Below are 55,252 nucleotides of genomic sequence, written 5' to 3'. Positions count from 1 at the left end.
GCCCGCGTCGATGGCGGACCCCTCGCCCGGCGCGGGCGAGGCGGTGATCGAGGTGACGGCCAGCGACGTGATGTTCCTGGACACGCTGCTGCGCTCGGGGTGGGGCGAGGGCTTCTTCCCCGTGCGGCCGCCGTACGTCCCGGGCAGCGGGGTGGTCGGTACTTCTTCCGGTGGACGTGTCGTCGCCGACACGAAGCAGGACGTGGGCGGCGCCGAGATCCCGGTCGGCGGCTACGCGTCACGAGCGGTCGTGGCGGAGTCGGAGCTGGTCCCGGTGCCCTCGGGGCTCACGGATCACCAGGCCGTGGCTTTCCTGCACGACGGACCGACGTTGCAGTCGCTGCTGCCGTTCGTGGCGGGCCCGCGGGTGCTCGTCGCCGCGGCCGCCGGTGGCGCCGGTGTCCTGCTGGTGCAGTCGCTGGCGGCGCGCGGGCTGCACGTCGTGGCGGCGGCGCGGGGCTCGGCGAAGACGGCGTTGGTGCGCTCGCCGACCTGCCGCGGCTGGACCGCGCGCAGCGCCGTGCGGCGGTGGAGCGGACCCTCGCCGAGGCGGCGGAAGGGCGCTATCGCCCGGTGATCGGCCAGACGTTCCCGCTGGCCCGAGCGGCCGACGCGCACGCGGCGATCGCGGCGCGGGAAACGATCGCGAAGACGTTGCTGGTGCTGTGAGGGGCGGCGAACCCGTGTCCTGAGGACACGGGTTGCTCGACCTACTTGCCGAAGGGTGGAGCGAGGCCAGCGACGGTCTGTTCCGCAATGCGGGTGGCCCGACCGCAGGGGTCGAGAGGCTGACCGTCCACCCCCAGTTCGGCGTCGTAGATGACGAGGAAGCCTTGCCCCTCCGCGGTCCCCACCGTGACGTTGCAGGAGATCGAGCCATCCGCTGTCTGCTCGACAGTGCCCGGCAGGCCACCAACCGTCGTCGGTCGGAACACGGCGAGCTGACGCACCCTGTATGTGTCGACGAGGATGTCCCGATCACTGGCGATTCCGAGGTTGACGTGCGGGGAACCGTCCGGTCCCCGCCACTCGCACGATCTCTCGTTGGTCGGAAGGACCACCACCTCGCCTTGCGCTGTAAACCCCAACTCGCGAAGTTGGCTTGGCTCGAGGGCCCCGCATGGGTCGCCCGACAACGGGCTGACGTCACGAGGAGCGGACGGCAGCGGTGCCCCGTATCGACTGTTCGAGGACGTGGGGCCGCCAGGACCAGCTGATGGAGCGCACGCCGCAACACCGATGAGCAGGAGGAGAACGACGACTCGAGCGACCGGCACGCTTACGCCAGTTCCGTCCGAGCGTCGTCGTCGGTCCGCTCGTACTCCGCGAAACCGAGCCGCAAGGCCTCGATCATTCGCGAGATCTCTTCGATGCCCTGAGTCAACGCGCTGATGAACGACGTCGGCCCCACCGCGGCCTTGTCGCCGAGCACGCGAGCGGCGTCGAGCGTGACGAGGTCGTTCGTCGGGGGAGCGACCTGACCCAGATAGACGGCATCACGCTTGATGCCCTCGAGCTCGAGCTTGGCCTGCTCCAACTCGCGGATCGCGTCGGGCGCGCGGGAGATGTCGACGGTGAACGATCCGCCACCGACGGGCACCGGTTGTGTCACGCCGCCACCCCTCCCCGCAGTCGCCCGACGCCGGTCACGCTAGCGATCGACCCCGCATCGCGGGTGCGGTTCGGCGAAGATCGCGACTTCGGTGACGATCGCTGTCAGATCTGACATCGAACGTCACCCGGACGATGATCTCGGCGGATGCGGTGCCAATTCCGAGGCCGCGAGGCGCGCGCCGCGGTCGAGCAGGTAGCGGGCGATCGCCCGGTGGATCGGCTTCACGACGGCGACGATCGGCGCGGCCACCGGGCGGTCCACGCGCATCAGGAAGACGACCAGGACCCGGCCGGGCTCCTTCATGACCAGGAGCCGTGGGGTGATCAGTCCGCCGGCCACCCCGTAGACGACCTCGTCGGGCCCGCTCGACACCAGGTGCCAGTCGAGGGGAACGGGCGGGGTGGTGTGGGTCAGCCGCAGACCCAGCACCCGTCGGTGCGCGAACCGCACGAACAGGCGCAGCCATCTCGGCGCGCGACCCACGGCCAGATCGGCGAGTTCCTCCGGGGTGAAGCGGGCGAGGACCTCGGGCGGGCAGTCGGTGGCGAAGGCGTCGCCGTAGTCCACGCGGTCCAGCAGCCCCATCGCGTCCACGCGCTCCGGGACCACCACGCGTCGGGCCACGATCCGCTCCCCTGGTCGGTCCGGCGGACCGTCACCTCTCCGCATCGTGCACCAGCAGCGCGACCTGGGTCCGGTTCTCCAGATCCAGTTTCGCGAGCACGTGCGACACGTGCGCCTTGACCGTCGACAGGCTCATGTACGCCTCGGCCGCGATCTCGGCGTTCGAGCGCCCGCGGGCGATGGCGACCGCGACGTCGTACTCGCGCTCGGACAGCGACCGCAGGGCCGTGCGCGCCCGCTCGCGATCGCTCGAATCGGCGCCGGCCTGGTCCATCAGCCGACGAGTGACCGTCGGCGACAGCATCGGGTCGCCCGCCGCCACGCGGTGCACGGCCTCGACGATCTGGGCGGGCGGCGTGTCCTTGAGCAGGAAGCCGCTGGCCCCGGCGCGCAGGGCGTGCAGGACGTTCTCGTCGCTGTCGAACGTCGTCAGCACCACGACCTCGGGCGGGTCGGGGCGCTCCCGCAGCCGCTTCGTCGCCGCGAGGCCGCCGACGCGGGGCATGCGCAGATCCATCAGCACGACGTGCGGGGCGTGCGCGTCGACGAGCGCCGGCACCTCGTCGCCGTCGGTCGCCTCGCCGGCCACCCGGATGCCGTCCGCGCCGTCGAGCATCATCGTCAGCGCGCTCCGCACGAGAGCGTCGTCGTCGACGACGAGAACGCGGATCTCCGGGGAGCTCACGCCGGCCACGGTAGTTCCGCGACCAGGCGGAATTCCCCGTCGGTGCTCAGCCCGTGCTCGAGCCGGCCGCCCACGGACGCGGCGCGTTCACCGAGCCCCACGAGTCCGGTGCCGCGCCCGTCGGACGTCGACGAATCGACCGGCAGACGGTTGCGCACCTCGACCCGCAGCGCGTCGCCCGCCGCCCCCGACACGACCACCCGTACCGGACAGCCCGGTGCGTGCCGGCGCGCGTTGGTCAGGCCCTCCTGGACGATCCGGTACGCGGTGCGGCCGAGGGTCTCCGGGACCTCGCCGACCGTCGAGTCGTCGAGAGCGACCGCCACCCCCGCCTCTCGTGACTCCTCGACCAGCGCCGGGAGGTCCGCCGACGTCGGCTGGGGCGGCCCGTCCCCGGAGATCAGCTCGTCCGCGCGCAGCACCCCGATCACCTCCCGCAGCTCCTCCAGCGCCTGGTGCGCACCGGCCCGGACGACGCCGGCGGCGCGTGCGATCTGCTCGGCGGGGGCGTCGGGCCGGTACTCCAGCGCGCCGGCCGACGCGGCGACCAGCGAGAGCCGGTGGCCGAGGACGTCGTGCATCTCGCGGGCGATCGTCGCCCGCTCCTGGCGCCGTGCCGCGGCGATCCTTTCGGCCTGCTCCTCCTCGGCCCGCCGCTGCTGCTCGACACGGGCCGCGGTCCGCAACCGCACCAGCGCACCCCACGCGACCAGGGCGGCGTGGGTGACGACGTCGATCACCAGCAACCAGCCGTAGGGCAGCCCGGGGATCGGGCGGACGAGGCCCTGCACCGCGTGCGCGCCCGTGCTGACCGCGCCGACCAGGATCGCGGTCGCGAGCGGGCGCACGGTCGCCACGCGGAGCACGCCGATCGTCGCGGCCGGGGTCGCCGCCGGCGAGAACGCGGCCAGCACGGCCATCGCCAGCGCCCCGGTGACCGGCCGCCTGATGAGCAACGGCACCAGCGCGCAGGCGACCAGGGTGGCGCCCGCGTCGACGGCCGTGGCGAGGGTCGACGCCCGGACGTCCGTCCGGCTGACCAGGGTGAGTCCGCCGAGGACCAGCACCACGGCCCCCGTCGTCCACGCCGCCCACCGCTCGGCGTGCCGGTCGGGCGGGCAGGTCGCGTCCACGGGGCAGGACACTAGGTCGGCCGAACCAGCGGCACATCGGACGAAAGTCCACGCCGGCTCGACCGACGGCCACACACCCCGTCCCGGCGCCCGACGCGACGGCGCCGCGGGTCGGGCGACGCTCCCGGCCATGAAGGCCACCGTCGTGCTCGACATCGCCGGCCCGCTGCTCGTGTACTACGCCCTGCACGCCCTCGGCGTCGACGACCTCGTCGCCCTGACCGCCGGCGGCATCCCGCCCCTGGCGCACCTCGTCGTGACCGCCGTGCGCGACCGGCGCCTTCCCCCGATCGCCGTCCTCGCGCTGATCGCCCTGGTCGCGAGCCTCGTCTCCGCACTCGTCGCCGGCAGCCCGCGCGAGCTCCTGGCCCGTGACGCGTGGATCAGCGCGCCGTTCGGCGTCTGGATGCTCCTCACGCTGCGGGGCCGCCCCTTCTGCTTCACGGTCACCCTGACCCTGCTCCCGCGCCGCGCGGAACTGATGGAGGGCCTGTGGACGACCGACGCCGCGTTCCGGCGGGTCTGGCGGTCGATCACCGCGGCGTGGGGCGGGGTCGGGCTCCTCGACAGCGCCGTGCGCGTGCTGATGGCGTCCGCGCTTCCGGTGCCGGTGGTCCCGGCACTCGGCACCGCGCTCGGCGTCGTCAGCATCGTCCTGCTGCAGGTCCCGACCCACGTCCTGCTGCGACGGGCCGGCTACTGGTCCGTCATGTTCCCGCCGACCGCGCTGCGTTCGCGTGGATCGCGTCGTGCACGTACTGCGCCAGACCTGTCGCCTGGTCCTCGTACGTCTTCGTGAACCGCGGGTCGGACACGTACATCTCCGAGATGCAGGCGTGGAACTCCGGCGACGTGTCGAAGAACCACCGCGTCATGTGCTGACGATGGGCCTCCGCGACGTCCATCGCGGGCTCGCCGTCCGCCGGCTCGCCGGCCCGCAGGGCGGCGATGAAGCGCGCGTTGACGTTGTCCATCTCCGCCTTGAGCGCCTCCCAGTCAGCCTTCGTGTACTGGGCCGTGCGCTGCTGGGACTGGCGCCACGCCTCGGTGTCGCCCCAGCGCTCCTGCGCCTCCTGCTGGTACTCCTCCTTGAAGCCCTCACCGAACAGCTCCCGCTGCTCGTCGGGCGTGAGCTGGATTCCGGACACTTCTGCCTCCAGGGCTCGGTCGATGGCCGTGACGAGCTCGGCGAGCTCGTCCAGCCGGGACATGACCTCGGCCCGCTGCCGGCGCAGGTGCGCGGCGACGTCGGCGTCGGGGTCGTCGAGGAGGACCGCGACCTCCTCGAGCGAGAACCCGAGCCGGCGGTAGACGACGACGTGCTGCAGGCGCAGCAGGTCGTCCTGGGTGTAGAGCCGGTAGCCCGCCGCACTGCGACGGCTCGGGCGCAGCAGCCCGATCTCGTCGTAGTGGTGCAGGGTCCGGACCGTGAGCCCGGAACGCTCGGCCGTCTGGCCGACCGTCCACCGGCTCGTCCCCGCTGCCGTCTCGGTCATGGAGCCACCGTGAGGCCTCTCGTCGCGTGAGGGTCAAGGCTAGGGCAGCAACAACGTCGAGTCGCCGAACTCGTGCCACAGGTAGCGGGCGGCGACCGCCGCCTCGTACGTCTCCCCGACCAGCGCCGGCCCGGCCACCGCCTCGAGCAGGGCGAGGTGGCTCGCCTCGGGCTCGTGCAGGCCGGAGACCAGGCCGGTGATCGTGCGCGCGGGGCGGTGTGCGCCGAGGACGAGGTCGGTCCACCCGTGTCCCGGGGACACGGTCCCATCGGGTGCCGCGACGGTCTCGAGCGCGCGGACGACCGTCGTGCCGACCGCCACGACCCGCGACCCGGCCTCGCGCGCCGAGTTGACCAGCCGCGCCGTCACCGCCGGCACTGCGAAGGGCTCGGGCGACGGCGGCTCGTGCTTCTCGGGGCTCGACACCCCGGCGTGCAGCACCAGCGGCGCCACCGTGACCCCGCGGGCCATCAGCCGCACGAGCAGCCGCTCCGAGAGCGGGCGGCCCGCGCTCGGCATCTCCGCGCTGCCCGGCACGGCCGCGTAGACGGTGTGGTGGTCGGACAACGGGAAGCGGCCCGCGAGGTGCCCGTACGCGATCGGGCGCCCGTAGGTCGCGAGGTAGCCGGCGAGCCCGACCGGCGGCCACGGCCGCGCCCGCCACAGCCGGCGCGGCGCATCCTCGTCGGGGTAGGGCGCGACGAGCGTGAGGACGAGCCCGGGCGGGCCGAGCCGGTCGCCGGGCGCGACGTCGGTCTCGGGGCCGTCCGGACGCCGCGGCTCGACGACCCAGTCGCCGTCGTCGAGCGCGGTCGCCACGTGCAGGGTCATCGCCCGCCCGTCGTGGTGCCGGACGTCGAGCGCGGCCGGCAGCGTCGCGGACGTGTTGACGACGAGCAGGTCACCGGGGTCGAGGACGTCGGCGAGCTCGTCGAAGCGCCGGTGCTCGACGAGCCCGGGACGCGCGACGAGCAGGCGCACCCCGTCGCGGGCGAGCCCGCGGTGCTCCGGCGGCTCGTGGGCCTCGGCCCCGGGCGGGAGCAGGAACGAGGTCATCGGGACGACGGTCATGCCGTCACCACCAGATCCGCGGCCCGGAAGCGGCCGCTGGGGTGGTCGCCGTCGATCAGCACGCGCAGGGCGGGCACGACGGTCTCGGGCTCCGGGCGATCGCTGATGTCCTCGCCCGGGAACGCCTCCTGGTGCATGACGGTGCGCATGTCGCCGGGGTCGACGACGTGCACGCGCCACTGCGGGTTCTCGACGGCCAGGACGGCGCCGAGGTGCTCGAGCGCGGCCTTCGAGCTGCCGTACCCGCCCCAGCCCGCCATCGCCTCGGCGCCCGCGTCGGACGTGATGGCGAGGATCCGCGCGCCGGGCCGGAGCAGGGACCGCAGCGCCTGGACCAGGCCGAGCGGGGCGAGGACGTTGACGCGGTAGACCTGCTCGAGCACGTCGAGCGGGTGGTCGGCGAGGTCGGGCTGCGGGCTGGGCCCGAGCAGGCTCGCGTTGAGGACGAGGAGGTCGAGGCCGCCGAGGTCCTCGGCGGCCTCGGCGAGGTCGGTGCGGTGCGACGGGTCGGCGACGTCGCCGGGCACGGTGATGACGCCGGGCAGACCGGCGACCGCGGCGGCGAGCTCGTCGCCGTGCCGGGCGTCGACGACCACCCGCCAGCCGTCGTTCGCGAGGTCGGCGGTGAGCGCGCGCCCGAGTCCGCGCGAGGCTCCGGTGACGAGGGCGGTGGGCTGCAGTTGGTCCATGTCTCGACCGTGCGACCTGGAGAAAGGTCGAGGTCAAGCAATCCGTCCGAACCGCACCCAACGCCAGCCCGTGCGTGCCAGCCTGACCGCATGGCCGAGGGGTACGCGGTGGACCTCGACGCCCTGCACCGGGCGGCCCAGGGGGTGCGGGCGACGATCGACCAGGTCGGGGTGGGGCTGCTCGACGGCGTCGGCACCGCTGCGGGACACGAGCGACTCAACGGTGCCCTCGTCGAGTTCGCGACGCGGTGGCAGGGCGGTGTCGAGGCGCTCGCCGAGGACGGTCACGCCGTCGCCGTCCGGCTGGACGCCGCGGAGGCCGGCTATCGCCGCACCGACACCGGCGCGGCGCGTGGCCTCGACGGACTGGTGCGTGGCTCCGGGCCCGATCCGGGTGGCGGATGATGGCTGAGCTCGGCGCCACCGAGGACCCAGCCGCGCTCGGCCCGGGCGACCCCGTGGTCCTCCGGACCGCCGGAGCGACCTACCGCCGCTACGCGCAGATGCTCGGCGACGCCGCAACCGGGCTCGGTCGGATCGGGACGCCCGAGGGCTGGTCCGGCCCGGCGGCGGACGGCTTCCGCAGCGCCTTCGCCCTCGAGCCCCAGCGCTGGCAGGACGCGGCCGCCGCGTTCGGCGAAGCCGCCCGTGCCGTGGGTGACCACGCGGGCGCGATCGACTGGGCGCGGGGCCGCGCCGGCGAGGCGATCCTGCGCTGGCAGGAGGCCCAGGCGACGTCGATCACCGCCCGCGCCCGGTACGACGAAACGGTGGCCGCGGGCGCCGCCCCCGTTCCGTTCGTCGACCCCGGCGAGGACGCACGCGCGGACGCCCAGGCGATCCTCGCGCAGGCCCGCGAGCACGTCCGCGACTCCGGCGACGCGGCGGCGGGCGTCGTGACGGCCGCATGCACCGGGGCTCCCGCCGCGCCCGGGTTCTGGGGTGAGCTGGCCGACGGCGCGGGGGCCGTCGCGGCGGGGCTGGGCAACGCGAGCGCGTCGCTCGGGAACGCCCTGCTCGACCACCCCGCGAACGTGGCGGCGATGCTCGGCGGCGGCGCGCTCGCCGGCCTCAGCGCCGTCGGTGTCGCCGGTTCTATCGGCGTCACGGCCACCGGTGTCGGCGCCCCGGTGGGCGCCCCGCTCGGTGCGCTCTCCGCGACCGGTGTCGCCACCGGGGCAGCGATCGCGGGTCTCGGGGCCGCCGACACCGTCCAGCACGCGCTCACGGACGACCGGGTCGCCCCGTTCAGGGTCGCCGCGGACGCGGACGCCGGGGACGACGCGCCACTGTCACCAGCTGATCGCCTCACCACGGTGGGCGTTCCCGGCGGCCAGGAGAGGGTTCGCGAGCTACCCGACGAGCAGGCGATCGAGAACCTCTACGACGAACTCACGGAAGGCGGCGGCACGCCGGTCGAGTGGAACGGTTATCGAGGTGTGCCGCCCTTGCGCCTCGAAGACGGCACGGAGATAGGACTTCGTCAGAGCACCAAGCACGGGAGCACGATCGACATCAAGCTTCCGAACGGAGAGCAATGGAAAGTGCACATCCCCCGCTGACCGAGGACGACGGGGCCGCGAAGGTGCTGCTGCGCGGTCTCTACGACGCCGTGAGCCTCGCCGAGGTCCGGTTCCTGGTCAGTCTCGCCGAGCCCGACGACATCCCCTACCTCAAACGCGAGCCCGTCGGGCTGAGGGAGGCGAGTCTGCGCGCGATCGCCCATCTCGTCGACAACGGTCTGATGGAGCTGGGCGACCTCGAGGCCCTCCCGTCGACCGACTCACGATCCGACGACGAGCAGCGCAGACGCCCGCCACCTGTCCGGTTCCGACCGTGGCCCCTGGACAACCAGAAGGCTCTCGAGAGGGTCCGCCGGGAGTGGTGGGACCCGGAGCGTGAGCTGGACCCCGGCAACATCTGCTGGCTCCAGAACACCCCGTCCGGCGATCAGGTAGCGGAACGCATCGAGGCCGCTCGCGGTACTTGAGTCCAGACCCGTTCCTCCCGCCCCCGCCGCCCAGTAGCGTCGGCGAGCACGGAGGCGGACATGGACATACGAGAACTCCGCTATGTGGTCACGCTCGCGGAGGAGCGGCACTTCCGGAAGGCGGCGGAGCGTCACTACATCGCCCCGCAGGCCTTCGGTCGGCATGTCCGCGCCCTCGAGAAGGAGATCGGCGCGCGGCTGTTCGACCGCACGAGCCGGCGCGTCGACGTGACGCCCGCCGGGGCGCGGCTGGTCGAACGGGCCCGCGAGGTCCTGGCCCGCGTCGACGACCTCGCCGCCGCCGTCCGCGACGCGCCGCCGGCGCCCGACGACACCGTGGTCCGCGTCGGCGTCCTCGGGTTCGGGGCGGCCGACCGGTGGCCCGACCTGCGCGAACTCGTCCGCGCCCAGCTCCCCGGGCGCACGCTCGTGCACATCGAGCTGGACTGGGACACCCAGTACGAGGCCGTCCGCGACGGCGAGGTCGACGTCGCCGTGATCCACGACGTCGGGCCGGTGGAGGGCGTGCGCCTGAACCGCCTGTTCACCACACCGCGCGTCGCCGTCGTCCCCGCCGCCTCCCCGCTCGCCGACGCGGACCGCCTCGCCGAGGACGACGTCGACGGCCACGCGTGGGTGGCCGTGAACGGCCGGCACCCGGGGCTCGGCGCCTGGGCGGGCGTCACCGGGCAAGCGTCGCGCCGCAGCCCCGTCGTCCGCACGCCCGCGGCGATCCCCGCGGCCGTCGCGACCTCCGGGATGCTCGGCGTCCACGGCGAGCTCGCCCGCCGCTTCTTCCCCCGTCCCGACGTGTGCTTCGTGCCGCTGGCGGGCGAGGACGCGCAGGTCTCGGTGGCGACGCGGGTCGACGACGACTCGCGCACCGCGACCGCGTTCCGCCAGGCCGCCGACCTGCTCGCGACCTGACCCTGTCAAGCCCGGATCGCAACCGAACCGGGACGTGATCGGGGGCCGTGGTCCGCGCCACGGTGAGCGCGACGATCCCCGACGACGTGGAGGCCCGCCATGGCCCGCCGGCTCAGCGACCACTTCGGCCACCTGTTCCCGACCACCGCGGTGGGCTCCTACCCGCGGCCCAAGTGGAACACCTTCGACCTCGGCGGCGAGGACATCCGCGTGGCGATGCGCCGCGGCGACTTCGCCGAGGCCTACAGCGACGGCGTGCGGGCGATGATCGGCGACCAGGTGGAGGTCGGTCTCGACCTGCCCACCGACGGCCACCTCTGGTACGACCGCCACGAGGGCTTCATCTCCTCGTTCCTGCTCTACCCCGCCTACCACCTCGACGGCATCACGGTGGAGCCCGAGCAGAACCACCTGACCTCGATGCTGGGGCGCGAGGGCACCGCCGCGTTCGCCAACACGTGGAACGAGGTCGCCGTCGACGGCCCGGTCGGGCGCGGCACGATGCACCTCGCCGACCTGTGGAGCACGGCCCGCAAGGTGAGCCCGACGACCGTGAAGTTCTGCAGCGGCATGGGTCCGACCAACCTCGGCGGCTGGCTCACCGACCGCCACTACGGGGACAAGAAGGCCCTCTACAACGACCTCGCCGACGCCTACAACGCCGAGTTCAAGGACGCCGTGGCCGCGGGCGTCGAGGTGCTGCAGGTCGACGACGTCGGCTTCACGCTGCACCAGCCCGAGGACTACCCGCTGGTCGTCGAGACCCTCAACCGGGCCCTCGACGGGGTCGACGCGCTGCGGGTCTTCCACATCTGCCACCTCGGCAGCGGCGCCCAGATCGGCATCACGCCCTACCACGGCTTCCACGAGCTGGTGGCGAACGAGCTGCAGGTCGACGCCGTCGAGTACGCGTTCGCCGAGACCCTGTTCCCCGACGACGACTTCGCGCTCTGGTCGCGCTACCCCAGCGACAAGGGGATCGGGATCGGCGTCATCGACATCAAGCGCCTCGTCGTCGAGACCCCGGAGCACATCATCTCCGGCGTCCGCAAGGCGCTCGAGCACGTCCCGGCCGAGCGCGTGCACCTGACGACGGACTGCGGCATGTTCTCCCTGCCGCGTCCGCTCGCGAAGGCCAAGCTCCAGTCGATGACCCTGGCCGCCGAGCAGCTGCGGGCCGAGTTCAGCTGACCCATTCACGCAGGCGAGGAGGCCCCGTGCGCTGGAGCACGTACCGGACCACGGACGGAGACGAGCAGGTCGGCCTGTGGCAGGGCGACCGGCTCCATCCCGTCCCGGGGACGTCGTCACTGCTCGAGCTGATCGCGCGCGAGCGGCTGGCGACGGCCGCGGAGGAGGCGGCGGGGCAGCCGGGCGTGGACCCCGGCACCGTCGTCCTCCTCCCGCCGATCCCCCGCCCGCCGTCGATCCGCGACTTCATGGCGTTCGAGGAGCACGTCGTCACCGCGAGCGCGGCGATCGGGCTGACCGTCGACCCGCTCTGGTACGAGCAGCCGTGCTTCTACTTCACGAACCCGTCGTCGTTGCGCGGACCGCACGACGAGATCCCCGTCCCGCCCGGCAGCCAGGCGCTGGACTACGAGCTCGAGATCGCCGCGGTGATCGGCCGGGAGGGGCGCGACGTCGCCCCGGCCGACGCCGGCGACCACATCGCGGGCTACGTGCTGTTCTGCGACTGGAGCGCCCGCGACCTGCAGGGCACCGAGATGAAGCTCAACCTCGGCCCCGCTAAGGGCAAGGACTTCGCGTCGAGCTGCGGACCGTGGATGGTCACGCCCGACGAGCTCGTGCCGAGCGCGGCCATGGCGGCCTCGGTGAACGGCCGGCCGTGCAGCGCGGGGCGGCTCGACGCCCTGTACTGGAGCTTCGCCCAGATGATCGCCTACGCGTCGCGCGGCACCCGCGTCGTGCCGGGCGACCTCATCGGCTCGGGCACGGTGGGCACCGGCTGCCTGCTCGAGCTCTCCCGGGTGCACGGCAGCGACGCCTACCCGTGGCTGCAGCCCGGCGACCGCGTCCACCTCGAGGCCGAGGGGCTCGGCGCCATCGACTCCTCGATCGTCCCGGGCCCCGACCCGATCCCCCTGAAGGAGGCGTGATGAGCGCGCGCACCGACGACATCACCGTGCCCGGTCCCCCGCGCTGCGAGGAGGTCTCCGACGGCATCCACGCCTACGTCCAGCCCGACGGCACGTGGTGGATCAACAACACGGGCTTCGTCGTCGGCCCGCAGGGCGTGATCGCGGTCGACGCGTGCTCCACCGAGCGCCGCACCCGCGCGTTCCTCGACACGATCGCGTCGGTCACCGACCGGCCGGTGCGCACGCTGGTGAACACCCACCACCACGGCGACCACACCTTCGGCAACGCGCTGTTCGGCAACGCCGCGATCATCGCCCACGAGCGCACACGCTCCGAGGCGATCGCGTTCGGGCCGGCGCGCGAGCTGCCGTACTGGCACAACCCGGAGTGGGGCGACCTGCCCCTCGACCCGCCGTTCGTCACCTACACCGACCGCGTCGCGATCCACGCGGGCGACCTGCGCGGCGACGTCCTCTACGTCGGCACCCCGGCGCACACGTCGAACGACTCGGTCGTCTGGTTCGAGGACCGCTCGACGCTCTTCTGCGGCGACCTGATCTTCAACGGCGGCACGCCGTTCCTGCTCATGGGGTCCGTGGCGGGCGCGATCGACGTGCTCGAGAACGTCATCGCCCCGCTCGGCGCGCAGACCGTCGTCCCCGGCCACGGTCCGGTGTTCCACGACCGCGCCCCGCTCGACGCGACGCTGGACTACCTGCGCTTCGTCCTCGACGTCGCCGAACGCGGCCGCGCCGCCGGCGTCACCCCGCTGCAGGCGGCCCGCGACACCGACCTCGGCCGGTTCACCGACTGGCCGGACGCCGAGCGCATCGTCGGCAACCTCCACCGCGCCTACGCCGAGCTCGACGGGCTGGAGCGCGGCGGGCAGATCGACGTGTTCGGCGCACTGGACGACATGGTCACCTACCACGGCGGCCCGCTGACCTGCTTCGCCTGAGCAGAGCGCTTGTCCGCCGACACGGTCGTCGACCTCGGCGCACCGGTGACGCTCGATCTCGACGCCTGGAGCTCTTGAGGACGCATGACACCCTGAGGCATGTCCGCAGGGAGGCACGGCATGACGACCATCTCCGGTGCGCGGGTGTTCGACGGGACCGACGTGCTCGGCACGGCGAGCGTGACCGTCGAGGACGGGGTCATCACCGCCGTCCGGCCGGGTTCGGAGCACGACGGCGACGTCGACGGACGCGGGATGACGCTGCTCCCGGGGCTGATCGACGCCCACGTGCACCTGCGCGGCGCCGGCAACATCGGCCAGGACCTGCGGTACGGCGTGACCACGGTGCTCGACATGTTCTCGGCGCCGCCGCAGTTCACCGCGGTGCTCCGGGGACGCGCGGCGACGCGCACGGACGAGGCGGACCTGCGCAGCTCCGGGCTCATGGCCGGGGCCGTCGACGGCTGGCCCGCGGTGATCGTGCCGCCCGACCCCTCCGGCTGGCACATGCCCGGGCTCTCGCGCCCCGAGGACGCCGAGCAGTTCGTCGTCGAGCGCGCCCGCGAGGGCTCCGACTACATCAAGGTCTTCGTCGAGAACCCCGCCGACGTCGACCGCCCCGTGCTCAGCCCGGAGACGGTGACCGCCGTGTGCACCGCGGCCCGCGCCCACGGCCTGCTGACCGTCGCCCACGCCCCGACCCGCTGGGCCTTCCGCGCCGCGGTCGACGCGGGTGTCGACGTCCTCACCCACCTGCCGCTCGACGGTCCGCTCGACGACGACCTCGACCTCGCCGCCCTGGTCGTCTGCCCGACCCTGGCGATGATGCGGGCCCGCGCCGACGCCCGGAGCACCGACGAGCTGCTCGCCGACCCGCGCCTGCTCGCCGGCCTCGACCGCGAGGTCGCCGACGCGCTGCGGGCGGGCGACCGGGGCCACCTCCCGGTCAGCGACCGCCCCGGCACCTCCTACGACCACGCGGCCGAGAACCTCGCGCGCCTCGCCGAGGGCGGCGCGACGATCCTCGTCGGCACCGACGCCAACGACGTCCCGGGCCACGCGGCGGCCGTGCTCCACGGCGCGTCGATGCACCTCGAGCTTGACCTGCTCGCCCGCGCCGGGATGTCCCCGCGCCAGGTGCTGCGGGCCGCGACGTCGGTGCCCGCCGACGTCTTCGGGCTCGCCGACCGCGGCCGGATCGCCCCGGGGCAGCGCGCCGACCTGCTGCTCGTCGCGGGCGACCCGCTCACCGACGTCACCGCGACCCGCGACGTCCGCGCCGTCTGGCGCTCCGGGGTCCGGTTCTCTGACGCTCGCTAGCGCTGTCTCGCCCGATCGCTAGACAGTCGTAGAGAGCCCGAGGATCGCGCGCGCATCCGGGTGTATCCCGCCGTCTCGCGATGACGCTAGAGAACCCGAGACGGTGCGAGATCCGCCAAGACGGGTGATGAGCGGGACCTGGACGACCGGGGTACGCACGAAGTGGCCACACTTGGGACGACGACGGCAGCGGTCGGGAGGGCCGTACCTGCCGGGGGGAGGAATCGTGACGTCCACCCAGGACCTGCGGGTGGCTGCGGAGCTCGCGCCACCGCGGGCCTTCGACACCGCCTGCCGCATGGTGGTCGACTACCTGTCGCGCGTGGTCCCGCTCGACGCCTGGGCCGTGACCCGGGTCGCCGACGGCCATCAGACGATGCTGGTCACCACCGACTCCGACTACGGGCTCACGCCCGGCCAGACGGCGCTGTGGTCCAGCTCGATGTGCCAGTACATGGTCGCCGGGACCGCGCCGCGGATCGTCCCGGACACCCGCACCGTGCCCGACCTCGCGCGCATCGCGTCCGAGGCGGCGGCGCACGGGATGGAGGTCGGCACCTACGTCGGCACGCCGATCGTCAGCGGCGACGGGAGCCTGTGGGGCACGGTCGTCGGGATGAACCGGCGACCGGTCGCCCCCGAGACCGTCGACCAGGAGCCGCTGCTCGACCTGCTCTCCAGCCTCCTGTCCTCGGTGCTCGAGGCCGACACGGCCGCGGTGGACTCGGCCCGCGCGCTCGAGCGCGCCGTCAGCGACGCCGAGAGCGACCCCCTGACCGGGCTGCTCAACCGCCGCGGCTGGGAGCGCTGGCTCACGCGCGAGGACGAGCGGTTCCGGCGCTTCGGCGACCCGGCCTCGGTGGTGATGCTCGACCTCGACAACCTCAAGGTCGTCAACGACACCGAGGGCCACGACGCCGGCGACCGCCACCTGCGCCACTGCGCCGCGGTCCTGCGCTCGACGATCCGCAGCACCGACCCGCTCGCGCGCCTCGGCGGCGACGAGTTCGCGCTGGTCGCGCAGATCGGGGTCGAGGACACGCAGAAGCTCGTCGAGCGGCTGCGCGACGCGCTCGACTCCGCGGGCGTCCCCTGTTCGATCGGCGCCGCGCCGTTCACGGTCGCCGGCGGCTTCCCCGGCGCGTGCGCCGAGGCGGACTCGCTGATGTACGCGGACAAGCGCGCCCGGCGCGGCGGCGACCGCGGGGTCCCGAACCCCCGCCCGGAGCCCCCGGACCTGTCGACCGCCTGATGCGCCTTCGGCGCACGTGAGTGATCTGGGTCGTCCTGACGACCCAGATCACTCACGTGCGCCGGAGGCGCATCACCGCCGTCTCGGCGGCGTTGCGGATGTGCTGCACGCACGCGTCGGCGGCGGCGTCCGCGTCGCGGGCCTCGATCGCGTCGACGACGGCACGCAGCTCCTCCGCGGCGCGCGCGGGCCGACCGGGGACGGACAGCGACGTCGCGCGCAGCAGGCGCACGCGGGCCTGCAGGCCGGCGAGGGTCTGCTGCAGCGGTCCGCTCGCCGAGCCCTCCATGAGCACCTCGTAGAACCGGTCCTTGGCGCCGAGGTGGTCCCCGGCGCCCCCGGCGCTGCGGGCGATCTCGTCGACGGCCTCGCGCAGCGCGCGGACCTGCTCGTCGCCCGCCCGCTGCACGAACCGGCGGACGGCGAGGGCCTCGAGGGACGCGCGCATCTCGTAGATGTCGGCGGCGTCGGACGCCGAGAGCGAGGTGACCTCGGCCCCGCGCTGGGGGACGACGGTGACCAGGCCCTCGGCGGCGAGCTGGCGGATGACCTCACGCACCGTCGCCCGCGACACCCCGAGGTTCTCGGTGAGCTCGCGCTCGATCAGCCGCTCGCCGGGCTTCAGCCGCAGGTCGAGGATCGCCGCGCGGACCCGGTCGGTGACCTGCTCGCGCAGCGGCGCGGCGACCCGCGGCAGCGGCTCGGAGCCCCACACCGACGACGTCACGGCTCGATGATCCCACGCCGCGACGGGCCGATCAGCCCAGCACGACGGCGACGCGACCACCCGGTCCGGGCGCCGCCGGGTGCTCGTGACGGGTGCGCCCGTCGTGGCCGGGCACCACCGTGGCGCCGAGCGCGTGGGCCACGGCGTGGATGCGCCCGAGCCCCCGGCGCATGCGGTCGAGGTCGGTGAACGCGAAGAACGGCCAGTCGTTCTCGACCTGGATCCCGAAGTGCGCCGCGTCCGCGGCGAGCAGCAGGGGACGCTCCCGGGTGCCCACCACCAGCAACGACTCCCCCGGCGTGTGCCCGCCGACCGGCACGACGGTCAGGTGCGGCGCCACGCGCGTCGGCCCGTCCAGCAGCGTCAGGCGGCCCTCGGCGCGGGCGCGCTCGACGGCGTCGAGGTCGGCGTCGGTCGCGAACTCGCCGGCCAGCCCGTCGCGGGCCCGCTTGCCCGACCAGTAGTCGTACTCCTCGCGCGCGGCCACGACCTCGGCGCGCTCGAAGAGCGCCAGGTGCCCGATGTGGTCGTAGTGGAAGTGCGAGGTGACGACGCGGACGACGTCGCGCGGGTCGATGCCGAGCAGGTCCAGGCACTCCGGGGTGGTCGTCCCGGGGATCTCGCCGAGCCAGTCGCGCGCGGCGACGTCGTAGCCGGTGTCGAACAGCGTGATGCCATCCGGGCCGGTGACGACGTAGAAGTTGTAGTCCATCTCGAGGTCGCCGTCGGGCTCGCCGTAGGCGGCGTAGTCGTGCAGGACGTCGCTGCGCCGCACCGTCCGCCCGGCGTAGCGCACCGAGAGGACCTGGTCGGCGGGCTCCGGGACGGTCGTCTCGACGTCCGACAGCGCGGCGGTCACGACCGCTGCTCCGCCAGCTCGGCCAGGATCGGCGCCGCAGTCGTCGCCGCGTGGATGCCGACGACGCTGGCGATCTCGAACATCTCGAGGATCTCCGCGACGCTCGCGCCGTGGCCCAGCGCGTTGCGCAGGTGCAGCTTGAGGCCCGGCACGTAGAGGTGGGTCGCGGAGGCGTCGAAGGCGCAGTAGACGAGCTCCTTGACCTTCGGCTCGAGCGTGCCGGTGTGCCAGGGCACCGAGGAGAACGCGACGTAGGCCTCGAACAGGTCCGGGTCGAGCTCGAGGATCTCGTCCCAGAAGGTGTGCCAGTAGCCGCGGGTCTTGGTGAACTCGGCCTTGAGCTGCTCCTGGCGCTCGTCGAGCGGCGCCGGCCCGTCGCGCAGGCCCTCCTCGGTGAGCACCTCGACCAGCAGCGGCACCCCGATGTTGGCGGCGTGGATGCCCAGCGTGCTCGTGAGCTCGAGGACCTCCATGATCTCCTGCGGCGTCGCCCCGGCGTCGAGCGCGGCCGCCACGTGCTGGCGCACGCCCGGCGTGTAGAGGTGGGTCGCGGCGGCGTCGACGGCGATGTAGAGCAGCTCGCGGACCTTCGGCGACAGCGCTCCCGGCGAGCGGCGCCACGGCACCGCGGAGAAGTCGAGGTAGGCGCGCACGAACGCCGGGTCGAGCTCGAGCATGCGCTCCCAGGGCTCGCCCCAGGTCCCGCGGACGCGGACGAACTCGTCCTTGATGGCCTGCTGCTCGTCGGTCAGCGTCATGACTCTCCCGCCTTCTCCCGCAACCAGCGGGCGATCTCGGTGTGGTCCGCGGTCGGCCCCAGCGCGGCGAGGGCCTCGTCCCAGAGCGCGACGGTCGCCGCCGCGTGCCGGGTGGGGACGCTCGTGCTCCCGGCGAGGTCGAGGGCGATGTGGATGTCCTTGACCATGAGGCCGATCCCGAAGCCGGCCCCGTAGGTTCCGGGCAGGATGTGGTTCGGCCACTTGTTCTCGGTCGAGCCGCTGCGCCCCGACGAGCCGTTGACGACCTCGAGCATCACGGCCGGGTCGAGCCCGAACTCCTCGCCGACGAGCACCGCCTCGGAGCTCGCGACGAGGTGCGCGGCGGACATGAGGTTGTTCAGCGCCTTGAGCGCGTGCCCCGCCCCGACCGGCCCGACGTGGCGCGGGCGGCCCATCGCGGCGAGCACCGGCTCGAGGTCGGCGACGACGTCGTCCGGCCCGCCGACCATCACCGCGAGCGTCCCGGCCCGCGCCCCGGAGACGCCGCCGGAGACCGGGGCGTCGACCAGCACGCGGCCGGTGTCGGCCAGCTGGGCCGCGAGGGCCCGCGTCCGCAGGGGCTCCGAGGAGCTCATGTCGACGATCACCCGCGCCGCGTCGAGCTCGGCCACCACCGCCTCGACGACGTCGGAGTTCGGCAGGCAGAGCAGCACCGCGTCGGTGCCGTCGGCGGTCGCGGCCGCGTCGTCCACGACCGTGGCGCCCGGGACAGTCTCCGCGAACGCCGAGCGGGCGTGCGGGGACGCGTCGTACGCCCGGACGGTCACCCCGGCGCCCACCAGCCGCGACACCATCGGCGTGCCCATGTGCCCGAGGCCGACGAACCCGACGGTGTTCACAGCCGGCCCTCCTCGGCGAGCACCTTCTCGGCCACCCGGAACGCCTCGAGCCCGGCCGGGGCGCCGCAGTACGCGGCCGCCTGCAGCAGGGCCTCCTGGATCTCCTCGGTCGTGCACCCGTTGGTCAGCGCGCCGCGCACGTGCACCGCGAGCTCGTGCGAGCGCCCCAGCGCGGTGAGCATGACGAGGTTGAGCAGGCTGCGCGTGCGCCGGTCGAGCCCCGGCCGGTCCCAGACCTCGCCCCAGCAGGCACGCGTCACCCAGTCCTGCATGGGCCGGGAGAAGTCGCTGACGTTCGCCATCGAGCGCTCGACGTGGGCCTCGCCGACGACCTCCTTGCGCACCGCGAGGCCGCGCTCGAAGCGGTCGTCGGTGCCGTTGCGCCCGCTCACTGGCCGGCCTGCCCGTACTCGTCGGCCGACACCTCGTGCAGCCAGGTCGTCGTGCCCAGCGAGACCGCGAGGTGCGTCATGATCGAACCGGGGCCCGCGCCGTGCCAGTGCTGCTCGCCCGGCGGGACCCACACGACGTCGCCGGCCCGCAGCGGCTGCGGCGCCTCGCCGTGCGTGCACACCCAGCCGGTCCCGGCGGTGACGTGCAGGATCTGCCCGCCCTCGTGGTGGTGCCAGAAGGTGCGCGCGCCCGGCGTGAACGTCACCGAGTTGATCGTGGTGCCGTCGGTGGTCGGCAGGACGGGGTCGCCCCACACCGTGCCGGTGAAGGTGGCGCTGCGGGCTTCGGCGCTCGCGCCGTCGGCGCGGGCGTGGACGATCTTCACGAGGCCTCCTCGTCGGTGGACGGCTGCTGGATGCGGACGCCGCCGGCGAGGTCGCCGAGGGCGTCGACGACGCGGTTGGAGATGACGTCGCCGTAGCCGAGGTGGGACGCCATCCCGAACGAGGCGACGGGCCCGGCGGCGTTGAGCGACGGCACGCCGAGCCGCCCGAGCAGCTCGGTGTAGAGCGTGACGTCCTTGGTCATCAGGCGGCTGGTGAGCCCGCCCTCGAGGTAGTCGCCCTCGACGATGCGCGGGAACCGGTTCGACGACGCGAACGACTGCCCGCTGCCGCCGTTGATCGCCGCGAGCAGGGTGCGCAGGTCGAGCCCGGCGCGCTGCCCGGCGACCATGACCTCCGCGGTCGCGGCGAGCGTGACCGCGTTGAGGAAGTTGTTGAGCAGCTTCGCGGTGTGCCCGGCGCCGACCGGGCCGAGGTGGTGCACGGTCTTCGCCAGCGGCGCGAGCACCGGCCGGATCGCGTCGACGGCCGCGGCGTCCCCGCCCGCCATGATCACGAGGGTGCCCTTCTCGGCGGCCGCGGCGCCGCCGGAGATGCCGGCGTCGAGGTACGTGACGCCCTGCCCGGCGGCGTCGCGGGCGAGCGCGACGGTGGACTCCGGCGACGCCGTCGAGAGGTCGACGACGGTCGTGCCGGCGCTCGCGGCGGGCAGCAGCTCGTGCACCACCGGCTCGACGACCGTGGAGTCGGGCAGCGAGAGCAGCACGGTGCGGCACTTCTCGGCCACCGCCGCCGGGCTCGCCGCGACCTCCACCCCGTCGCACGACGCCACCGGGTCGTACCCCACGACCTCCCACTCGGCGTCGACGAGCCGGCGCGCCATGCGCCCGCCCATGTTGCCCAGCCCGATCATGCCGACCGGTGTCATCGGAATGCCTCCTCGAGGTCGGGGTGCACGCGGCGGTCGACCGGCCCGGGGTCCCACGCCCCGGCGCCGCCCGACGGCCGCACGATGCTGGTGGCCGCGGCCCCGCCGTCGGCGGAGACGACCTCGCCGGTGACGTACGCGGCGTCGTCGGAGAGCAGGAACGCGACGACGCCCGCGATCTCCTCGCCGGTCCCGGCGCGGCGCAGCGGGGTGGTCGACGCCCGGCGCACCATGTCGTCGGCGCCGCCGGTGGCGGTGGCGTGCGCGGCGAACAGGGCCGTCGGGACGATGCCCGGCGCGACCGCGTTGACCCGCACCCCGATCGGCCCGCCGTACAGCGCCGCGCCGCGCAGCAGGCCGAGCGTGCCGTGCTTGGTGGCCTGGTAGGCGAGCAGGTCGTCGCTGCCGCGCAGGCTGGCGATGCTCGCCGTGAGCACGATCGCCCCGGTGGACCCCTGGAGCGCGTACCGCCGGAACGCCTCCCGCAGGCCGAGGAACGACCCGCGCAGGTTCACGGCGGTGGCGCGGTCGAAGTCGGCGACGCTCATGTCGGGCAGGCGGTCGAAGCTGCCGCTGATCCCGGCGTTGAGGTGGTGCAGGTCGACGCGCCCGTACGCCTCGACGCCGGCCGCGACCGCGGCGACGACGTCGGCCTCCTCGGCGACGTCCCCCGGGCTCGCGACGGCGTCCAGCTCCTGTGCGAGCGCGGTGACCCGGTCGGCGTCGACGTCCGTGAGCACCAGCCGCACGCCCTCGTCGGCGAGCCGGCGCGCGGTGGCCGACCCGAGGCCGCCGGCGGCCCCGGTGATCAGCGCGACCTTGCCGTCGAGCCCCCTCACGGCACCTCCAGACGGATGACCAGGTCGTCGATGCCGGTGCCCTCCGGGCGCCCGGGGAAGCGGCGCCCCACGTCGACGTCGTGCCCGGCGACCAGCACGCGGCCCGGGACGTCGGTGAGGTCGCGCAGCGTGTCGAACCCCGCGTACATCGCCTCGAGGTCGGCGACGACGAAGAACGGCCGGTCCTCGGTGAGCTCGTCGTAGAAGTGCAGCGCGTCGGCCGCGAGCACGACCTCGCCGCCCGGGACGTCGACCCGCCCGATGAGCTGGCCCGGCGTGTGCCCGCCGACCTCGACCAGCGAGAACCCGTCGCCCACCTCGCAGACCCCGGAGAACGTCGTCACCCGGCCGTCGGCGTCCGCGCGGGCGAGCTCGGCGATCTCGTTCTTCTCGGTCGAGTGCGCGAACTGGACGCGCTCGGCGTGCGGGCCCGTCCAGAACTCGAGCTCGCGGGCCGTCATGACGATCTCGGCGTTCGGGAAGTGCGAGAGGTTGCCGATGTGGTCGTAGTGGGCGTGGCTGACCACGAGCCGGTCGACGCCGGCGGGGTCGACGTCCAGCCTGCGCAGGGCCTCGACCGGGTCGACGAGCACCTCGCGGCCCCGTCGTCGTCCGACCTCGGGGTCGAAGCCGCAGTCGACGACCGTCGTGCGCCCGCCGCTGCGGACGACCCAGAAGAAGTAGTCCATCGGGAACGCCTCGTCGGGCTCGCCGTAGACGTGCCAGTTGAGGTAGCTCTCGGCGCGGGTGGTCGTGCGGGTGCCGTAGCGGACGGCGAGGACGTCGTTCGTCATCGGAGCTTCTCCAGGACCGGCAGCAGGTACTCGAGGAGCCCCTCGGGGTCCTCGGACATCGGGAAGTGGCCGCGCCCGGTCATGACGACGAGCTCGCCGCCCAGCTGCTCGGCGGCGCGGCGGCTCATCTCGGTGGTGGCCGAGTAGTCGTACTCGCCGCTGAAGACGTGCAGCGGGCAGGTCGCGCGGCCCAGCTGCGCGGCGATCGGCGGGAAGTCGATCGAGTAGAAGGCCGTGTCGCCCTGGTAGACGCCGGGGCCGTTGCTCGCGTAGCCCCAGAGCGTCCGTGCGCGGGGTCCCTCGGGGCTGCCGGGTGCGATCAGCCCGCCGACCCAGCTGGTGAGGAAGGCGGAGTGGTCGACGTCGGCGCGGTGGGTCCACTCGACGAAGCGCCCGGGGCTCCCGAGCCCGCCCTCGAGCGCGCAGACGCCGCGGAACCGCTCGCCGTGCTCGGCGGCCAGGTAGAGCGCGATCGCCCCGCCCATCGAGCAGCCGAGCAGCACAGGGCGGTCGAGCGCCAGGGCGTCGGCGACCGCGAGGACCGTCGACGCGTAGGTCGCCGTGTCGAGCGTGTAGCGGCGGTGCTGCCAGTCGTCGGGCGGGTCGGAGCGCCCGTGCCAGGGCATGTCGAAGGCAATGACCTGGTGGTGGTCGGTGACGCGCGGGTCCTCGAGGAGGCCGCGGAACTGGCGGGAGTCGGCGCCCGCGGTGTGCAGGCAGAGCAGCGGCGGGCCCTCGCCGGCGGTCTCGACGAAGATCCGCCGGCCGTCGTCGAGGTGCAGGTAGCGGCCGACGGTGGGCCCGAAACCCGGAGGCGGCTTCGGCGGGTCCGGGCGCTTCGGCGTCGTCGTGCCGCGCAGGGCGGCGAGGAAGCGGTCGATCGCCGGCGCCGCGCGGGCCCAGACCTCGCGCCGGCCGGTGATCCGCTCGCTGCCCCGGGTCGCGACGAGGGCCTGCGCGGACGTGGCGCCGCGCGGCGGCGGGTCGGCGCAGAACGCCGCCCACTCCTCGTCGGTCACGGCGAAGCCGACGTCCCAGGTCGCGTTGATGCCGGGCGCGCCCTCGTGGCGCAGCGCGCCGTCGACGACCCGCACGAGGTGGCGCGTCGACCCGATCTCCAGCAACAGGCTCCAGTCGGGTCCGGGTGGGAGCCCGGCGAGCAGATCGTCGGTCAGCGAGTCCAGGTCCAGCCCCATCGCGCCTCCTCGTCGAGACCTCGTGTGGTTGACGTGTCGCTGCGGGTGACCCTACGTTCTCGATTGTCAGACAGCCAGACAGAGATTTCGCCACAGGCGAGGAGTGGTCTCGATGACGAGTCCCGAGCAGGCCGCACCGGTGACGGCCCCGCCCGTGGAGACCCCGGAGCGCGCGGCCAAGCGGAAGTCGGCCACCCGCGGGGCGTTCTTCGCCGAGTTCGTCGACATGTTCGACATCTACCTGCCGACCGTGGTGCTGACCCCGGCGCTGCTCTACTTCCAGCCCGCCCAGCTCGACCCGGGCACGGCGGCGATCTTCACGTCGCTGGTGTTCGTCACGACGCTCGTCGGGCGGCCGATCGGCGCGGCGGTGTTCGGGGCGCTCGCCGACCGCGTCGGGCGGCGGCGCAGCACGATCATCTCGGTGACCGGGTTCGGCGTGATCACGCTGCTCATCGCCCTGGTCCCGGGTTTCACGACGATCGGCATCGCGTCGTACTGGCTGCTGATCGTGCTGCGGTTCCTCGACGGGATCTGCCTCGGCGGCGGCTACACGGGCGCGCTGCCGCTGGCCATGGAGTACTCGACGAAGAGCCGCCGCGGCCTGCTCGGCGGGATCATCCTGTCGGCGTTCCCGCTGGCCTACATCGTCATCAACCTCGTCGCCCTGGCCGGCTTCGCGCTCTTCCCGCTGGCCGGGCCGGACTCGCCGTACGCGGTGTGGGGCTGGCGCGTGCCGTTCGTGCTCGGCGCCCTGCTCGCGTTCGTCCTCGCGATCTACTACGTCCGCAGCGTCTCCGAGTCGGAGATCTGGGAGGCCGCCGAGGCCGCGAAGTCCGAGGGCACCTCACAGGGCGGAGCCGGTCGCCCGCTGCTCGCCGTGCTGCGCAGCCCGACGTTCCTGCAGGTCTTCCTCATGATGACCGGGTTCTGGCTGACCCAGAACCTCGTCACGCTCTTCCTCCCGACGACCGTGCTGCGCAACCTCGTCGGCCTCACCAACACCCAGCTGACCCTCACGCTGCTGATCGCCTACGTCTGCCTCGTCGGCAGCTACATCGGCTCCGGGGTGATCGGTCAGCGCATCGGGCGCAAGCGGTTCTTCGTCATCGGGGGCCTGCTCATCGCCACCGTCGGTGTGGCCCTCATGGCCGTGCTCGTCCACGGGAAGGGCCTGCCGTTCGGGCTGATCATCCTCGTGGTCTGCGCGTTCTCGGTGGTCGTGACGGCGCCGTGGGGCGTGGTCCTGCCCTACATCACCGAGCGGTTCCGCACCGACGTGCGCGCCTCCGGCTTCGGGCTCGGGTTCAGCGTGTCGGTCGTGATCCCGTCGTTCTACGCGTTCTTCCTCGAGGGCCTCGGCGGGTTCATGCCCTACGCGACCGCGGTGCTCGTGCTGCTCGCCTTCGGCGGCCTGCTCGGGGCCGGCGGTGCGGCCGCCGGCCCCGAGACCAAGGACGTCGACTTCGAGTGAGGGGCTCCGCCCACGTGAGTGGAATGGGTCGCCCCGGCGACCCATTCCACTCACGTGCCGTAGGCACCCGCCTTGATGTCCTCGAGCAGGCCGGGACCGGTCGGCGTCCAGTCGAGGAGCGCGCGGGTGTGCTCGCTGGTCGCGGACATGTCCATCGCGAAGAAGCCCCCGATGAACCCGAAGTGCTCGACGGCGTCCCCGGGCGCCACCGACGTCACGCCGACGCCGAGCACGTCGCCGATCGCCCGCGCGATCTCGCGGGACGGGATCGCCTCCTCGGCGACGGCGTGCAGCCGCGCCCCGGCCGGCGCCTTCTCCAGCCCGAGCCGGACGAGCCGCGCGGCGTCGCTGACGTGCACCGCCGACCAGCCCGTCGAGCCGTCGCCGACGTAGGCGGAGGCGCCGTGGCGACGGGCGGCGGCGACGATGAGGGCGATGAAGCCGTGGTCGCCGTCCCCGTGGGTGGTGGGCGCGAACCGCGCGGTGACGGCACGGACCCCGCGGTCGACGTAGCTCAGCGCCAGGTTCTCGGTGCCGCCGCGCGGTGACCCCGCGCCGATCGCGGGCGACGGGTCGGCCTCGGTCCCGGGGCGCCCCGCGGCGAGCCCGGCCACGCCGCCGGCGACGACGAGCGGCTTGTCGGTGCCGACGAGCGCCTCGCCGAGGGTCTCGACGGCCGCACGCTCGGCGCGGTTCGACTCCGCCATGTTCGCCCAGTCGTGCTTGTTGGCGAGGTGGATGACCCCCTCGGCGTCGGCCGCACCCCGGCGCAGCCCGTCGAGGTCGTCGAGGTCGCCCCGCAGGACGACCGCGCCCTTCGCCTCGAGCGCGGACGCCGACGCGTCGGACCGGGCGAGACCGACGACCTCGTGACCGGCGGCGAGCAGCTCGTCGACGGTGGCGGAGCCGATCCAGCCGCTGGCTCCGGTGACGAAAACACGCATCTCGCGTGGCCTCCCCTAGACTCATGTCAGGTGCTGACATCAGCCTACGCCGCGATGTCAGTCGCTGTCATCAGTAGTCTGGCGCCATGGTCCGTTGGCAGCCCGGGGCACGCGAACGGCTGCAGGCCGCCGCCCTCGAGCGCTTCGCCGCGGAGGGCTTCGACGGCACGACGGTCGCCGAGATCGCCGCCACCGCGGGCCTCACCGAGCGGACCTTCTTCCGGCACTTCGCCGACAAGCGCGAGGTGCTCTTCGCCGGTCAGGACGAGTTCGAGCGCCTGTTCGTCGCCGGGATCGAGGACGCCGACGGCACCGACCCGATAGCCGTCGTCGCGGCAGCCCTCGAGGGCGCGACCGGCTTCTTCCCCGAGGACCGGCGCGCCTGGTCGCGGGCCCGGCAGGAGGTCATCGACGCCGACCCCGGCCTGCAGGAGCGCGAGCTGCTCAAGCTCTCGAAGCTCGCCGGCGCGATGACCGACGCCCTACGCCGGCGCGGCATCGACCCGACGCCCGCCGCCCTCGCCGCCGAGAGCGGCGTCGCGGTGTTCCGCGTGGGGTTCGCGACGTGGATCGCGGAGGGCGAGGAGCGCCCGCTCCCCGTCATCCTGCGGGCGGTGCTGGGCGAGCTGCGGTCACTGCTCGCCTGAGCGCTGCTGCGCGGCGAGGAAGTGCGCGGCGTCGGCGGTCGCGGGGTAGAGCGCCCGGTAGTGCTCGTGGAAGGCGTCGTAGCGGGCGGTGCGCTCGGGGTCGGGAGTCACGGTGGCGACGATCGGGTTCCAGACGGCGACGTCCGCTTCGGCACCCAGCGCCTGCGCGGCGAGGAGGGCGTCGCCCAGCGCCGCGCCGGTGGTGTCGGCGGGGACGTCCTGCTCGCGGCCGGTCACGTCGCTGACGATCTGGATCCAGAGCCCGCCCCGCGTGCCCCCGCCGACCGCGACGAGCCGGGGCTCGGGGCCGCCGGCGTCGCGGAAGGCGTCGAGGTTGTGCCGGACGCCGTGGGCGGTGCCCTCGAGCGCGGCGCGGTAGAGCTCGGCGCGCCCGTGGCCCGTGGTCAGTCCGAGGACCAGGCCGCGGGCGTCTGGGTCGAGGATCGGGGTCCGCTCGCCCGCGAAGTAGGGCAGCAGGAGCAGGCCACGCGCGCCGGGCGGGACGTCGGCGGCCTCGGCGACGAGGGTCGCGTAGTCGGCGCCGACGAGGTCGCGCAGCCAGGCGGTGACCGCGCCCGAGGTCGCCATGCCGGCCGCGGTGGTGAACGAGCCGGGCGGCACCCCGCGCGTCGCCCAGAGCGCCGGGTGCCGCACGGGCGTGTCCGTGACCTGCACGAGGAACATCGTCGTGCCGTACATGACCATGGTGTCGCCCGCGGTCTGCACGCCGACGCTCGTCGCCTCGGCCCAGGCGTCGATGGTCCCGGCTGTCACGGGCGTGCCCTCGCGCAGCCCGGTCTCGTCGGCCGCTGCTCGCGTCACCGTCCCTGCGATCTCCCCGGGCCACAGGAGCCGGGGCAGCGGGAGCCCCGGGGCGACGACCTCGGCCAGGTCGGGCGCCCAGTCGGCGGCCTCGAGGTCGTACATCGGGTCGCACTGGCTCGCGGAGTGGTGGTCGAGGACGTACTCGCCGGTCAGCCGGTGCACGAGATACGAGCTCGCCATGAGGAAGCGCTCGGTCCGCGCCCAGACGTCGGGCTCGTGGCGCTGCAGCCAGCGCCACTTGGGGCCGACGGCCTGGCTCGACAGCGGCGTGCCCCCGCGCGCGACGATCTCGTCCGCGCCGATCTCCTCGGTGAGCTCGGCGATCTCCCGCGTCGCGCGGGTGTCGACGCCGTAGAGGATCGCCGGACGCAGCGCCCGCCCGTCGGCGTCGGCGGGCAGCAGCACCGGCCCGATGCCGCTGACACCGACCGCGTCCGGCGTGCCGTGGGCGAGGAGCTCCCGGGTCAGGTGCGCGACGTCTGCCCACCAGACGCCCTCGGCGTCGTGCTCGACCCACCCGGGGTGCGGGAACGACGTCGCGTGCTCGACGTCGGCACGTGCGACCACGTGACCGCTCTCGGCGTCGACGAGGACGCCCTTCGACGACGACGTCCCGATGTCGATCCCGAGCACGAGCGGCACGGCTGTCGACGATAGGGGCGGTGGCGAGGGCGTCGTCTCTCTTCACGGAAGACGCTTCGGGAACCGAAGCGTCGCCCGTGGAAAGAACGGCCTCAGCCGCCCAGCCACTGCAACCACGCGCCGTGCCCGTCGACCCAGGCGAGCGGTTCGCGCCCGTCGCGAGCGAGCAGGAACGGGGCCGGGCCGGGCGGCGGGTCCGGCAGGTCGGTCGGCGGCGGCGAGGGCAGGTCGGCGAGCACGCTCGCGGACTCGTTCGCGAGCCACACCGCGTCCAAGTCCCCGACGGCCTCCGCGAACGCCCAGCGCCGCTCGGTCGGCAGGTAGGTCAGCACCGCGGAGTGGAACACCACGAGCGTCGCGTCGCGTGGTGCCCCGGCGGCGACGGCGTGCAGCTCGTCGACCAGGTCCCCGCGCACGACGCGGGGCGGATCGACGCGAGCGACCTCCGCGGCCGCCTCGAGCCGCTCGACACGTGAAGGCTGTCCCGGCCAGACGAGGCAGGCGAGCCAGCGCAGGTCGTCGGGGTCGGCGGCGTCGAGCGGGTCGAGGTCGATCCCGGCGCGCCAGACCACCGACGGCGTCGTCGCAGGCAGAGGCGCCGGTCCGAGGACGTCACACGGCAGCAGCGGCGACCCCTCGATGCGCGCGACCTCCTCGCCGGCACGTCGGTAGGAGTAGCCGTAGCGGTCGGGGAGCAGGCAGAGCCCCGCGCTCGCGCCCACCTCGAGCAGCGCCAGCGGACCGTCGAGCGCGGCGAGCGCCGGGAGCAGCGTGGCGCACCGGGCGGGCTCGTTGGTCTGGGTGCGGCGCGCGAGCATCGTCGTCGCGACCTCGTCGCGGCGGCCGAGGACGACGTCGCGGAAGGCCGCGTACCCGGACGGGAGCCCGGCGAGGAAGCGGACCGTCGCGAACAGCAGCGTGGGCTGGCGCCGGTCGGCCGGGAGCTCGTCGAGGAACGCGACCAGCTCCGGGTCGTCGGCGACCCCCGCGGCCAGCTCCTCGTAGAGGGGGCTGCGGCCGCGGGCCTGGTGGGCGCCGAAGCGCCGGTAGTTCTCCGCGACCCCGTACTCGGGCTCGTTCCCGATCACGAGGCGCTCCGCACACGTGAGTGATCTGGGTCGTCCCGACGACCCGGACCACTCACGTGGCCGCAGGCCATCACCAGGCGAGCGGCAGCCGGTGCAGCCCGTAGATCAGGGTGCGGTGGCGGAACTCGGGTTCGCCCGCCAGCCGCAGGCCCGGGAACCGCTGGAGCAGCGCCGGCAACGCCACGCGCATCTCGATCCGCGCGAGGGGCGCGCCGAGACAGTGGTGGATGCCGTGACCGAACGCCAGGTGCGGCGACGGCGGGCGGCTGATGTCCAGCGTCGTGCCGTCCTCGATGAGCGCCGGGTCCCCGTTGGCGGCCGCCAGCGACGCGATCACGAGGTCGCCGGCCGCGACCGGGTGCCCGCCGATCGTCGTGTCCTCGGTGGCCGCGCGCGGGAAGCCGCCGTGCACGACCGTCAGCCACCGCAGCAGCTCCTCGACCGCCCCGTCGACGGCCGCCGGGTCGTCCCGGACGCGGGCGAGCTGGTCGGGGTGCTCGAGCAGGGCGAGCGTGCCCAGGGACAGCATGTTCGACGTCGTCTCGTGCCCCGCGACGAGCAGCAGGTTGCCGATGCCGATGAGCTCGTCGTCGGTGACGTCGTCGGAGTGCTCCCGGATGAGCATGCCGAGCAGGTCCTCGCCGGGGTCGGCGCGGTGCCGGGTGACGAGGTCGGACATGTAGGCCCGCGACGCGTCGGCGAGGCGCATCCGCTCGGGCGCGGAGATCGTGCTGTCGAGCGAGCGCGCGCTGCGCTCGGTGAACTCGGCGCGGTCGTCGTACGGGACGCCGAGCAGCTCGCAGATCACCATCGACGGCACCGGCAGCGCGAAGTCGTCGACGAGCTCGGCGGGTGGGCCCGCTTTCTCCATGGCGTCGAGGTGCTCGGTGACGATCTCCTCGACGCGCGGGACCAGCCGCTTCATCCGCTTGACCGTGAACTCGCCGGTGAGCATCTTGCGCAGCCGCGTGTGGTCCGGCGGGTCCTGGCCGAGCAGGTTGCCTGCTTGGCGGCGACGCCACTCGGCCTTGTCACGCCCGGCCTCGACCATCGCTGGCGGTGGCGGTACCGCGTCGAGCCGGAAGCGCTGTGGGTCGCCGTGCAGCTCGCGGGCGTCGGCGTACCGGCTGACCATCGTCGCCTGGTGCCCGAACGGCGTCGTGACCTGCGCCGTCTCCCCCGACTCCCGCAGGGCCTCGATCTCCCGCAGCAGCGAGAAGCCCTCCCGCTGCGCGGCCACCTCGCCCGTCCAGTGCTCGGCCATGCCCCGATGGTGCTCCCCGCGGTCGGCCCGCGCCCGTCCCCTGACCGGATCCTCCGGATTGCCCATACGGCCCCGGTGCGAGCGATGCGGCATCGCTGGCGTGTGACGCCAGGATCGCCACATGCTCGCTGCGGCGACACGCCGTGCTTCAGCGAGGCCCGGGGTGTTCCAGCGTGGGGGCCACGCTGACACCCAACGTCAGTTTCGCCACCAGCTCGATCAGCGCAGCGCCCGCGCGTGGTCCCGCAGGCTCGCCCACGGATCGGCCTTGCGAGCCAGCCGGCGCGGGATCGACCGGACGTCGTGCTGGTCGGGCGTGACGCGGGAGAGCTCGTCCCAGGCGAGCGGCGTCGCGGTCGGGCCGCCGGGACGGGCGCGCGGTGAGTACGGCATCACCGCGGTCTGGCCGTAGGCGTTGCGCCCGACGTCGAGGAACGTCCGGCCGTGGCGGGCGTCCTTGCGGACCTCGGTCGTCAGCTCGTCCGGGTGGTCGGCGGCGACGGCGTCGGCGATCTCGGTGGCGGCGTCCTTCACGGCGTCGTGGCCCGCGCTGCCGTCCAGGGGCGCGACGACGTGGTAGCCGCGACTGCCCGTGGACTGCAGGAACGCGACGAGACCCCGTCCCTCGACCGCCGCCCGCACCGCGCGGGCGACGTCGCGGATGCCGGCGAGGTCGATGTCGTCGCCGGGGTCGATGTCGACGATCAGGCGGTCGGGGTGCTCGAGCGACCCGGCGACGGCGTTCCACCCGTGCAGCGCCACGGTCCCGAACTGCACGAGCCGGACGAGGTCGGCGGCCTCCGCGACCTGCGGGTGGTGGACGACGTCGTCGCCGCCCTTCTTGTGCTCGCGGCGCGGCGTGTCGACGGTGTGCAGGCCCTTCGGCGCCCGCTGCCCGGCGTCCTGCTGCACAAACCCGCCGGCGTCGAGGCCGTCGGGGAAGCGCTGGAGGGTCAGCGGGCGGCCCTCCAGGTGCGGCAGGACCGTCGGTGCGATCGCCTCCCAGTAGTGCGCGAGATCGGCCTTCGTGACGTCGTCGCCGCCCTCGCGCGCGGGCAGGAGCACCTTGTCGGGGTGCGTGGCGTCGACGCCCTCGACCGTCTCGCCGCTGCTCATACCTGGGCGTTTGCCTCCCACGGCCGCGCGACAAACCCTGGACCCGTGGATCGGGTGCGCCTCTCGAAGCGGATGTCCCGCGCGCTGCGTCACGACCCGGCGCGCGTCGGGCTGGTGCTCGACGAGGCGGGGTGGACCTCGCTGGATGCGCTGTGCGCGGCGCTCGGGGTGTCGGTCGCCGACGTCGAGGACGTCGTGGCGAACGGGTCGAAGCAGCGCTACGAGCTCGCCGGCGGGCGCATCCGTGCGCGCTACGGGCACTCGCTGCCCGGGCACGTCGAGATGGCGCCCGCCGACCCGCCGGCGGTGCTCTTCCACGGGACGGGCGCGGGCGCGGTCGACGCGATCCTGCGCGATGGCCTGCACCCGGACGGGCGGCAGTACGTGCACCTCTCCCCGTCCGAGGCCACCGCGCGCGAGGTCGGGGCGCGCCACGGACGCCCGGTGGTCCTGATCGTCGACGCGCGGGCGGCGGCCGCCGACGGCGCCGTGTTCCGCCGCGGCAACGACGACACCTGGCTCACCGACGACCTCGCGCCCCGCTACCTCCGGCGCGCCTGACGTGTTCCAGCGTGGCGGCCACGCTGACACCCAACGTCAGGATCGCCACCACCTCGATCCGGCGACACGCCGCGCTCACCGCAACGACTGCACCAGGTCGGCGAGCGCCCGCGGCCGGACGTCGGTCACGCCCAGGTCCGCGACGCGGTGCCACCCCGCCGCGAGGTGCGGTTCCTGGCTGACCGGGTCCTCGACGTCGATCACCACCGTGAAGACGTGGTTGATCTCGTGGTGCCCGTCCCAGACGTTCTCCAGCTCCCCCAGCCGCTCCCCGACCGTCGCGCCGGCGTCCAGCTCCTCGCGCAGCTCCCGGACCAGCGCGACCTCCGGCGTCTCGCCCGCCTCGACGTGCCCACCGGGGAAGAACCAGTAGCCCACCGCGACCTCCTGCATCAGCAGCACCCGGCCATCGCGGACCACGACCCCGCGAGCAATCGCCTCCATGAGGGCATCCTCCCCAGGTCACGAAAAGGTCACGGCCTCGCCGAACGGCCCCAGCCTGATCAGCGAGATCCCTAGCGTCCGCGCCCATGACCGAGCGCGGACGGGCCTGGGCCATGGGGCTGGCGATGCTCCTGCTCATGCCCCTCGTGGCCCTCCTGCTCTCCGTCGCGTCGCCGCGCCTCGGCGAGACCGTCACGTGGGCCAGCGCGTTCGGGCTGGTCGGCGCCGTGCTGATGGCGCTGATCGTCGCGCTGGTGTCGCGCGTGCGGGGGCTGACGCGGCTGCTCGGCGTCGAGATCAGCAACCGCGTCCACCGCCGGCTCGGGGTCGCGGCGGCCGGCTTCACGTTCGCGCACGTCATCGCCGCGGTCGCGCACTCGCCGCGCGGCCTCGCGCTGCTCGACCCGCTCGCCGTCGGCTGGCCGCTCAAGACCGGCATCGCGGCCACCGTGCTCATGCTGCTCGGGGCCGTGGTGCTCCCGCTGAAGTCGGTGCGCCGGTACGGGCAGATCGCCCGCGTGCACGCGGTGCTCGGCGTCCTCGTGCTCCTGCTGACCGGCGCGCACGTGTGGCTGTTCGGCAGCCTCGCGAAGAACCCGCTGATCGGCGTCCCGGCGGCCGGCCTCGGCGTCGTGATGCTGGTGATCCTGCTGCGGCGCTGGATCGTCCGGCCCGCGCTCGGACGCGGCGCGTACCTGCTCTCGGCCGTGCGCCCGGAGTCCGGCAACACCTCGACGGTCGTCCTCGCGCCCGCGGGTCCGGCGCTCGACCCGCCGCCCGAGCCCGGCCAGTTCGTGTGGGTGCGGGTGACGCGCGTGCCGGTCGCCGAGGAGCACCCGTTCACGATCGCCGCCTCGACCCGCTCGGGCGTGCTCGAGCTGACCGTCCGCGACCAGGGCCCGTTCAGCGGCGGCCTGCTCGACCTCGAGCCGGGGCGCACGGTCTGGCTCGACGGCCCGCACGGCGCCTTTGTGCCCGCCGAGGCCTCGGGTGGTCTGGTGCTCATCGCCGGCGGGGTCGGCGTCACGCCGATCATGAGCATCCTGCGGGCCCACGCGGCCGCTGCCGACCCCCGGTCGCACACGCTGCTGCTCGCCGAACGCGAGGGCGAGGCGCTCTTCGCCGCCGAGATCCTCGCGCTGTCCCGGCGCCTCGACCTCTCCGTCCTGCGCACCGGCGGCCGCCGCCTCGACGCCGGGATGCTCCGCGCCGTCATGCCGGCCGGCAGCCCGCCGCCGAGTCACCAGTACTTCGTCTGCGGGCCCCCGCCGCTGGTCGGCGCCGCGATCCACGGGCTCGGCAGCCTCGGCGTGCCGGCCGGCGCCATCACCACCGAGCGCTTCGGGTGATCAGCCGGACAGCGCGCCCAGCTGCCCGAGGATCGTCATGTTGTCCCACGTGACCCAGAGCTCGGCGAGCTTGCCGTCCTCGACGCGGAAGATGCCGCCGAAGTCGAACGACACCTTCCGGCCCGTCGCCGGGATCGGTCCGAGCGGCCCCTGCTGGGTGCCCTCGTAGGTCGTCCAGATGCCGGCCCGGTCGCCCTCGACCACCACCTGCACGAACGTCTGGACGTTGTCCGGGAACGACGCCGTGTTCGACCGCAGGAACTCCTTGAAGTCCTCGCGGCTGCGGACGTCGAAGTCGGGCGTCGCCTCGCAGTGCCGGACGAAGTCCTCGGCGACGATGTCGTCGAGCAGGTCCAGTTCCCGCGAGTTCATCGCGTCCTCGAGACGCTGGATCAGATCGCGGATCGCCGCCGCATCGGCCATGGCTGTCGCCCCCCTCGGACACACACGCAGGTCTGCCCACCACAGGGTGAGGCCGCTCCCGCGAACGGTCGATCGGCCATCAGGCCGTGCGGCTTGCGCCCGCGAACTCTGGACCAACACCCGGCGGGCCCGAGCCGTCGGGGCGGTTCGGTGCACGACGATGGGGGCGTGCGCCGTCGACTGCTCGGGCTGGTCGTCGCCCTGCTCGCGCTCGCCGCGGCGTGCAGCGAGCCCCCGCCACCGCCGCCCGGCCTGCGCGTCGTGACCTGGAACGTCCAGACCGGCGAGCACGACCCGACGGAGTGGGCGCCCGTGGTCGCCGACCTGCACCCGGACGTCCTCGCGCTCCAGGAGGTCTGCACCCGCGACGCCGAGGAGCTCGCCGAGCTCCTGCGCCGCGACCACGGGCTCGACTACCAGGTGGCGCGGGGCCCGATCCGCCCGCCGACGCCGGCCGAGGCGAGCGCGCCGGTCAACGCCGCGCTCGGCCCGGCGTGCGACACCGGCCCGAACGACGTGCTCTACGGCGTCGCGGTGCTCTCACGGCTGCCGATGAGCCCGCCGCGCGTCGTCACCTTCCCGCCCGACCGCCGTGACGAGCAGCGCGGCTACCTCGCGGTCGACGTCACCACCCCGACCGGCCCGATCGCCGTCGCCAACGCGCACATCGGCCTCGACGGGGTGCAGGCGGACCAGTTACGCCGCCTCGCGGAAGGCGTGGCCGGGTCCGGGCCGGCGATCGTGCTCGGCGACCTCAACGTCGACCCGACCGATCCCGACCTCGCCCCGCTGCGCCAGGGCTTCACCGAGGTCGACCCGACCGGGCAGTACGAGACGACGGCGCACGGGAAGATCGACTACATCTTCCTGCGCGGCCTCGCCCCGACCGGCCCGCCGCAGTCGCCGGACGTCACGTCGTCCGACCACCGCCCGCTGGTCGCCGACCTCCGACCCGGGCCGTGACCCGTCAGGACGGCAGCGCGCCGATCCCGCGCAGGAAGCCGAGGGTGTCCCAGTTGACCCACTCCTCGACGAACCGGCCGTCCTCGATCCTGCTGAGCAGCTGCCCCTCGAAGTAGACCGGCCGCCCGGTCGGCGCCGTGTTCTCGATCTCGCCGGCGTGCGTGCCCCGCAACGTCCAGAAGGTCTCGACCAGGTCGCCCTCGGCGAGCTGCATCGCGATGCGGAGGTCGAAGTCCGCGAGCACCCCGCGGTAGGCCTGCACGCGCGCCTTGAAGCTCTCGGGGCCCGAGCCCTGGTCACCGTTGTAGGGGTCGTGGTTGACGTAGCTCGGGGCGAACATCTCCTCGAGCGAGTCCCACTTGTCGCCGTTCCACATCTCGTCGAACTGCCGCGCCACGAGCTCCTTGTTCTGCTGGGTCGACATCGCGTCGCTCCCTCGCTCCGGGGGCGCGCCGTCCGCGCCCGGAGCGTCAGGCTGGACCCGTCGCGGGGCAGAGTCAGTTCGTAGTTCCCGCACGGAGGAGGTGCGCCGAGGTGACGAACCGCTTCGTCGTCCAGCGTCACGACGCGACGAGCCTGCACTTCGACGTCCGCCTGGAGATCGACGGTGTGCTCGTGTCGTGGGCAGTCCCCAAGGGCCCGTCGACCGACCCCGCGCAGCGCCGCCTCGCCCGCCGCGTCGACGACCACGCCCTCGACCACATCGACGTCGAGGGCCGCCTCGGGTCCGGCACCGTGATCGTCTGGGACACCGGGACCTACGACCTGCGCACCGAAGGCACGGCCGCCGACGCCCTCGCGAACGGCCACCTCACCGTCGTCCTGCACGGCGAGAAGCTCTCCGGCGGCTACGCCTTCATCCGCACCGGCGGCGACGACTGGCTCCTGATCAAGACCAGGGACGAGGACGCCGGCGCCGCCCTGCCCGACGACGACCGGTCCGTGCTCACCGGGCGCACGAACGACGACTACGCCTGAGCCGGCACCGCCAGGATCTCGGACAGCGGCGTCGCCGGCCGCCCGAGCAGGCGGGCCAGGGTGGGGTCGGCCGGGGCGAAGTCACCGCGGCGGCTCGCGGCGAACATCGTCGGCAGCATGCGCGCCGCCGCCTCGGGGACCCCGTGACCCACCAGGTCGGCGACGTACTCCTCGTCGCTCACCACGACGCGGCGGATCGTCCGCCCGGCCGCCTCCGACGCCAGCGCGGCGACGTCCTCCATCGTCAGCGTCTCGGGGCCGGTGAGCGGTGGGGTGATGCCGTCGAACGCGTCGCCGGTCAGGGCGAGCGCGGTGACGTCGGCGAGGTCGCCGTGGGTGGTCCACGCGACGGGCCCGTCCTCGGGCACGCGCAGCTCCCCGGTGTGCCAGGCGCCGCTCAGCAGCATCGGGACGGTCGACGAGTAGAACCCGTTGCGCAGCGACGTCCACGCGACGCCGCACCCGCGCAGCATCTCCTCGGTGGCGGCGTGGTCGGCCATCGGCGCCATCGGTGAGGTCGGCTCGGCACCGTGGTGGCTCGTGTAGAGCACGCGCCCGGCGCCGGCCGCGACGGCGGCGTCGATGGCGGTGCGGTGCTGGCGCAGGGCCTCCTCGCCGAGGACGTTGGCCGAGACGACCAGCACCTGGGACGCGCCCTCGAAGGCCTCGGCGAGGCTCGCCGGGTCGGTGTAGTCGCCCCGACGGACCCGCGCGCCGCGCTCGGCGAGGTCCCGGACCTTCTCCGGATCGCGGACGCTCGCCCCGATCTGCCCGGCGGGCACGCGGTCGAGCAGCCGCTCGAGGACGGCGCGGCCCAGCTGGCCGCTCGCTCCGGTCACGACGATCATGGCTTCTCCGTTCCACTGATAACGACTTCACGCTAGCACCGTTGTTATCGGTGGAAGCAACGAAGCGCTATCGTCGTGAGCGTGGACACCGACGAAAGCCCGCGCGGGCGCATCGTCGCGGCCGCCCTGCGCCTGCTCGAGGCGAGCGGTCCCGACGCCGTGTCGACGCGCGCGGTCAGTGCCGCCGCCGGCGTCCAGGCCCCGACGATCTACCGGCTCTTCGGCGACAAGCAGGGCCTGCTCGACGCCGTCGCCACCGAGGGCTTCACGTCGTACATCGCCGCCAAGACCGCCGGCGAGCCCCACCCCGACCCGGTGGAGGACCTGCGCGCGAGCTGGGACGAGCACGTCGCCATGGGCCTCGCCCACCCCGCGCTCTACGAGCTGATGTACGCGCGCGCCCGCCCCGGGTCGCCGGCTCTCGAGGCCGCCGCCGACGTCCTCGCCAAGCGCATCGGCCGCATCGCCGAGGCCGGGCGCCTGCGCGTGCCCGAGGAGCGCGCCGTCGGACTCGTCCGCGCGGTCGGCGAGGGGACGACGCTGACGCTGATCGCCACCCCGGAGGACCGCCGCGACCCGCACCTCGCGGAATCCGCCCGCGAGGCCGTCATCGCCGCGATCACCACCGACGCGCCCGCCCTGCCCGACCCGGGCCCGATCCCCGCCGCCGCGGCCCTCCGCGCGGCGCTCCCGGGCGTCGACGCCCTGAGCCCTGCCGAGCTCGGGATGCTGCGGGAGTGGCTCGACCGGATCACCGGAAGCTCCTGACGGTCAGTCCCACCAGAACCGCCAGCGAGTAGCGCTGCGGATCTTCTCCCCGTAGCTGCGCGGGGTGTAGACGACCCCGTTCTGCGGGTCGACCTGGTCGGGACAGAAGGCGAAGTGCTCGGAGGCCACGAGTTCGGCCTCCTCCTGGGTCGTCGGCGGGAACGCCACCGACAGCTCGAGGGTGGACGTCGTCATCACGGAGAGGACGGCCCCGAAGCGCTCCTCCCAGCTGCGCAGCACCGCGCTGAGGCGGACGTTGTCCTGATGCGGGTAGTTGCAGGCCCCGCCCCACCCCACGACTGCGGGGATGTCGGCGGGGCGAGAGACCCGCACGAGCGCCAAGTGTCCCCACGCCGCGGCCTGCTCGGCCATGGCGGCCGCCTCGCGGAACGTGCGCGGAGAGGTCGACCGGTCCTCCTCGCCGGAGCGCGTCAGCTCGGGCAGCTCACCGAGGAACGGCTCCAGGCACGTGCATCCCTCGGGGCACGGGCCCGGCCACCATTCCGCCAGCACGCGGTAGGGGTCGTAGGCGCCGATCGCGCCGACCGGGTCGTCCGGCACGGGCATGACCCCGAGCCGGCAGTCGGCACCGGCGAGCCAGACCGGGGCGCAGTCCTCGGCGCGGGCGTGTCGCAGCAGGTCGTCGTAGACGCTCGGGGTGCCGTCCGACAGGAGCTGGACGGCGTCGGAAGAGGAGAGGTCAGAGGTCGTCATACCGGGTTTGATGGCGCCGGACCCGATTCGGTTCCCTCCTCGCGCGAAGTCGGCGGGGAGGCTGGACCCATGACCGCCGCCTACGGCCCCCACGGTTCGAGCCTGCGCGATCTCCCGCGCCTCCGACACACCCGCCGCCGGCGCTCGTCGAGCTGGGACCGCACGGGCGGCAACGACGACCGCGAGACCCTGGGCCCCGGCGAGACCGCCACGCTGCTCGACGTCGCGGGTGCCGGCGTCGTCACCCACATCTGGGTCACCGTCGCGACGTCACGCACCCTGCGGAACCCCCGCGGCAAGGCCGACGACCTGCTCCGACGCCTCACGCTCAAGGCCTGGTGGGACGGCGAGGAGCACCCCAGCGTCGCCGTGCCGCTGGGCGACTTCTTCGGTGTCGGCCACGGCCGCACGACCAACTTCGTCTCGCTGCCCCTGCAGATGAGCCCCGAGGACGGCAAGGCGTTCAACTGCTGGTTCGCGATGCCGTTCGGCTCCGGGGCGCGGATGGAGATCTCCAGCGAGGTCGACGACGCCGACGTGCTCGTCTACTTCTACGTCGACTACGAGGAGCTCGACGCCCTCGACGACGACATCGGCCGCTTCCACGCGCAGTGGCGCCGCCAGAACCCGACGCAGGGGGTGACGCCCGGCCCGTCGAACGCCGCCTACCAGTTCCACGGCACGAACCTGACAGGAACTGACAACTACACGATCCTTGAGGCCGAGGGCCACGGGCACTACGTCGGCTGTGTCCTGAACATCCAGAACCGGCGCCGCACCCGCCTCTGGAACTGGTACGGCGAGGGCGACGACATGATCTTCATCGACGGCGACGTCTGGCCGCCGACCCTGCACGGGACCGGCACCGAGGACTACGTCAACACCGCCTGGTGCCCGACGCAGAGCTACTCGGCGCCGTACCACGGGGTCACGCTCGCGGGCGGGAAGAACTGGCGCGGGCCGGTGAGCCTGTATCGCTTCCACATCGAGGACCCGGTCGTCTTCGAGCGCTCGATCCGCGTGAGCATCGAGCACGGCCACGCGAACAAGCGCAGCGACGACTGGTCGTCGGTCGCGTACTGGTACCAGGCCGAGCCCCACCGGGCGTTCGATCTTGCGCCCGCCGGGGAACGACTCCCCCATCAGTAGGTGAGGAGGTGCACCCGGCGACAGACGTCACCCGCCATAGGTCGAGGGTCACACCTCTCCGATCTGGCAGGGCCGGGCACACTCCTCGCACCATCGAGAACCCGACCAACGGAGGTACGCGATGGATGACCAGGAACGCTACGACCGCTTCCTCTCCGCCCTCGGCTTCCGCGCCAACCTGGACGGCACGCCGTCAGAGGGCCGCGGCACCGTCGACCTGACCGACCTCGACGGCGAGCCCGTCGACCCCGCCGTGCGCCTGCACGTCTGCCCGCAGCGGCTCGCGCAGCACGTCTGCGACGACCACGGCGTCGCCCCCAGCGCCCGCCCGTCGCTCGACGACGACCCCGAGGCGCTCGACGAGGCCGAGGCCGCCTCGCTGCAGTCGCTGCTCGCGCAGATCGAGGAGGCGATCCTCGTCCGCGAGCCGGGCAAGGACCACCTCGTGCTCGTCGACGGCGGCGTGCGCGCCGTCGCGGCCGATCAGGTGCCCGCCTGACCTTACGAGATCATGGCTCGGTGCCCGCGGCCCTGACGAGAACCCGGCAGGAGACCGAGATCGGCGAGGGCCTCGCCGTCGGCTGCCTCGTCGCCGGCGTCCACGCGATCGGCGCCACCGCGGCGCTCGACACCGCCCTGCTTCGCGCGCTCGAGCCGTGGCCGTGGGCCGCGCGCTACCCCGCCGTCCGCCGCACCCCACGGCTCGACGACATCCTGCGCCGCAGCGCCGCAGCGCCGCCCGTCGCGGGAGCCGCATCGCGCGGTGGTCCCCGTCGCGCGACGCGTTCGTCCCGCAGCTCTGCGACGACGACTGGGACCTGACGTCGGCATGCGCCCAGCTCGAGGAGGCAACGGCCGTACCCGCCCGGCGCTGGTGCGAGCTGGCGCAGGCGTTCCTCCGTGAGCTGGACGACGACCTCGTCTGGCGCGGCCGACCTGTCGACCCGTTCCAGGAGCTCTGACCGTCAGGCCTCGTGCGGGATCTTGAACGGCTGCAGCGCGCCGGCGTCGATGATCTGCGTCGTGCCGGTGACGTAGCGGGCCTCGTCGGAGGCGAGCCAGAGCACGGCATTGCTGATGTCGACGGCCTCCACCCACGGGACCTTCATCGCGTTGAGCGTGGTCATGCCAACCTGCGCGTCCGCGTACGTGGCGCCCTGCACGCCGAGGAAGAGCTCGTAGATCGACTCGTTGTGGATCATGTCGGTGCTCACCGTCGTCGGGTGCACCGAGTTGACGCGGATGTCGTACGGCGCGAGCTCGACGGCGAACGTGCGCATCAGCCCGGTGACGCCGTGCTTGGCGGCGGTGTAGTGCGCGAGGTTCGGGAACGCGCGCAGCCCGGCGATCGAGCTGGTCAGCACGATCGACCCGCCGGTCCCCTGCTCGATCATGGTCGGCACGGTGGCCCGCAGCGTCTTCCACACCCCGGTGAGGTTGACGTCGATCATCTCCTGGAAGGACTCTCGGAGAGCTCCGAGCCGGGCGCGAAGCTCGCGATGCCCGCGTTGGCGCAGACGACGTCGAGGTGCCCGAGCTCGGCGACACCCTCCTCGACCGCCGCCTGCAGGGCGCCGAGGTCGCGCACGTCGGCCTCGCGGGTGACCACCCGCCGGTCGAGGTCCTCGACGAGCTTGGCCAGGCGTACCGCCGGGCGGCCCCCGGAACAGCCTGCGAGCAGGGGATCGACAGCGGTGGCGTGCCAGGCTGGACGTCATGGCTGAGGCAGTGGCACGCGTCGCGTCCCTCACCGTCTTCCCGATCAAGGGCTGTGCCGGGATGGCGGTCGAACGCCGCGAGGTCACGACGACCGGACTCGCCGGCGACCGGCGGTTCATGGTCGTCGCGCCCGACGGGCGGTTCAAGACGCAGCGACGGCATCCCCTGCTGGCGACGGTGCAGCCGCACCTCGAGGGCTCGACCCTGACGCTGTCCGCCGACGGCCGCTCGACCTGCACCCTTGATGTGGTCGACGACGGGCCGCGGCGCCAGGTCGAGATCTTCAGCAAGTCGCACCCGGCTGTCGACCAGGGCGACGAGGCCGCCGCCTGGTTCTCCGACGTGCTCGGCACCGAGTCCCGCCTCGTCGGCGTCACGCCCGAGCACCACCGCCCCACCGACGGCCTCGTCCCCGGCCTCTCCGGCTGGGCCGACAGCGGCTCACTCCTCCTGCTCTCGCGCGCGGCCGCCGACGACCTCTCCGACCGCGCCGCGGAACGCACCGGCGAGCCGATCCCCCTCGAACGCTTCCGCGCCAACGTCGTCCTCACCAGCTGCGCCGCCCACGCCGAGGACGACCTCGACCGCGTGCTGCTCGGCACCGCGCACCTGGCGTTCTCGAAGCAGGCCGTGCGCTGCGCCGTCGTGACCGTCGACGAGCAGACGGGAGCTCGCGCCGGCCCCGAACCGCTCGAGACCCTCGCGAGCTACCGACTCACGGACAACGGCGTCGTCTTCGGCGCGAAGTACACGGTGCTGGCGCCCGGCGAGGTGGCGGTCGGCGACGACCTGCGGGGGAATTCTTCGAGGTCGTCGCGGGACATCGCAACCGTCGATGCCGGGCCGACCGAGCTCTACCCCGCCTCGACCGAACCCTGACTCAAGAGATCTTGTGGCATCGGACGGTTCAACCGCCACGTGATGCTGATCGGCCGCTCGCCCTGGTGCTGCACGTGGAACACCTCGCCCAGGCACAGATAGGGCGCCGACCCGAGCTCGTCTTCTCGCGTGACGCGCACGAAGAGGAGGACCCTGCTCGTCCCCTGTGTGTAGCGCTGGCCGGGCGCCGAATCGACTGTCGTGCTGTTCTGCGACTCCCAGTGAAAGAGATCGGCCGAGATCGGGTAGTCGCGGTAGCGTGTCGATGGTGCGAAGTCCCGGTCTTCCTTTCGCAATGTCACCAGGAGCGCATCGACGTTCGTGGCCTCGGAGTAGACAACGCCACCCGCCTGCCCGTGGGGCTTGCGGTCCCATGTCGACCATCCGATCCCCGTGAGAATCTCTTCGCGGCGATACGACGCGTGGGACAGCAAGGAGACGCCTTCCACCCCCACTGGGACGGGCACGTGACGGGCGCGGTCGGCTGTGATCGCCATGAGCTCCGCCAGCTCCGCGCCGACAGCAGGGCAGGATCGCAGCGCATCGAGTCCGTCCTGGAAGGACGATAAGCCAACTCGGTTCGACCATACGTTGTAGACGAGCATGCGTGCGAAGACCTGATCGCTCTCGGCGAGCTCCTCGTAATCGGGGCCATCGGCCGCGAGCAACCTCGTGTAGAGCTCGGCTCGAGCGGGATCGTCAACGTGGGAGAAGGAGCGAATCCGCTTCAGCAGTGCGTCCTCACCCGGACCCGAGGGCAGGGTGGCGAAGCCTGCTTCTCGCCGTACCCGGGTCCAGCTCGAGCCGGCCCGTGCGTAGACCTCGGAGAGTTCACGCCCGGAACGACTGAGGTAACCGCGCAGCGTCAAGTCGCCATGGGATCGCACGTCCGCGACCAGCGCGGCATGGCGCCCAGTCAGCCCCTGGCGGACGTTGGCGAGCACGACCTCTCGGGCGACACGGTCCAACACCAGTTGAGAACCTGCAGGCAGGTAGGGAAACCCTTGCTCAATGTCTCGGAGGAGTTGCTGACGAGTAGATCCTGTCAGGGCGCGGTAACGAGCGTCGAACCGGTACTCGCGACGGTGCTGGCCGATGAAGTCGAGGACAGTCAGCACGGCCTTCCCCGGGGCGCGTCGCAGCCCCCTGCCGAGTTGCTGAAGGAAGATCGTCGCGCTTTGCGTCGGGCGCAGCAGGAGGAGGGTGTCCACGGTCGGTAGGTCGACGCCTTCGTTGAAGAGGTCGACCGTGAACAAGCACTTGACGGTCCCGGTACGCAGGTCCGCCGCCGCAGCGGAACGCTCGTGGGGGCGAGTCTCACCCGTAACCACTCGAGCAGGAATGTTGGCCTCACTGAACTTGCGAGCCATGTATTCGGCGTGCTCGACCGACACGCAGAATCCAAGAGCGCGCATGCGACCGACATCCGTCACGCGGTCACGGAGAGCGCGAAGTACCAGCAGCGTGCGGGCGTCGTTCCCCGTGTAGAGATTGGACAATCCAGAGGCATCGTAAGCACCTCGCGACCACTCCAACTCCGTGAGGTCGGTGTTGTCGGAGACCCCGAAGTAGTGGAAAGGGCATAGCAAGTCTTGCTCGAGCGAGTCCACGAGCCCCAACTCGACAGCTGTCCGCCCGTCGAAGAACTCCTCGCGGACATCGACACCGTCGGCCCGTTCCGGGGTAGCGGTCAAACCGAGCAGCTCCCGCGCGTCGAGCCGAGCCAGGAGGGTGCGATAACTCGCCGCCTCTGCGTGATGGAACTCGTCGATCACGACAACGTCATAGGCGGGAAGGTCGACGAGGCCGCGCAGCGATTGGATGGACGCGAAGACGTGCCTGCTGTCGGTCGGCACCTCGCCTCCGACCATGAGCTGACCGAACGTTCCGTCCCCCAGCACCTCGCGGTAGGTCCGGAGCGCCTGTTCCAGGATCTCGCGCCGATGCGCGACGAAGAGTAGGGAGCCGCCGAGTCTGCGGTAGTCGAGCGCTGCGACGACGGTCTTTCCTGTCCCAGTCGCGGCTACCACCAGGTTGCGGTAACGACCATGGACGAGCCGCTCCGAGTCCAGAGCCTCGAGAATGCGCTCTTGGTGCGGCCGGGGGCGCACCTCGAGCCCCGAGAGCATGATCGTCGGCGAACCCGAGCCGGACTCGGCGTTCAGTGCAGCATCCAGCGTCGCGGCATCACGTTCAGGGTCGTAGACCCTGAAGTCGCGACTGTTCCAGTACGTCTCGAAGGTGGCCTCGAATTTCCGCACCAGAGTCGGCGTAGCGACTGAGGAGATACGCACGTTCCACTCGAGTCCGTCCACGAGGGCCGACTTCGAGAGATTCGAACTCCCTACATATCCGGTGTCGAATCCACTGTCACGACGAAAGAGCCAGGCCTTGGCGTGGAGCTTCGTCGATTGATCCTCGAAACAGATCCGGACATCAGCACCGAAGCGTCGAACTAGTTCGTCGACCGCACGCCGTTCTGTGGCTCCTCGGTATGTCGTCGTGATCACGCGGAAGGGAACCCCGCGTTCCTTGAGGAGGGTGAGCTCATCGACGAGCACGCGAACTCCGTGCCATCGGATGAACGCGCAGAGCAGATCGACGTGGTCGGCGGTTGCGAGTTCCGAGCGCAACTCGGCGGCAAGGGTGGGTTCGTCCGCCGTGTTGGTCAGTAAGGCGGTCTCGGCGAGCGGCGTCGTCGGCCGCACGAGTCGGCGGACCCCGGGCGACACCGAGACGGCGAGCAGCTGTTCGAGTCCAACGACTTCGTCCTCTGAGGAGCCAAGGAGATCGACGATCCGGTTGACCAGTGTCTGACGGGTTCCTGGGTCGCGTTCGTCGGCGAGCACTCGCCGGACGGCGTCTCCGACGTGTCGCGCCAACACATCGGGCGCTGCGGCCGAGCTGATGTCTGCGAAGGTCTGCGTGTTCGCGGCGAGTCCGTGGAGTCGTCGGTCGAGCCCCCGCGTGCGTACGGACTCGTACAGTCCGGGCCTGACTTCATCCGTCACTTGACGTGACCTCTCAGCCGCTGGACCGCCACAGACCGATCTTCCCGAGCGCGTTCGTGGCGGCATCGTCGGGGTGGTGACACGTGGCAGCGCGGTGCTTGATGCGCCTCCTCACGTCGAGCCACGGGGTGGCAGCTGCCCTGCTCCAACCTCACCATGATGGCAGCGGAAGATCCGCTTGCGGCGCCCTGTGTCAGGCCAAGAGGTGGACGATCCGGTCACCAGCGACATGTAACGGAACGTCAGAGATCCCCGAACCTCTCCGCGAGCAGCACGCTCGTGATCGCCACCACCACCCGATCGGGTGGTGGCGATCGTGATCAGGCACCGTGGGGTTCACGATCGGGAGAGCCAAGCGACCGCTGAGGGGGGCGTGTGACGGCCAGCGCGACCGCGAGCGAGTGGGTCAGCGTGAATGGGCCGGTCATGGTCGCCGGAGCGGCGCTCGAGTGCGTCTACACCGGCACCGCCACGACGCCCGAGGTCATCGACCCCGGTCTGCCCATTGATCTCCGCGCCCCCGACTGGCAGGCATCGTCGGTCACGCGGCCACCCCATTACGGCGAGCTGACCCCGGCCGCGCGGGCCGCATTCCTGGTCTGGCACCGGACGAGCCGCCGCGCGGCTCAGGCACCGGCCGAGTGGGCGTTGCTTCACCTCTACGGTCTCGAGCGCCGCATCCTGGTCGACGGGGACGACGATCCGGAGCTCCGACGGGAGGCCGTCGAGCTCGGCGAGGTCTACGGCGACGACCCGGACGTCGCCCGCACCGTGGAGGCGCTGGGCCACCGCAGTCGACCCGCGAGCCCGCCGCCCCTCGTCGACCAGCCCGTCCCCGTAGCGCTCCAGGTCGAGCTCGGCCGGCGCGCCCTCGCGTCCGAGGCGATCGACGCGGAGTGGGCCCTGGCGTGGGCGTGGTACCACCCGGACCTGCCCCGGAGGGAGGCCGCGCGCCGCGCCCCCGACGAGTTCGCGCGGCTGTGGCGCCACCGCTTCGGCGAGCGCTTTCCCGACGGCTTCCTCGCCAAGCCACGCAGACGCCGACTCGCGCTCGAGTACGTCCCTGCCAACCCGAGCCTGCCGACTCCGCTCGAGCTCACCGTCGACGACGCGTCCGATGTCTTCCTGACGCCGGCGCCCGCGCGGCTGTTCACCGAGATCGGCGACCAGGTCGAGTCGGAGCTGGCCCCGTACGTGCGGTGGGCGACGAGCCACCCCGAGGAGATCGGCTCGGTGCACGCGGTCGCGGTGCTCCCTGCGCCCCTGCTCGCCGGCTCGGCTCCGGAAGCCGCTGCGCAGGCACTCATCGACCACGCGACGTCGGTCCTCGCCGGAGCTCGGGCGGCGATCGCGGACAGCGCCCCGCTCCTGGAGGTGTGGCAGACCGCCGCGCGCCAGGACGACATACAGCGCCGAGACACGGTCGCGATCGCGCAGGTTCTCGACCGGTACGGCCTCGGGGTCGAGCCGGACGTGCGTTTCGGGGGCCGACCCATCAGCCGTCGCTCTCCGGCCGTGCTCTTCCGCCACGACGGAGTCCCCGTCACCAGCCCGTCCGAGGCCTACGCCGCTGCGCTCGTCGCCCTCGAGCTCTGTGCCGCTGTCGCGTCCGCCGACGGCACGGTCGACGAGGTCGAGCAGGCGCTCCTCGTCGAACAGGTCCGCCGGGTCGAGGGGTTGACCGACGCCGAACGCGTGCGTCTCGACGCGCACCGGCTCATGCTCACGACCAGCGAGCTCGACCTCGACGACATTGCGTCCCGCGTGGTCGGTCTGCCCGAGCAACAGCGCCGCGGCGTCGGGTCGTACCTGCTCGACGTCGCGCAGGTCGACGGCGTGGTCACCGACGAGGAGCGTCGCACGGTGCGGGCGGTGTACGACCTCCTCGGACTCGACGTCGCAGAGGTCGACGCTCGGCTCGGCCCCCTCCCCACCCTGACCGTGCCACCCAGCGGCCCGACGGAGCTCTTCACACTCCAGCCCGCCGAGGACGGCGATCACGCGAGCGACAGCTTGTTCGTCTTCGCACCGGCCACCGCGGAGCCCGAGCCGCAACCGGACCTCAGTCCCGAGCAGCCAGGGGAAGCACCCGACCGCCTCGTCGACCTCGACGAAGGCCGCCTGCGCGAGACTCAACGCTCCAACAGCGCGGTGCAGGATCTGCTGGGCGCGATCTTCGCCGACGATGACGTCCACGAGGACGAAGCCGCGCCCACCGGCGCATCCCTCCCCACCCTCGACGCTGCCCACTCCGCCCTGCTCCACGACCTCGCTAGCCGGGACCAGACGACCCGACCCGAGCTGGAGCGCGCCGCGGCCCGACACGGGGTGCTCCCCGACGGCGCTCTGGACGTGATCAACGAAGCCGCCCTCGATCTCACAGACGAACTCGTGATCGAGGTGCACGACGACGAGTCGGTCACCATCGACTCGGACATCTACGAGGAGATGCGCGCATGACCGCCGCAGGCACGACGAAGATCAAGCCTCGCGAACGCAACGCCCTGATCCAGTCCTTGCGGTCGGGGGTGGTGCCGCGGACGGGTCAGCACTTGATCCAGGTCGGCCGGGCCAACGAGGTCCACGCGCTCCTCGGGGACATCGACCGCATCGCGGAGGGCGGGACCGCCGCACGCTTCATCATCGGCGACTACGGCTCGGGCAAGACGTTCTTCCTCAACCTCATCCGTGCGGTCGCCGCGCAGCGCAAACTCGTGACGCTGCACGCCGACCTCAACCCCGGCCGGAGACTGGCGAGCAGCGGTGGTCAGGCGCGCGGGCTCTACACCGAACTGATGCGCAACGCCGGCACCCAGGCCAAGCCCGAAGGCGCACTCGCCGGCGTCGTCGAGCGGTTCGTCACTCAGGCCATGGATGAGGCGAAGAAGAACGACACGAGCCCCAGCCGTGTGATCAAGACACGACTCGAGGACCTCCAGGAGCTCGTCGGCGGCTACGACTTCGCGATCGTCATCGAGAAGTATTGGCGCGGCTACGACACTGACGACGACGCGCTCAAGGCGAACGCCGTGCGCTGGCTACGCGGCGAGTACTCGACGAAGACCGAGGCGCGGGCCGACCTCGGCGTGCGGACGATCGTCGACGACGACTCGTTCTACGACCAGCTCAAGCTCCTCGCCCGCTTCGTGCGACTGGCAGGCTACAAAGGTCTCCTGATCTGCCTCGACGAGATGGTCAACCTCTACAAGATCGCCCACAAGGGCAGCCGCGAGGCCAATTACGAGCAGATTCTGCGGATCGTCAACGACTGCCACCAGGGCAGCGCAGAGGGCATCGGCTTCTTGTTCGGCGGCACCCCGGACTTCCTCACCGACTCCCGTCGCGGCCTCCACTCCTACGGCGCCCTCGCGAGCCGCCTCACCGAGAACCGCTTTGCCACGGGCGGCCTCGTCGACTACTCGGGCCCTGTGCTGCGTCTCGACCAGTTGACGCCCGAGGATTTCCACGTGCTGCTCGAGAACCTGCGGCACGTCTACGCGTCGGGCGACTCAGCGAGGTACCTGGTGCCCGACGAGGCGCTCGACGCGTTCATGGCGCATTGCCGGCAACAGATCGGGGACGCGTACTTCCGCACCCCGCGTACGACGATCAAGGCCTTCTGCGACCTGCTGTCGCTGCTCGAGCAGCACCCCGATCGTGATTGGCGCGAGGTGCTCGGCCACACCGCCGTCCAGCCGGAGGAGAACCCGGACCTCGCGCCGCTGGACGACGACGATGACCTCGTCTCTGTCTGACAGCGCGTTCGAGCGCCTGGCGCGTCCGGTCCAGAAGTGGGTCCACAGCAAGGGTTGGACGAGCCTGCAGGACGCGCAGGCACGCGCCGTCGAGCCGATCATGGACGCGTCGAGCGACGTGCTCATCACGGCGTCGACGGCCGGCGGCAAGACCGAAGCCGCGTTCTTGCCCATCCTCTCGGCCCTCTTGAACAGCCGTGATCGGAACGAGAAGCCGGACGGCGTCGAGGTCCTGGCGATCTCGCCGCTCAAGGCGCTGATCAACGACCAGACCGAGCGCCTGGAGAAGATGTGCGCCGACATCGACGTCCCGGTACACGCGTGGCACGGCGACGTCCCCGCCGGCCGCAAGAAGCGTGTCTGGCGGGATCGGGCCGGCGTCCTGTTCATCACGCCGGAGTCGGTCGAGGGTCTGCTGTGCCTGCGCGGTGATGCGGTCAAGAGCCTGCTCGGCGCCCTGCGCTACATCGTGGTGGACGAGCTGCACGCCTTCCCTGGTTCGGCGCGCGGCGCTCAGCTCGCGTCGCTCCTGCATCGCCTGGACCTGCTGTGCCGGCGACGGGTTCCACGGATCGGGCTGTCGGCCACCGTGGGGGACCTCGCGATCGGCGCGGAGTTCCTCCGTCCCGGGCGCGGAGAGCGCGTCAAGGTGATCAAAGGCGTCGACCAGCCGAGGCAACGAGTGACCGTCCTGCGCGGTCACCTGAGCAACCGAGAGGCCGGCGGGACGTCGGCGGTGTCGCACTTGCTGTTCCGCACCCTGCGCGGCCACACGAACCTCGTCTTCGCGAACCGCCGCAAGGAAGTCGAGACCTACGCCGACCGCCTCCGGGCGGAGTGCGACCGCCTCCGCGTGCCCAACGAGTTCTTCGCGCACCACGGGAGCCTGGCGAAGGCCGAGCGGGAGGACGTCGAGGATCGGCTGAAGAGCAGTGAGCCGGCCACCGCGATCTGCACCTCGACCCTGGAAATGGGCATCGACATCGGTCAGGTATGCGAGGTCGCACAGGTCCGGTGCCCGCCATCGGTGGCCGCTCTGCGGCAACGGTGGGGCCGCTCAGGACGGCTTCCCGGCGAGCGATCGGTCCTGCGGACCTATGTCACCGAGCCAAAGCTCGGACCAGGTACCGAGCCACAAGACGCCCTGCGCGCCGAGCTCGTCCAGACGGTGGCGATGACCGAACTCTTCCTGACGCACGACTGGTGCGAGCCGCCCGAGACCGGAGGGCTGCACCTCTCGACCCTCGTCCAGCAGGTGCTGTCCCTCACCGCGCAGCACGGCGGCGTGTATCCGTCGCAGGCCGAGTCAGTGCTCTGCTCCCGAGGCCCGTTCGCCGTGGACCCGACGACGTTCACGCGCTTGCTCGCCGCAATGCACGACGCCGATCTGCTCATGAGTTCCTCCGACGGTCTGCTCCTGCCCGCGCAACGCGGCGAGCGGGAGATAGAGGACTGGTCCTTCCTCGCCGCCTTCGAATCACCCGACGTCTTCCGAGTCCTTGCGCAGGGCCAGGAGATCGGCTCCATCGACGCCGACGACACGTTGCTCCCCGGAGCCGGCCTGGTCCTCGCCGGACGCCGCTGGCGCGTGATCGCGGTGCATCTCGGTGCCGGCGAAGTCGAGGTCGTCGCTGACGCGGCTGGGGTCGCACCCGACTTCCCGCCCACCGGAGCCGCGCGGATCCACGACCGCGTGCGCCAAGAGATGGAGCGCCTCTGCCTCGGCGATGTGGTGCCCACCTATCTCGACGAGGGCGCCCGAACGATGCTCGCCGAAGCCCGAGCGATGTTCGCCCAACTCGAACTCCACCGGCGCGACATCGTCGGGTGGGGCCGACGCAGCATGATCTTTCCCTGGCGGGGTGACCGGGTGCTCGACACCGTCCGCGTCGCCATGCACCACGCCGGCATCGAGACCGACCGCGAGGGGCCTGCGATCGTCGCGCGAGCGCCGGAGGAGATCGTTGCTCGCGTCCTGGAGCGGTTGGCAGCGTCCGCGCCGCCCGATCCCCTCGACCTCGCCGCGACCGTGCCCGTCAAGCGCGAGGAGAAGTGGGACGAGGTGCTCTCACCGACACTGCTCGACCAGGCCTATGCGGCCCGCGCGCTCGACGTCGACGGTGCGTGGCGCTGGTTGCGATCGCGGGGGACGCGCTCGCTCGCGAGGCCGTCGTCGACGAGCGATGTGCCTGTCCTCACGAGCCCCTCTCCGGCCGCCCTCGGTCCGCTCGTCGAGCTCGGCACGACGCCGTTCGCGATCGTTGACGTCGAGACCACGGGTCTCGCGTCCGCACGTGGTCATCGCGTCGTCGAGATCGCGATCGTGGCCTGCCGTCCCGACGGGAGTGTCGAGGACTTCTGGCACACGCTCCTCGACCCCGGACGTGACGTTGGCCCGACCTGGATCCACGGCCTGGACATGACCGACGTGGTCGGAGCGCCCTCCTTCGCAGACGTGGCCGGCGACGTGGCTGTGCGCCTGGAGGGCCGCGTCGTAGTCGCACACAACGCACCCTTCGACATGGGTTTCCTGCATGCCGAGTTCGACCGCGCAGGTCATCCGCTGCCTCCGGTGCCCAGCCTCTGCACGATGGCCCTCGCGGACCGCACGGCTCCGCACGCGGGACGCTCGCTGGCCGACGCATGCGGCGCGCACGGTGTCGAACTCGAGAACGCCCACAGCGCCCGTGAGGACGCGCTCGCCACCGCGGCGCTCTTCCGCGCGCAGCTCATCACCCTGGACGCCGACGATCTTCCCGAGCTGGGCATCTCCACGCGCCACCTCCCCGTCGACTGGCCGGCGCTCGCTCCGACGGGACGCTCGATGACGCGGACACGGCCGGCGTCGCGGCCCGAGCCGTCTGTACGGACCTGGGCATCGGCCGGCGAGACGGCCTACGCCGACGCACTGGCGTGGGCGCTCGAGGACGACGAGGTCACCAGCGTCGAGTTGGATCACCTCATCGGGGTCGCACGGGTCTGGGCGGTGGGGGACGTGGCTGCCATTCACCGTCAGGTTCTCGCCGGGCGCGACCTCCCGGCCGAGGTGCACCGGCAGCTCGAGGTCGCCGAGCGAACGCATCGACGCACCGCGCTACCGACGTCGACGATCTGAGCAGAAGCGGTCCGCGGTACGGACCATCATCACGGGGTTGGACTCCGCCGCCGTCCCATCGGTTCCATCAGTCCCGACGCGCGAACCGGCCTGAGGAGGACGGGGTGGAGTCAGCCCACACCGGGTTCTACGACCAACTCGTCGGCTATCTGGCAGCCGAGGGTGCGGTGTCGGAGGACCAGGACCAGGGAGTCGTGCCCCTGACGGAGTTCGATCACCGGCCGTTGCCGACGGCGCTCCGGCTCCACGTCACGCCCACGACCTTCGACGAGCACCTGCGAGGAATGGCACCAGGCGCCGCGCTCCTCTTCCCCGCCGTCGGCCCGCTCGAGGCGGCGTGGCGCCTGTTCCTCGTCCACCTCGATGAGGGGGTGCGGACCGCGAAGCCCGGGCAGACCGAACTCGTCCTCGATCGTTCAGGGGTGCTCGCCCGAGAGGGGTAGGCGTCAGACGTCCACGAGCTCCAGCACGTAGGTCGAGCCGTGGTCCAGATCCGTCGGGCCGGACAGGGTCGTGAGGTCCTCGATCCCATCCAGGCCGATCCGGCGGATGCCGTCGACCGACCACATCCGCACGCCGTCGGGCACGAGCGGCCAGAGCATGCCGTCGGCCGCCCACAGGTACGGCTCCACGACCAGCTGCCCCGTCACGGCGAGCTGCGCGTCAGCAGGCCACGTCTCGTCCGCGCTCGCCAGCAGCGGCTGGACCGCGCCGGCGGCCAGGATCGGCGGCGCCTCCTCGCTGGGCACCACCACGGTGCCCGTCACCGTCGTGACCGGCACCGGACCGCCCTCCTGAGAGACGCCCGACCGCGCGTCGGTGGCGGCCGTCGACCGCACCTGCAGCGCGAAGCCGAGAGCGGAGAACCGGCCGACCGTCAGGTCGTCGTACTCACCGTCGGCGATCGTGTGGTGCGGGACGACCGCGACGAGACGCACCTGGATCACGCTAGGGATCACCGCGTGCGCCCGCCCGGCGACGGACCGGAGCCGCCACTCCGAGCAGCGATCAGTCCGTGCCGTGACTGTGACCCACGCCACTCGCCAGGCGACGAGGCTCCCCCGAGGACGCACGGGACGGAGGGGGCAGTCATGGCGAGGTTGGACGGCAAGGTCGCCATCATCACCGGTGGCGAGAGCGGGATCGGGCGGGCCTCGGCGAGCGCGATGGTCGACGAGGGCGCGCAGGTGCACCTGATCGGTCTCGACGCCGAGGCGCTGAAGCGGGCGGTCGCCGAGCTCGGCGACGACAAGGCCGCGTCCACCCAGGCCGACGTCACCGACGAGGACGCCGTCCGTAGCGCCGTCGCCGAGGCGATCGAGCGGTTCGGGCACCTCGACGTTGTCTTCAGCAACGCCGGCAACACCGGCGCCGTCGCGCCGATCGAGGATTACCCGTCCGACGAGTTCGCCCGCACGCTGCAGATCCACGCGCTCGGCGCCTTCCACATGATCAAGCACACCTCGCCGCACCTCGACGCCGGCGCGAGCATCATCATCACCTCGAGCGTCGTCGGCCTGATGGGGTTCGCGGGCATCAGCGGCTACGTGGCTGCGAAGCACGCGCAGGTCGGGATGATGAAGGCGGCCGCGAAGGAGCTGACGCCGCGGAAGATCCGCGTCAACTCCCTGCACCCCGGGCCGACGTCGACGCCGTTCCAGGACTCGATCGAGATGCGCGCGACCGGCCTCGGCCAGCAGGAGGCGGCCGCGGCGTTCGACGAGCTCGTCCCGCTCGCCCGGCACGCGACGCCGGCGGAGATCGCGAAGACGGTCGTCTACCTGGCCTCGGACGACAGCGCCTACATGACCGGCGCGACGGTCGCGGTGGACGGCGGTCTGACGATCTGACCCGACAACGCGAACCACCGGACGCTGTCGGCCCCTCCCGCTATCGTCGATTCATGAGTAGCGCGAGGCCGGAGGCACCGCCGCGGGAGGAGCTCCCGCCGCTTCCCCGTGCCGGCGCCACACCGCGCGCGGTGCACGAGGCGCTCCATCCGGAGCACCGGGAGGAGTTCGACCACGCGTTCCGGGCTGCCCTCGACGAGGCGGCGCGCGACCTCGACCTGACCGTCGTGCACCAGACCGTCGAGTACTGGCGGCGTCGGGCGTGGATCACTCGCGATCGCGACGAGCACCGCCGCGTTGTGCGCGACGCCGTCACGCAGCTGACCGGCGAGGCACCGCCCGACGACGAACCCACGGACGTGTCCGAGCGCCGGCTCTGACCGCCGACCGTGTACGCGCTCGACCGCCGCGGGCCTGTGCAGGATCAGATCCAAGCGTTGCCGGCCGAGGCGGGGCCCGAACTTCGTGCGCCTCTGCCACGCGCTCGAGACGTCCCCATGGGACAGCGACCCGTACGCCGCCGCGAACCCGGCGGGTCCGATGCGGACCCGGGCCTTCGGCGTGGGCGGGCTGGTCACCTACCTCATCCTCGAGGATCAACAGCGCGTCGACCTGCTCCTCGTCCAGTGGGCGTGACCTGACCGCGCAGCGGGGTACCTGGCGCGGCAGACCGCATCTCGAGAAGGAGGCCTTTCCCGTGTCCCACCAGCCGCCCGACCCCTACGAGTTCCTGCCCGACGTCGCGTCGTTCACCGTCACCAGCACCGACGTCCGCGACGGGCAGACGCTCCCGAATGCGCAGGTCAGCGGGATCATGGGCGCCGGGGGCGAGGACGTCACGCCGCAGCTGGAGTGGTCCGGCGCCCCCGAGGGCACCAAGAGCTACGCCGTGACCTGCTACGACCCCGACGCGCCGACGGCCAGCGGGTTCTGGCACTGGGCGGTCACCGGCATCCCCGCCTCCACGACCAGCCTGCCCGCCGACGCCGGCGACCCCGAGAAGGGCCTGCTGCCGCAGGGCGCGATCACGCTGGCCAACGACGCCGGCGCCAAGCGCTACATCGGTGCCGCGCCGCCGCCCGGCCACGGCGCGCACCGCTACTTCTTCGTCGTGCACGCCGTCGACGTCGAGGACCTCGGGGTCGGCGCCGACGCCACGCCGGCG

General features: G+C 72.7%; 60 protein-coding genes and 1 pseudogene (1 of these 61 cut by a window edge). 30 read left to right on the top strand and 31 right to left on the bottom strand.

Annotated elements, in window-relative coordinates; genetic code table 11:
* The first annotated feature begins 10 nt into the window (after positions 1–10).
* Both EV188_RS14785 and EV188_RS32600 read left to right on the top strand, forming a co-directional pair.
* Positions 11–577 (top strand): MDR/zinc-dependent alcohol dehydrogenase-like family protein, encoded by a 567-nt coding sequence (locus tag EV188_RS14785; RefSeq protein WP_243741696.1) that lies wholly within the window; start codon positions 11–13, stop codon positions 575–577.
* Complete coding sequence (locus EV188_RS32600; protein ID WP_243741695.1) at positions 574–669, top strand: hypothetical protein; 96 nt, start codon at positions 574–576, stop codon at positions 667–669. The genes EV188_RS14785 and EV188_RS32600 overlap by 4 nt, the downstream gene beginning before the upstream one ends.
* A 41-nt stretch (positions 670–710) precedes the next feature.
* Here EV188_RS32600 and EV188_RS14780 read toward each other — a convergent pair whose 3' ends face one another.
* From EV188_RS14780 to EV188_RS14760, 5 genes are all read right to left on the bottom strand, one after another.
* Complete coding sequence (locus tag EV188_RS14780) at positions 711–1,277, bottom strand: DUF3558 domain-containing protein (RefSeq protein ID WP_133826991.1); 567 nt, start codon at positions 1,275–1,277, stop codon at positions 711–713.
* Between the two features lie 2 nt (positions 1,278–1,279).
* Complete coding sequence (locus EV188_RS14775; RefSeq protein ID WP_133826990.1) at positions 1,280–1,612, bottom strand: hypothetical protein; 333 nt, start codon at positions 1,610–1,612, stop codon at positions 1,280–1,282.
* Between the two features lie 123 nt (positions 1,613–1,735).
* A complete protein-coding gene (locus tag EV188_RS14770) occupies positions 1,736–2,239 on the bottom strand; it encodes a hypothetical protein (RefSeq protein WP_133826989.1) in 504 nt (167 codons plus the stop codon).
* Positions 2,240–2,270: 31 nt separating this feature from the next.
* A complete protein-coding gene (locus tag EV188_RS14765) occupies positions 2,271–2,933 on the bottom strand; it encodes a response regulator (protein ID WP_133826988.1) in 663 nt (220 codons plus the stop codon).
* A complete protein-coding gene (locus EV188_RS14760; protein WP_208114189.1) occupies positions 2,921–4,057 on the bottom strand; it encodes a sensor histidine kinase in 1,137 nt (378 codons plus the stop codon). The genes EV188_RS14765 and EV188_RS14760 overlap by 13 nt, the downstream gene beginning before the upstream one ends.
* A 130-nt stretch (positions 4,058–4,187) precedes the next feature.
* On the opposite strand from EV188_RS14760, the gene EV188_RS14755 reads away from it, so the two are divergent.
* Positions 4,188–4,856 carry a VC0807 family protein gene (locus tag EV188_RS14755; protein ID WP_133826987.1) on the top strand — a complete coding sequence of 223 codons (669 nt, stop codon included), beginning with the start codon at positions 4,188–4,190 and terminating at the stop codon, positions 4,854–4,856.
* On the opposite strand, the gene EV188_RS14750 is transcribed toward EV188_RS14755, so the two are convergent.
* The 3 genes from EV188_RS14750 to EV188_RS14740 are packed head-to-tail and all read right to left on the bottom strand — an operon-like array spanning position 4,765 to position 7,313.
* Positions 4,765–5,553: a MerR family transcriptional regulator gene (locus tag EV188_RS14750; RefSeq protein ID WP_133826986.1), complete on the bottom strand. Its 789-nt coding sequence runs from the start codon at positions 5,551–5,553 to the stop codon at positions 4,765–4,767. The two genes, EV188_RS14755 and EV188_RS14750, sit on opposite strands and share 92 nt — an antisense overlap.
* Before the next feature lie 39 nt (positions 5,554–5,592).
* Positions 5,593–6,624 carry an S-adenosylmethionine:tRNA ribosyltransferase-isomerase gene (locus tag EV188_RS14745; protein WP_243741694.1) on the bottom strand — a complete coding sequence of 344 codons (1,032 nt, stop codon included), beginning with the start codon at positions 6,622–6,624 and terminating at the stop codon, positions 5,593–5,595.
* Positions 6,621–7,313: an SDR family NAD(P)-dependent oxidoreductase gene (locus EV188_RS14740; RefSeq protein WP_133826985.1), complete on the bottom strand. Its 693-nt coding sequence runs from the start codon at positions 7,311–7,313 to the stop codon at positions 6,621–6,623. Before EV188_RS14740 ends, EV188_RS14745 begins: the two co-directional genes overlap by 4 nt.
* A 90-nt stretch (positions 7,314–7,403) precedes the next feature.
* Between EV188_RS14740 and EV188_RS14735 the strand changes: the two genes are divergently transcribed.
* From EV188_RS14735 to EV188_RS14695, 9 genes are all read left to right on the top strand, one after another.
* A complete protein-coding gene (locus EV188_RS14735) occupies positions 7,404–7,718 on the top strand; it encodes a hypothetical protein (protein WP_133826984.1) in 315 nt (104 codons plus the stop codon).
* Positions 7,715–8,875, top strand: a complete 1,161-nt coding sequence (locus EV188_RS14730; RefSeq protein WP_341770761.1) for a putative T7SS-secreted protein — start codon at positions 7,715–7,717, stop codon at positions 8,873–8,875. Before EV188_RS14735 ends, EV188_RS14730 begins: the two co-directional genes overlap by 4 nt.
* Positions 8,876–8,925: 50 nt before the next feature.
* Positions 8,926–9,303 carry a hypothetical protein gene (locus tag EV188_RS14725; RefSeq protein ID WP_133826982.1) on the top strand — a complete coding sequence of 126 codons (378 nt, stop codon included), beginning with the start codon at positions 8,926–8,928 and terminating at the stop codon, positions 9,301–9,303.
* Between the two features lie 60 nt (positions 9,304–9,363).
* Positions 9,364–10,230, top strand: coding sequence for a LysR family transcriptional regulator (locus tag EV188_RS14720; protein WP_133826981.1), 867 nt, complete (start codon positions 9,364–9,366; stop codon positions 10,228–10,230).
* Between the two features lie 99 nt (positions 10,231–10,329).
* On the top strand, positions 10,330–11,421 hold the full coding sequence (locus EV188_RS14715) for a hypothetical protein (protein ID WP_133826980.1): 1,092 nt from the start codon (positions 10,330–10,332) through the stop codon (positions 11,419–11,421).
* Between the two features lie 26 nt (positions 11,422–11,447).
* Positions 11,448–12,350 (top strand): fumarylacetoacetate hydrolase family protein, encoded by a 903-nt coding sequence (locus tag EV188_RS14710; protein ID WP_166659886.1) that lies wholly within the window; start codon positions 11,448–11,450, stop codon positions 12,348–12,350.
* Positions 12,350–13,291, top strand: a complete 942-nt coding sequence (locus EV188_RS14705; protein WP_133826979.1) for an MBL fold metallo-hydrolase — start codon at positions 12,350–12,352, stop codon at positions 13,289–13,291. The genes EV188_RS14710 and EV188_RS14705 overlap by 1 nt, the downstream gene beginning before the upstream one ends.
* 120 nt (positions 13,292–13,411) lie before the next feature.
* Positions 13,412–14,611 carry an amidohydrolase family protein gene (locus tag EV188_RS14700; RefSeq protein ID WP_208114188.1) on the top strand — a complete coding sequence of 400 codons (1,200 nt, stop codon included), beginning with the start codon at positions 13,412–13,414 and terminating at the stop codon, positions 14,609–14,611.
* A 226-nt stretch (positions 14,612–14,837) separates the two neighbouring features.
* Positions 14,838–15,863, top strand: a complete 1,026-nt coding sequence (locus EV188_RS14695; RefSeq protein ID WP_243741693.1) for a sensor domain-containing diguanylate cyclase — start codon at positions 14,838–14,840, stop codon at positions 15,861–15,863.
* Between the two features lie 52 nt (positions 15,864–15,915).
* Here EV188_RS14695 and EV188_RS14690 read toward each other — a convergent pair whose 3' ends face one another.
* From EV188_RS14690 to EV188_RS14650, 10 genes are read right to left on the bottom strand one after another with little or no spacing between them, the layout of a single operon-like run.
* A complete protein-coding gene (locus EV188_RS14690) occupies positions 15,916–16,590 on the bottom strand; it encodes a GntR family transcriptional regulator (protein WP_133826976.1) in 675 nt (224 codons plus the stop codon).
* 31 nt (positions 16,591–16,621) lie between these two features.
* Positions 16,622–17,449 (bottom strand): N-acyl homoserine lactonase family protein, encoded by an 828-nt coding sequence (locus tag EV188_RS14685; protein ID WP_133826975.1) that lies wholly within the window; start codon positions 17,447–17,449, stop codon positions 16,622–16,624.
* Positions 17,446–18,207: a carboxymuconolactone decarboxylase family protein gene (locus EV188_RS31590; protein WP_166659885.1), complete on the bottom strand. Its 762-nt coding sequence runs from the start codon at positions 18,205–18,207 to the stop codon at positions 17,446–17,448. The genes EV188_RS14685 and EV188_RS31590 overlap by 4 nt, the downstream gene beginning before the upstream one ends.
* Positions 18,204–19,067, bottom strand: a complete 864-nt coding sequence (locus tag EV188_RS31585; RefSeq protein ID WP_208114187.1) for an NAD(P)-dependent oxidoreductase — start codon at positions 19,065–19,067, stop codon at positions 18,204–18,206. The genes EV188_RS31590 and EV188_RS31585 overlap by 4 nt, the downstream gene beginning before the upstream one ends.
* Entirely contained in the window at positions 19,064–19,459 is a 396-nt protein-coding gene (locus EV188_RS14675; RefSeq protein WP_243741692.1) for a carboxymuconolactone decarboxylase family protein, read from the bottom strand. Before EV188_RS14675 ends, EV188_RS31585 begins: the two co-directional genes overlap by 4 nt.
* Positions 19,456–19,845: a cupin domain-containing protein gene (locus EV188_RS14670; protein WP_133826974.1), complete on the bottom strand. Its 390-nt coding sequence runs from the start codon at positions 19,843–19,845 to the stop codon at positions 19,456–19,458. The genes EV188_RS14675 and EV188_RS14670 overlap by 4 nt, the downstream gene beginning before the upstream one ends.
* A complete protein-coding gene (locus EV188_RS14665) occupies positions 19,842–20,732 on the bottom strand; it encodes an NAD(P)-dependent oxidoreductase (RefSeq protein WP_133826973.1) in 891 nt (296 codons plus the stop codon). The genes EV188_RS14670 and EV188_RS14665 overlap by 4 nt, the downstream gene beginning before the upstream one ends.
* Positions 20,729–21,571 (bottom strand): SDR family NAD(P)-dependent oxidoreductase, encoded by an 843-nt coding sequence (locus EV188_RS14660; protein WP_133826972.1) that lies wholly within the window; start codon positions 21,569–21,571, stop codon positions 20,729–20,731. Before EV188_RS14660 ends, EV188_RS14665 begins: the two co-directional genes overlap by 4 nt.
* Positions 21,568–22,365, bottom strand: a complete 798-nt coding sequence (locus tag EV188_RS14655; protein ID WP_133826971.1) for an N-acyl homoserine lactonase family protein — start codon at positions 22,363–22,365, stop codon at positions 21,568–21,570. Before EV188_RS14655 ends, EV188_RS14660 begins: the two co-directional genes overlap by 4 nt.
* Entirely contained in the window at positions 22,362–23,561 is a 1,200-nt protein-coding gene (locus EV188_RS14650; protein ID WP_208114186.1) for an alpha/beta fold hydrolase, read from the bottom strand. Before EV188_RS14650 ends, EV188_RS14655 begins: the two co-directional genes overlap by 4 nt.
* A 112-nt stretch (positions 23,562–23,673) precedes the next feature.
* On the opposite strand from EV188_RS14650, the gene EV188_RS14645 reads away from it, so the two are divergent.
* Complete coding sequence (locus EV188_RS14645) at positions 23,674–25,035, top strand: MFS transporter (RefSeq protein WP_133826970.1); 1,362 nt, start codon at positions 23,674–23,676, stop codon at positions 25,033–25,035.
* 50 nt (positions 25,036–25,085) lie between these two features.
* On the opposite strand, the gene EV188_RS14640 is transcribed toward EV188_RS14645, so the two are convergent.
* A complete protein-coding gene (locus EV188_RS14640; protein ID WP_133826969.1) occupies positions 25,086–25,979 on the bottom strand; it encodes an SDR family oxidoreductase in 894 nt (297 codons plus the stop codon).
* An 86-nt stretch (positions 25,980–26,065) separates the two neighbouring features.
* On the opposite strand from EV188_RS14640, the gene EV188_RS14635 reads away from it, so the two are divergent.
* Positions 26,066–26,626 carry a TetR family transcriptional regulator gene (locus EV188_RS14635; RefSeq protein WP_133826968.1) on the top strand — a complete coding sequence of 187 codons (561 nt, stop codon included), beginning with the start codon at positions 26,066–26,068 and terminating at the stop codon, positions 26,624–26,626.
* Here EV188_RS14635 and EV188_RS14630 read toward each other — a convergent pair.
* The 4 genes from EV188_RS14630 to ligD form a co-directional block, all read right to left on the bottom strand.
* Positions 26,612–28,093: an FGGY-family carbohydrate kinase gene (locus EV188_RS14630; RefSeq protein WP_133826967.1), complete on the bottom strand. Its 1,482-nt coding sequence runs from the start codon at positions 28,091–28,093 to the stop codon at positions 26,612–26,614. The genes EV188_RS14635 and EV188_RS14630 overlap by 15 nt on opposite strands.
* A 92-nt stretch (positions 28,094–28,185) precedes the next feature.
* Positions 28,186–29,181 carry a DUF2332 domain-containing protein gene (locus tag EV188_RS14625; protein ID WP_208114185.1) on the bottom strand — a complete coding sequence of 332 codons (996 nt, stop codon included), beginning with the start codon at positions 29,179–29,181 and terminating at the stop codon, positions 28,186–28,188.
* 70 nt (positions 29,182–29,251) lie between these two features.
* Complete coding sequence (locus EV188_RS14620; RefSeq protein WP_133826966.1) at positions 29,252–30,445, bottom strand: cytochrome P450; 1,194 nt, start codon at positions 30,443–30,445, stop codon at positions 29,252–29,254.
* A 219-nt stretch (positions 30,446–30,664) separates the two neighbouring features.
* A complete protein-coding gene (ligD, locus tag EV188_RS14615) occupies positions 30,665–31,561 on the bottom strand; it encodes a non-homologous end-joining DNA ligase (protein ID WP_133826965.1) in 897 nt (298 codons plus the stop codon).
* Positions 31,562–31,606: 45 nt separating this feature from the next.
* Between ligD and EV188_RS14610 the strand changes: the two genes are divergently transcribed.
* The gene (locus EV188_RS14610) at positions 31,607–32,122 is read left to right on the top strand and encodes an RNA 2'-phosphotransferase (protein WP_243741691.1); all 516 of its coding nucleotides are present in this window, start codon (positions 31,607–31,609) and stop codon (positions 32,120–32,122) included.
* Positions 32,123–32,197: 75 nt separating this feature from the next.
* Here the strand turns inward: EV188_RS14610 and EV188_RS14605 are convergent, their stop codons facing one another.
* The gene (locus EV188_RS14605; RefSeq protein WP_133826964.1) at positions 32,198–32,566 is read right to left on the bottom strand and encodes an NUDIX domain-containing protein; all 369 of its coding nucleotides are present in this window, start codon (positions 32,564–32,566) and stop codon (positions 32,198–32,200) included.
* A gap of 86 nt (positions 32,567–32,652) precedes the next feature.
* Between EV188_RS14605 and EV188_RS14600 the strand changes: the two genes are divergently transcribed.
* Positions 32,653–33,915 (top strand): ferric reductase-like transmembrane domain-containing protein, encoded by a 1,263-nt coding sequence (locus EV188_RS14600; RefSeq protein ID WP_133826963.1) that lies wholly within the window; start codon positions 32,653–32,655, stop codon positions 33,913–33,915.
* Here the strand turns inward: EV188_RS14600 and EV188_RS14595 are convergent, their stop codons facing one another.
* The gene (locus EV188_RS14595; protein WP_133826962.1) at positions 33,916–34,338 is read right to left on the bottom strand and encodes an ester cyclase; all 423 of its coding nucleotides are present in this window, start codon (positions 34,336–34,338) and stop codon (positions 33,916–33,918) included.
* Between the two features lie 168 nt (positions 34,339–34,506).
* On the opposite strand from EV188_RS14595, the gene EV188_RS14590 reads away from it, so the two are divergent.
* On the top strand, positions 34,507–35,301 hold the full coding sequence (locus EV188_RS14590) for an endonuclease/exonuclease/phosphatase family protein (protein ID WP_166659884.1): 795 nt from the start codon (positions 34,507–34,509) through the stop codon (positions 35,299–35,301).
* Between the two features lie 4 nt (positions 35,302–35,305).
* Here the strand turns inward: EV188_RS14590 and EV188_RS14585 are convergent, their stop codons facing one another.
* Positions 35,306–35,725 (bottom strand): ester cyclase, encoded by a 420-nt coding sequence (locus tag EV188_RS14585; RefSeq protein WP_133826960.1) that lies wholly within the window; start codon positions 35,723–35,725, stop codon positions 35,306–35,308.
* Positions 35,726–35,835: 110 nt separating this feature from the next.
* On the opposite strand from EV188_RS14585, the gene EV188_RS14580 reads away from it, so the two are divergent.
* Entirely contained in the window at positions 35,836–36,279 is a 444-nt protein-coding gene (locus tag EV188_RS14580; protein ID WP_133826959.1) for a DNA polymerase ligase N-terminal domain-containing protein, read from the top strand.
* On the opposite strand, the gene EV188_RS14575 is transcribed toward EV188_RS14580, so the two are convergent.
* A complete protein-coding gene (locus EV188_RS14575) occupies positions 36,270–37,127 on the bottom strand; it encodes an SDR family oxidoreductase (protein ID WP_133826958.1) in 858 nt (285 codons plus the stop codon). The genes EV188_RS14580 and EV188_RS14575 overlap by 10 nt on opposite strands.
* Before the next feature lie 81 nt (positions 37,128–37,208).
* On the opposite strand from EV188_RS14575, the gene EV188_RS14570 reads away from it, so the two are divergent.
* On the top strand, positions 37,209–37,895 hold the full coding sequence (locus tag EV188_RS14570) for a TetR/AcrR family transcriptional regulator (RefSeq protein ID WP_208114184.1): 687 nt from the start codon (positions 37,209–37,211) through the stop codon (positions 37,893–37,895).
* Between the two features lie 3 nt (positions 37,896–37,898).
* On the opposite strand, the gene EV188_RS14565 is transcribed toward EV188_RS14570, so the two are convergent.
* On the bottom strand, positions 37,899–38,609 hold the full coding sequence (locus EV188_RS14565; protein ID WP_133826956.1) for a DUF4253 domain-containing protein: 711 nt from the start codon (positions 38,607–38,609) through the stop codon (positions 37,899–37,901).
* A gap of 69 nt (positions 38,610–38,678) precedes the next feature.
* On the opposite strand from EV188_RS14565, the gene EV188_RS14560 reads away from it, so the two are divergent.
* From EV188_RS14560 to EV188_RS14550, 3 genes are all read left to right on the top strand, one after another.
* Positions 38,679–39,758, top strand: coding sequence for a glycoside hydrolase family 172 protein (locus EV188_RS14560; RefSeq protein WP_133826955.1), 1,080 nt, complete (start codon positions 38,679–38,681; stop codon positions 39,756–39,758).
* Between the two features lie 121 nt (positions 39,759–39,879).
* Entirely contained in the window at positions 39,880–40,257 is a 378-nt protein-coding gene (locus EV188_RS14555) for a hypothetical protein (protein ID WP_133826954.1), read from the top strand.
* A 20-nt stretch (positions 40,258–40,277) separates the two neighbouring features.
* Positions 40,278–40,580: a hypothetical protein gene (locus EV188_RS14550; protein ID WP_133826953.1), complete on the top strand. Its 303-nt coding sequence runs from the start codon at positions 40,278–40,280 to the stop codon at positions 40,578–40,580.
* Positions 40,581–40,723: 143 nt separating this feature from the next.
* Here EV188_RS14550 and EV188_RS14545 read toward each other — a convergent pair.
* Positions 40,724–41,367: pseudogene (locus EV188_RS14545) on the bottom strand (mycofactocin-coupled SDR family oxidoreductase).
* 107 nt (positions 41,368–41,474) lie between these two features.
* Between EV188_RS14545 and EV188_RS14540 the strand changes: the two are divergent.
* Positions 41,475–42,356, top strand: coding sequence for an MOSC domain-containing protein (locus EV188_RS14540; protein ID WP_133826952.1), 882 nt, complete (start codon positions 41,475–41,477; stop codon positions 42,354–42,356).
* On the opposite strand, the gene EV188_RS14535 is transcribed toward EV188_RS14540, so the two are convergent.
* Complete coding sequence (locus tag EV188_RS14535) at positions 42,332–45,367, bottom strand: DEAD/DEAH box helicase (protein ID WP_243741690.1); 3,036 nt, start codon at positions 45,365–45,367, stop codon at positions 42,332–42,334. The two genes, EV188_RS14540 and EV188_RS14535, sit on opposite strands and share 25 nt — an antisense overlap.
* A gap of 375 nt (positions 45,368–45,742) precedes the next feature.
* Here EV188_RS14535 and EV188_RS14530 point away from each other — a divergent pair, with 375 nt between their 5' ends.
* The 4 genes from EV188_RS14530 (at position 45,743) to EV188_RS14515 (ending at position 52,680) form a co-directional block, all read left to right on the top strand.
* On the top strand, positions 45,743–47,827 hold the full coding sequence (locus EV188_RS14530) for a tellurite resistance TerB family protein (RefSeq protein ID WP_133826950.1): 2,085 nt from the start codon (positions 45,743–45,745) through the stop codon (positions 47,825–47,827).
* On the top strand, positions 47,824–49,122 hold the full coding sequence (locus EV188_RS14525; protein WP_133826949.1) for an ATP-binding protein: 1,299 nt from the start codon (positions 47,824–47,826) through the stop codon (positions 49,120–49,122). Before EV188_RS14530 ends, EV188_RS14525 begins: the two co-directional genes overlap by 4 nt.
* Complete coding sequence (locus EV188_RS14520; protein WP_133826948.1) at positions 49,103–52,237, top strand: DEAD/DEAH box helicase; 3,135 nt, start codon at positions 49,103–49,105, stop codon at positions 52,235–52,237. Before EV188_RS14525 ends, EV188_RS14520 begins: the two co-directional genes overlap by 20 nt.
* Positions 52,238–52,341: 104 nt before the next feature.
* On the top strand, positions 52,342–52,680 hold the full coding sequence (locus EV188_RS14515; protein ID WP_133826947.1) for a hypothetical protein: 339 nt from the start codon (positions 52,342–52,344) through the stop codon (positions 52,678–52,680).
* A 3-nt stretch (positions 52,681–52,683) separates the two neighbouring features.
* Here EV188_RS14515 and EV188_RS14510 read toward each other — a convergent pair whose 3' ends face one another.
* Entirely contained in the window at positions 52,684–53,175 is a 492-nt protein-coding gene (locus EV188_RS14510) for a hypothetical protein (protein ID WP_133826946.1), read from the bottom strand.
* 153 nt (positions 53,176–53,328) lie between these two features.
* On the opposite strand from EV188_RS14510, the gene EV188_RS14505 reads away from it, so the two are divergent.
* The 3 genes from EV188_RS14505 to EV188_RS14495 all read left to right on the top strand — a co-directional run.
* Complete coding sequence (locus EV188_RS14505) at positions 53,329–54,087, top strand: SDR family NAD(P)-dependent oxidoreductase (protein WP_133826945.1); 759 nt, start codon at positions 53,329–53,331, stop codon at positions 54,085–54,087.
* Positions 54,088–54,140: 53 nt separating this feature from the next.
* Positions 54,141–54,467, top strand: coding sequence for a DUF6247 family protein (locus EV188_RS14500; protein ID WP_133826944.1), 327 nt, complete (start codon positions 54,141–54,143; stop codon positions 54,465–54,467).
* Between the two features lie 317 nt (positions 54,468–54,784).
* Positions 54,785–55,252, top strand: partial view of a YbhB/YbcL family Raf kinase inhibitor-like protein gene (locus tag EV188_RS14495; protein ID WP_133826943.1) — the 5' portion only. Its footprint extends 75 nt past the window's final position; only the first 468 of its 543 coding nucleotides appear in the window; it begins with the start codon at positions 54,785–54,787; the stop codon falls past the right edge of the window.

This window comes from Actinomycetospora succinea, assembly GCF_004363095.1.
Lineage (GTDB): Bacteria > Actinomycetota > Actinomycetes > Mycobacteriales > Pseudonocardiaceae > Actinomycetospora > Actinomycetospora succinea.
Note: the sequence above shows the minus strand (reverse complement) of the source record. Positions and strands in the feature narration are given on the sequence as shown.

What these genes read in the sequence shown, in the direction of transcription:
- EV188_RS14565 (WP_133826956.1), bottom strand. Translation starts at nt 38,609, where the DNA reads ATGACGACCTCTGACCTCTCCTCTTCCGACGCCGTCCAGCTCCTGTCG.
- EV188_RS14635 (WP_133826968.1), top strand. Translation starts at nt 26,066, where the DNA reads ATGGTCCGTTGGCAGCCCGGGGCACGCGAACGGCTGCAGGCCGCCGCC.
- EV188_RS14605 (WP_133826964.1), bottom strand. Translation starts at nt 32,566, where the DNA reads ATGGAGGCGATTGCTCGCGGGGTCGTGGTCCGCGATGGCCGGGTGCTG.
- EV188_RS14600 (WP_133826963.1), top strand. Translation starts at nt 32,653, where the DNA reads ATGACCGAGCGCGGACGGGCCTGGGCCATGGGGCTGGCGATGCTCCTG.
- EV188_RS14785 (WP_243741696.1), top strand. Translation starts at nt 11, where the DNA reads ATGGCGGACCCCTCGCCCGGCGCGGGCGAGGCGGTGATCGAGGTGACG.
- EV188_RS14720 (WP_133826981.1), top strand. Translation starts at nt 9,364, where the DNA reads ATGGACATACGAGAACTCCGCTATGTGGTCACGCTCGCGGAGGAGCGG.
- EV188_RS14595 (WP_133826962.1), bottom strand. Translation starts at nt 34,338, where the DNA reads ATGGCCGATGCGGCGGCGATCCGCGATCTGATCCAGCGTCTCGAGGAC.
- EV188_RS14730 (WP_341770761.1), top strand. Translation starts at nt 7,715, where the DNA reads ATGATGGCTGAGCTCGGCGCCACCGAGGACCCAGCCGCGCTCGGCCCG.
- EV188_RS14705 (WP_133826979.1), top strand. Translation starts at nt 12,350, where the DNA reads ATGAGCGCGCGCACCGACGACATCACCGTGCCCGGTCCCCCGCGCTGC.
- EV188_RS14500 (WP_133826944.1), top strand. Translation starts at nt 54,141, where the DNA reads ATGAGTAGCGCGAGGCCGGAGGCACCGCCGCGGGAGGAGCTCCCGCCG.
- EV188_RS14665 (WP_133826973.1), bottom strand. Translation starts at nt 20,732, where the DNA reads ATGACACCGGTCGGCATGATCGGGCTGGGCAACATGGGCGGGCGCATG.
- EV188_RS14555 (WP_133826954.1), top strand. Translation starts at nt 39,880, where the DNA reads ATGGATGACCAGGAACGCTACGACCGCTTCCTCTCCGCCCTCGGCTTC.
- EV188_RS14655 (WP_133826971.1), bottom strand. Translation starts at nt 22,365, where the DNA reads ATGACGAACGACGTCCTCGCCGTCCGCTACGGCACCCGCACGACCACC.
- EV188_RS14755 (WP_133826987.1), top strand. Translation starts at nt 4,188, where the DNA reads ATGAAGGCCACCGTCGTGCTCGACATCGCCGGCCCGCTGCTCGTGTAC.
- EV188_RS31590 (WP_166659885.1), bottom strand. Translation starts at nt 18,207, where the DNA reads ATGACGCTGACCGACGAGCAGCAGGCCATCAAGGACGAGTTCGTCCGC.
- EV188_RS14505 (WP_133826945.1), top strand. Translation starts at nt 53,329, where the DNA reads ATGGCGAGGTTGGACGGCAAGGTCGCCATCATCACCGGTGGCGAGAGC.
- EV188_RS14640 (WP_133826969.1), bottom strand. Translation starts at nt 25,979, where the DNA reads ATGCGTGTTTTCGTCACCGGAGCCAGCGGCTGGATCGGCTCCGCCACC.
- EV188_RS14525 (WP_133826949.1), top strand. Translation starts at nt 47,824, where the DNA reads ATGACCGCCGCAGGCACGACGAAGATCAAGCCTCGCGAACGCAACGCC.
- ligD (WP_133826965.1), bottom strand. Translation starts at nt 31,561, where the DNA reads ATGAGCAGCGGCGAGACGGTCGAGGGCGTCGACGCCACGCACCCCGAC.
- EV188_RS14700 (WP_208114188.1), top strand. Translation starts at nt 13,412, where the DNA reads ATGACGACCATCTCCGGTGCGCGGGTGTTCGACGGGACCGACGTGCTC.
- EV188_RS14575 (WP_133826958.1), bottom strand. Translation starts at nt 37,127, where the DNA reads ATGATCGTCGTGACCGGAGCGAGCGGCCAGCTGGGCCGCGCCGTCCTC.
- EV188_RS14735 (WP_133826984.1), top strand. Translation starts at nt 7,404, where the DNA reads ATGGCCGAGGGGTACGCGGTGGACCTCGACGCCCTGCACCGGGCGGCC.
- EV188_RS14540 (WP_133826952.1), top strand. Translation starts at nt 41,475, where the DNA reads ATGGCTGAGGCAGTGGCACGCGTCGCGTCCCTCACCGTCTTCCCGATC.
- EV188_RS14620 (WP_133826966.1), bottom strand. Translation starts at nt 30,445, where the DNA reads ATGGCCGAGCACTGGACGGGCGAGGTGGCCGCGCAGCGGGAGGGCTTC.
- EV188_RS14585 (WP_133826960.1), bottom strand. Translation starts at nt 35,725, where the DNA reads ATGTCGACCCAGCAGAACAAGGAGCTCGTGGCGCGGCAGTTCGACGAG.
- EV188_RS14750 (WP_133826986.1), bottom strand. Translation starts at nt 5,553, where the DNA reads ATGACCGAGACGGCAGCGGGGACGAGCCGGTGGACGGTCGGCCAGACG.
- EV188_RS14560 (WP_133826955.1), top strand. Translation starts at nt 38,679, where the DNA reads ATGACCGCCGCCTACGGCCCCCACGGTTCGAGCCTGCGCGATCTCCCG.
- EV188_RS14740 (WP_133826985.1), bottom strand. Translation starts at nt 7,313, where the DNA reads ATGGACCAACTGCAGCCCACCGCCCTCGTCACCGGAGCCTCGCGCGGA.
- EV188_RS14650 (WP_208114186.1), bottom strand. Translation starts at nt 23,561, where the DNA reads ATGGGGCTGGACCTGGACTCGCTGACCGACGATCTGCTCGCCGGGCTC.
- EV188_RS14715 (WP_133826980.1), top strand. Translation starts at nt 10,330, where the DNA reads ATGGCCCGCCGGCTCAGCGACCACTTCGGCCACCTGTTCCCGACCACC.
- EV188_RS14645 (WP_133826970.1), top strand. Translation starts at nt 23,674, where the DNA reads ATGACGAGTCCCGAGCAGGCCGCACCGGTGACGGCCCCGCCCGTGGAG.
- EV188_RS14745 (WP_243741694.1), bottom strand. Translation starts at nt 6,624, where the DNA reads ATGACCGTCGTCCCGATGACCTCGTTCCTGCTCCCGCCCGGGGCCGAG.
- EV188_RS14520 (WP_133826948.1), top strand. Translation starts at nt 49,103, where the DNA reads ATGACCTCGTCTCTGTCTGACAGCGCGTTCGAGCGCCTGGCGCGTCCG.